General features: G+C 72.8%; 48 protein-coding genes (2 of these 48 running past the window's edge). 26 read left to right on the top strand and 22 right to left on the bottom strand.

The window, feature by feature from the left end; all coding sequences use genetic code 11:
- The 12 genes in view from ACFC51_RS12070 to sbnA are tightly spaced (at most 38 nt apart) and all read right to left on the bottom strand, a layout consistent with a single transcriptional unit that may run on beyond the window.
- Positions 1 to 785, bottom strand: partial view of a MupA/Atu3671 family FMN-dependent luciferase-like monooxygenase gene (locus ACFC51_RS12070; RefSeq protein ID WP_376528337.1) — the 5' portion only. Its footprint begins 304 nt before the window's first position; only the first 785 of its 1,089 coding nucleotides appear in the window; it begins with the start codon at positions 783 to 785; its stop codon lies beyond the left edge, outside the window.
- Between the two features lie 17 nt (positions 786 to 802).
- Entirely contained in the window at positions 803 to 1,171 is a 369-nt protein-coding gene (gene acpS, locus ACFC51_RS12065; protein ID WP_376376101.1) for a holo-ACP synthase, read from the bottom strand.
- Positions 1,168 to 2,322 carry an acyl-CoA dehydrogenase family protein gene (locus ACFC51_RS12060; RefSeq protein ID WP_376376103.1) on the bottom strand — a complete coding sequence of 385 codons (1,155 nt, stop codon included), beginning with the start codon at positions 2,320 to 2,322 and terminating at the stop codon, positions 1,168 to 1,170. The genes acpS and ACFC51_RS12060 overlap by 4 nt, the downstream gene beginning before the upstream one ends.
- Entirely contained in the window at positions 2,319 to 2,951 is a 633-nt protein-coding gene (locus ACFC51_RS12055) for an acyl-CoA dehydrogenase family protein (RefSeq protein WP_376376105.1), read from the bottom strand. The genes ACFC51_RS12060 and ACFC51_RS12055 overlap by 4 nt, the downstream gene beginning before the upstream one ends.
- Positions 2,948 to 3,826 carry a hypothetical protein gene (locus ACFC51_RS12050; RefSeq protein ID WP_376376107.1) on the bottom strand — a complete coding sequence of 293 codons (879 nt, stop codon included), beginning with the start codon at positions 3,824 to 3,826 and terminating at the stop codon, positions 2,948 to 2,950. The genes ACFC51_RS12055 and ACFC51_RS12050 overlap by 4 nt, the downstream gene beginning before the upstream one ends.
- Positions 3,827 to 3,829: 3 nt before the next feature.
- Entirely contained in the window at positions 3,830 to 4,105 is a 276-nt protein-coding gene (locus tag ACFC51_RS12045; RefSeq protein ID WP_376376109.1) for an acyl carrier protein, read from the bottom strand.
- 38 nt (positions 4,106 to 4,143) lie between these two features.
- A complete protein-coding gene (locus ACFC51_RS12040) occupies positions 4,144 to 5,424 on the bottom strand; it encodes a type III PLP-dependent enzyme (protein ID WP_376376110.1) in 1,281 nt (426 codons plus the stop codon).
- Complete coding sequence (locus ACFC51_RS12035; RefSeq protein WP_376528335.1) at positions 5,421 to 6,899, bottom strand: ATP-grasp domain-containing protein; 1,479 nt, start codon at positions 6,897 to 6,899, stop codon at positions 5,421 to 5,423. The genes ACFC51_RS12040 and ACFC51_RS12035 overlap by 4 nt, the downstream gene beginning before the upstream one ends.
- A gap of 1 nt (position 6,900) precedes the next feature.
- Positions 6,901 to 7,842, bottom strand: a complete 942-nt coding sequence (locus tag ACFC51_RS12030) for a 3-oxoacyl-[acyl-carrier-protein] synthase III C-terminal domain-containing protein (RefSeq protein ID WP_376376114.1) — start codon at positions 7,840 to 7,842, stop codon at positions 6,901 to 6,903.
- Positions 7,826 to 8,776, bottom strand: coding sequence for an ornithine carbamoyltransferase (locus ACFC51_RS12025; protein ID WP_376528332.1), 951 nt, complete (start codon positions 8,774 to 8,776; stop codon positions 7,826 to 7,828). Before ACFC51_RS12025 ends, ACFC51_RS12030 begins: the two co-directional genes overlap by 17 nt.
- A 37-nt stretch (positions 8,777 to 8,813) precedes the next feature.
- Positions 8,814 to 9,836, bottom strand: a complete 1,023-nt coding sequence (gene sbnB, locus ACFC51_RS12020) for a 2,3-diaminopropionate biosynthesis protein SbnB (RefSeq protein WP_376528330.1) — start codon at positions 9,834 to 9,836, stop codon at positions 8,814 to 8,816.
- A gap of 3 nt (positions 9,837 to 9,839) precedes the next feature.
- Complete coding sequence (gene sbnA / locus ACFC51_RS12015; protein WP_376528327.1) at positions 9,840 to 10,835, bottom strand: 2,3-diaminopropionate biosynthesis protein SbnA; 996 nt, start codon at positions 10,833 to 10,835, stop codon at positions 9,840 to 9,842.
- A gap of 166 nt (positions 10,836 to 11,001) precedes the next feature.
- On the opposite strand from sbnA, the gene ACFC51_RS12010 reads away from it, so the two are divergent.
- From ACFC51_RS12010 to ACFC51_RS12000, 3 genes are all read left to right on the top strand, one after another.
- The gene (locus tag ACFC51_RS12010; RefSeq protein WP_376376121.1) at positions 11,002 to 12,393 is read left to right on the top strand and encodes a condensation domain-containing protein; all 1,392 of its coding nucleotides are present in this window, start codon (positions 11,002 to 11,004) and stop codon (positions 12,391 to 12,393) included.
- Entirely contained in the window at positions 12,381 to 12,650 is a 270-nt protein-coding gene (locus tag ACFC51_RS12005) for an acyl carrier protein (protein WP_376376123.1), read from the top strand. The genes ACFC51_RS12010 and ACFC51_RS12005 overlap by 13 nt, the downstream gene beginning before the upstream one ends.
- A gap of 116 nt (positions 12,651 to 12,766) precedes the next feature.
- Positions 12,767 to 13,600 (top strand): aminoacyl--tRNA ligase-related protein, encoded by an 834-nt coding sequence (locus ACFC51_RS12000; RefSeq protein WP_376376125.1) that lies wholly within the window; start codon positions 12,767 to 12,769, stop codon positions 13,598 to 13,600.
- 31 nt (positions 13,601 to 13,631) lie between these two features.
- Here ACFC51_RS12000 and ACFC51_RS11995 read toward each other — a convergent pair whose 3' ends face one another.
- The 4 genes from ACFC51_RS11995 to ACFC51_RS11980 all read right to left on the bottom strand — a co-directional run bounded on the left by ACFC51_RS11995 (position 13,632) and on the right by ACFC51_RS11980 (position 19,893).
- Positions 13,632 to 14,966 carry a helix-turn-helix domain-containing protein gene (locus tag ACFC51_RS11995; RefSeq protein ID WP_376376127.1) on the bottom strand — a complete coding sequence of 445 codons (1,335 nt, stop codon included), beginning with the start codon at positions 14,964 to 14,966 and terminating at the stop codon, positions 13,632 to 13,634.
- Positions 14,963 to 16,753, bottom strand: a complete 1,791-nt coding sequence (locus ACFC51_RS11990) for an ABC transporter ATP-binding protein (RefSeq protein WP_376376129.1) — start codon at positions 16,751 to 16,753, stop codon at positions 14,963 to 14,965. Before ACFC51_RS11990 ends, ACFC51_RS11995 begins: the two co-directional genes overlap by 4 nt.
- On the bottom strand, positions 16,746 to 18,662 hold the full coding sequence (locus ACFC51_RS11985) for an ABC transporter ATP-binding protein (RefSeq protein ID WP_376528325.1): 1,917 nt from the start codon (positions 18,660 to 18,662) through the stop codon (positions 16,746 to 16,748). The genes ACFC51_RS11990 and ACFC51_RS11985 overlap by 8 nt, the downstream gene beginning before the upstream one ends.
- A 247-nt stretch (positions 18,663 to 18,909) precedes the next feature.
- On the bottom strand, positions 18,910 to 19,893 hold the full coding sequence (locus tag ACFC51_RS11980) for a TauD/TfdA family dioxygenase (protein WP_376528649.1): 984 nt from the start codon (positions 19,891 to 19,893) through the stop codon (positions 18,910 to 18,912).
- A 226-nt stretch (positions 19,894 to 20,119) separates the two neighbouring features.
- On the opposite strand from ACFC51_RS11980, the gene ACFC51_RS11975 reads away from it, so the two are divergent.
- From ACFC51_RS11975 to ACFC51_RS11950, 6 genes are read left to right on the top strand one after another with little or no spacing between them, the layout of a single operon-like run.
- Positions 20,120 to 21,202 (top strand): thioesterase domain-containing protein, encoded by a 1,083-nt coding sequence (locus ACFC51_RS11975; RefSeq protein ID WP_376376133.1) that lies wholly within the window; start codon positions 20,120 to 20,122, stop codon positions 21,200 to 21,202.
- The gene (locus ACFC51_RS11970) at positions 21,199 to 21,990 is read left to right on the top strand and encodes a thioesterase II family protein (RefSeq protein ID WP_376376135.1); all 792 of its coding nucleotides are present in this window, start codon (positions 21,199 to 21,201) and stop codon (positions 21,988 to 21,990) included. Before ACFC51_RS11975 ends, ACFC51_RS11970 begins: the two co-directional genes overlap by 4 nt.
- Positions 21,987 to 24,122 carry an amino acid adenylation domain-containing protein gene (locus ACFC51_RS11965; RefSeq protein WP_376376136.1) on the top strand — a complete coding sequence of 712 codons (2,136 nt, stop codon included), beginning with the start codon at positions 21,987 to 21,989 and terminating at the stop codon, positions 24,120 to 24,122. The genes ACFC51_RS11970 and ACFC51_RS11965 overlap by 4 nt, the downstream gene beginning before the upstream one ends.
- A gap of 54 nt (positions 24,123 to 24,176) precedes the next feature.
- Positions 24,177 to 24,404, top strand: coding sequence for an MbtH family protein (locus tag ACFC51_RS11960; RefSeq protein WP_376376137.1), 228 nt, complete (start codon positions 24,177 to 24,179; stop codon positions 24,402 to 24,404).
- Entirely contained in the window at positions 24,401 to 27,892 is a 3,492-nt protein-coding gene (locus tag ACFC51_RS11955) for an amino acid adenylation domain-containing protein (protein WP_376528323.1), read from the top strand. The genes ACFC51_RS11960 and ACFC51_RS11955 overlap by 4 nt, the downstream gene beginning before the upstream one ends.
- Complete coding sequence (locus tag ACFC51_RS11950) at positions 27,892 to 32,472, top strand: condensation domain-containing protein (RefSeq protein WP_376528321.1); 4,581 nt, start codon at positions 27,892 to 27,894, stop codon at positions 32,470 to 32,472. Before ACFC51_RS11955 ends, ACFC51_RS11950 begins: the two co-directional genes overlap by 1 nt.
- 120 nt (positions 32,473 to 32,592) lie before the next feature.
- Here the strand turns inward: ACFC51_RS11950 and ACFC51_RS11945 are convergent, their stop codons facing one another.
- Complete coding sequence (locus tag ACFC51_RS11945) at positions 32,593 to 32,772, bottom strand: hypothetical protein (RefSeq protein ID WP_376379600.1); 180 nt, start codon at positions 32,770 to 32,772, stop codon at positions 32,593 to 32,595.
- Between the two features lie 270 nt (positions 32,773 to 33,042).
- On the opposite strand from ACFC51_RS11945, the gene ACFC51_RS11940 reads away from it, so the two are divergent.
- The 4 genes from ACFC51_RS11940 (at position 33,043) to ACFC51_RS11925 (ending at position 37,073) form a co-directional block, all read left to right on the top strand.
- Positions 33,043 to 34,296 carry an NYN domain-containing protein gene (locus tag ACFC51_RS11940; protein ID WP_376379597.1) on the top strand — a complete coding sequence of 418 codons (1,254 nt, stop codon included), beginning with the start codon at positions 33,043 to 33,045 and terminating at the stop codon, positions 34,294 to 34,296.
- Positions 34,297 to 34,407: 111 nt separating this feature from the next.
- A complete protein-coding gene (locus tag ACFC51_RS11935) occupies positions 34,408 to 35,391 on the top strand; it encodes an ABC transporter ATP-binding protein (RefSeq protein WP_376379602.1) in 984 nt (327 codons plus the stop codon).
- 55 nt (positions 35,392 to 35,446) lie between these two features.
- The gene (locus tag ACFC51_RS11930; RefSeq protein ID WP_376379594.1) at positions 35,447 to 36,295 is read left to right on the top strand and encodes an ABC transporter permease; all 849 of its coding nucleotides are present in this window, start codon (positions 35,447 to 35,449) and stop codon (positions 36,293 to 36,295) included.
- Between the two features lie 34 nt (positions 36,296 to 36,329).
- The gene (locus ACFC51_RS11925) at positions 36,330 to 37,073 is read left to right on the top strand and encodes an ABC transporter permease (RefSeq protein ID WP_376379591.1); all 744 of its coding nucleotides are present in this window, start codon (positions 36,330 to 36,332) and stop codon (positions 37,071 to 37,073) included.
- A 55-nt stretch (positions 37,074 to 37,128) separates the two neighbouring features.
- Here ACFC51_RS11925 and ybaK read toward each other — a convergent pair whose 3' ends face one another.
- The 4 genes from ybaK to ACFC51_RS11905 form a co-directional block, all read right to left on the bottom strand.
- The gene (ybaK, locus tag ACFC51_RS11920; RefSeq protein ID WP_376528318.1) at positions 37,129 to 37,629 is read right to left on the bottom strand and encodes a Cys-tRNA(Pro) deacylase; all 501 of its coding nucleotides are present in this window, start codon (positions 37,627 to 37,629) and stop codon (positions 37,129 to 37,131) included.
- A 16-nt stretch (positions 37,630 to 37,645) separates the two neighbouring features.
- Positions 37,646 to 38,425, bottom strand: a complete 780-nt coding sequence (locus ACFC51_RS11915; protein WP_376379585.1) for an LON peptidase substrate-binding domain-containing protein — start codon at positions 38,423 to 38,425, stop codon at positions 37,646 to 37,648.
- Positions 38,426 to 38,436: 11 nt separating this feature from the next.
- On the bottom strand, positions 38,437 to 39,471 hold the full coding sequence (locus ACFC51_RS11910; RefSeq protein WP_376379582.1) for a hypothetical protein: 1,035 nt from the start codon (positions 39,469 to 39,471) through the stop codon (positions 38,437 to 38,439).
- A gap of 231 nt (positions 39,472 to 39,702) precedes the next feature.
- Positions 39,703 to 41,304: an oxidoreductase gene (locus tag ACFC51_RS11905; protein WP_376528315.1), complete on the bottom strand. Its 1,602-nt coding sequence runs from the start codon at positions 41,302 to 41,304 to the stop codon at positions 39,703 to 39,705.
- A gap of 160 nt (positions 41,305 to 41,464) precedes the next feature.
- On the opposite strand from ACFC51_RS11905, the gene hisD reads away from it, so the two are divergent.
- The 12 genes from hisD to ACFC51_RS11845 all read left to right on the top strand — a co-directional run bounded on the left by hisD (position 41,465) and on the right by ACFC51_RS11845 (position 54,251).
- Entirely contained in the window at positions 41,465 to 42,787 is a 1,323-nt protein-coding gene (gene hisD / locus ACFC51_RS11900) for a histidinol dehydrogenase (RefSeq protein ID WP_376379577.1), read from the top strand.
- Positions 42,784 to 43,911, top strand: a complete 1,128-nt coding sequence (locus ACFC51_RS11895) for a histidinol-phosphate transaminase (protein ID WP_376379575.1) — start codon at positions 42,784 to 42,786, stop codon at positions 43,909 to 43,911. Before hisD ends, ACFC51_RS11895 begins: the two co-directional genes overlap by 4 nt.
- Positions 43,908 to 44,501, top strand: a complete 594-nt coding sequence (gene hisB, locus ACFC51_RS11890) for an imidazoleglycerol-phosphate dehydratase HisB (protein ID WP_376379572.1) — start codon at positions 43,908 to 43,910, stop codon at positions 44,499 to 44,501. Before ACFC51_RS11895 ends, hisB begins: the two co-directional genes overlap by 4 nt.
- Positions 44,498 to 44,665, top strand: a complete 168-nt coding sequence (locus tag ACFC51_RS11885; protein WP_014156783.1) for a hypothetical protein — start codon at positions 44,498 to 44,500, stop codon at positions 44,663 to 44,665. The genes hisB and ACFC51_RS11885 overlap by 4 nt, the downstream gene beginning before the upstream one ends.
- A 7-nt stretch (positions 44,666 to 44,672) precedes the next feature.
- Positions 44,673 to 45,314, top strand: coding sequence for an imidazole glycerol phosphate synthase subunit HisH (hisH, locus tag ACFC51_RS11880; RefSeq protein WP_329227737.1), 642 nt, complete (start codon positions 44,673 to 44,675; stop codon positions 45,312 to 45,314).
- Positions 45,314 to 46,039, top strand: a complete 726-nt coding sequence (gene priA, locus ACFC51_RS11875; RefSeq protein ID WP_376379567.1) for a bifunctional 1-(5-phosphoribosyl)-5-((5-phosphoribosylamino)methylideneamino)imidazole-4-carboxamide isomerase/phosphoribosylanthranilate isomerase PriA — start codon at positions 45,314 to 45,316, stop codon at positions 46,037 to 46,039. The genes hisH and priA overlap by 1 nt, the downstream gene beginning before the upstream one ends.
- Positions 46,036 to 46,434 (top strand): RidA family protein, encoded by a 399-nt coding sequence (locus ACFC51_RS11870; protein ID WP_376379564.1) that lies wholly within the window; start codon positions 46,036 to 46,038, stop codon positions 46,432 to 46,434. Before priA ends, ACFC51_RS11870 begins: the two co-directional genes overlap by 4 nt.
- Positions 46,431 to 47,186, top strand: coding sequence for an imidazole glycerol phosphate synthase subunit HisF (gene hisF, locus ACFC51_RS11865; RefSeq protein ID WP_329227731.1), 756 nt, complete (start codon positions 46,431 to 46,433; stop codon positions 47,184 to 47,186). Before ACFC51_RS11870 ends, hisF begins: the two co-directional genes overlap by 4 nt.
- 187 nt (positions 47,187 to 47,373) lie before the next feature.
- On the top strand, positions 47,374 to 48,306 hold the full coding sequence (locus tag ACFC51_RS11860; protein ID WP_376528312.1) for an alpha/beta hydrolase family protein: 933 nt from the start codon (positions 47,374 to 47,376) through the stop codon (positions 48,304 to 48,306).
- A gap of 273 nt (positions 48,307 to 48,579) precedes the next feature.
- Positions 48,580 to 49,515, top strand: a complete 936-nt coding sequence (locus ACFC51_RS11855) for an alpha/beta hydrolase family protein (protein ID WP_376379557.1) — start codon at positions 48,580 to 48,582, stop codon at positions 49,513 to 49,515.
- 209 nt (positions 49,516 to 49,724) lie between these two features.
- Positions 49,725 to 53,765, top strand: a complete 4,041-nt coding sequence (locus ACFC51_RS11850) for a hypothetical protein (protein WP_376528310.1) — start codon at positions 49,725 to 49,727, stop codon at positions 53,763 to 53,765.
- A gap of 21 nt (positions 53,766 to 53,786) precedes the next feature.
- Positions 53,787 to 54,251 carry a hypothetical protein gene (locus tag ACFC51_RS11845; protein WP_376528308.1) on the top strand — a complete coding sequence of 155 codons (465 nt, stop codon included), beginning with the start codon at positions 53,787 to 53,789 and terminating at the stop codon, positions 54,249 to 54,251.
- Positions 54,252 to 54,452: 201 nt separating this feature from the next.
- Here ACFC51_RS11845 and ACFC51_RS11840 read toward each other — a convergent pair whose 3' ends face one another.
- A complete protein-coding gene (locus ACFC51_RS11840; RefSeq protein WP_376377514.1) occupies positions 54,453 to 55,226 on the bottom strand; it encodes an alpha/beta fold hydrolase in 774 nt (257 codons plus the stop codon).
- A 161-nt stretch (positions 55,227 to 55,387) separates the two neighbouring features.
- Between ACFC51_RS11840 and ACFC51_RS11835 the strand changes: the two genes are divergently transcribed.
- Positions 55,388 to 57,671, top strand: the 5' portion of a protein-coding gene (locus tag ACFC51_RS11835; protein WP_376528305.1) for a LuxR C-terminal-related transcriptional regulator. The gene runs 518 nt beyond the window's last position; the window shows 2,284 of its 2,802 coding nt (coding positions 1–2,284); the start codon lies at positions 55,388 to 55,390; its stop codon lies beyond the right edge, outside the window.

Raw genomic sequence — 57,671 nt, 5'->3', positions numbered from 1 at the left:
AGCTCCATCGAGCTGCGCAGGTACCCGGTGAGCGGTTCGCGCACCATGTCGCGTATCCGCGCGCGGTCCTCGCCGATCAAGGTGTGCAGCATCAGCACCACATGGCCGGGGGCGTCGGCACCGTGCTCCTCGGCCAGCGCCTCCCGGTAGGTGGCGATGTTGCGCTCCAGGGCGTCGTCCGCCTGTCCCAGCTGGTGGGTCAGGATGCCCGCGCCGAGTGTGCCCGCGATCCGGAAGCTCTGCGGCGATCCCGCCGCCGTGATCCACACCGGCAGTTCCGCCTGGACGGGGCGGGGGAAGAGCCGTACCCGGCGCCTCCCGCCCTCCGGCCCGTCGAACTCGGCTTCCTCGCCCCGCCAGAGACGCTGTACCGTGCCGACCGCCTCGACCATGATGTTCTTGCGGTCCTTGTAGTTCCCGGGCTGGAGCAGGAAGTCCCCCTCGTGCCACCCGGAGGCGAAGGAGACGCCCGCACGGCCTCCGGAGAGGTTGTCGACGACGGACCACTCCTCGGCGATCCGGACCGGATGGTGCAGAGGGGCCACCACACTGCCCGCGCGGATCGCCACCCGCTCCGTCACTGCGGCCAGGGCGGCCGCGGTCAGCGACGGGTTCGGATACTGCCCACCGAAGCTGTGGAAGTGCCGTTCGGGCGTCCACACGGCGCGGAAACCATGCGTGTCCGCGAAGCGCGCGCTCTCCATCAGGAGGCGGTACAGGTCGCCGTCACCGTCCGCGGAGCTGTCGGCCGCGGTGTCGGCGAAGAAGAAGAGACTCAGGTCCATCGGTCCATCCCTCGGATTCAGGTTGCAATGGCCACGCAGACCACCAGGCCGCCGTGGTGACTGAGCGACAGGTCGATCCGCTCGACGCCGGCCCGCTCGGCGACCGCCAGGGCGCCACCGCCGAGCCGGACCCGCGGCGCCCCGTGGGCGTCGGTGAGTACCTCGATCTCGTGCCAGACCAGGCCCTGTCCCAGGCCCCGGCCGAGCGCCTTCGCGCTGGCCTCCTTCGCGCAGAACCGCCCCGCCAGGTACTCCGCGCGCCGGGGCGCGCCCAGGGTCTCGGCGTGGGCGAGCTCCGCCGCCGAGAACACGATCCGCCGGCCACCCGGGTGGGCGGCGACCTTCGCGAACCGGGCGATCTCCAGCAGGTCCACGCCCACCCTCACCGCGGCCCTCCGGTCCGGACCCGCCCCCGCACCCACGCACGCGAGACGTGCAGGCGCTGGATGTCGCTGGTGCCCTCCATGAACTCGAACGAGCACACGTCGCGCGTCCACTTCTCCAGCAGCGGATGGTCCGTCAGCGCCGCCGGACCGAGCGACCGTACCGCCCAGCGGGACGCCTCGCGCGCCGCTGCCACGGCGGCGATCTTGGCCGTGCTGGACAGCGCACCGGCGTCACGGTCGAGGTCCAGGGCCGCACCCGCCTCGTAGACCAGGCGACGGCAGCTTTCCAGGCGGGCCCGGACGGCTTCCAGGCCCGGCGCCCGTGGGCGCTCGGCGCGCACGAGGTCCACGCAGGCCAGCCCCGTGCCCACCGCGAGCGCGGCGACCTGGGGCCGTACGGTGTTGAACACGCGGACCGCGCCCCACAGACCGCGCCTGGTGGGCGGCAGATGCCGGGCGAGCAGCCGCTCGTCCGGTACGGCGACGCCGTCGAGCCGGATCTCCCCCAGGGCGGCGCCGCGCAGGCCCACCATGTCCAGCCCCTGGGCGTCGAAGCCGGGAGCCCCTGCCTCCACGAGTGCGGCACGGATCGACAACGGCCCGGCGCCCGTCCGGGCGAAGACCACGCCGACGCTGCCGCGGGCGCCGTTGCCGACGTACTTCTTCGTGCCGTCCAGCCGGTGCGGACCGGGAGCGCCGGTGCTCAGGGCGCACTCCATGCCACCGGCGTCACTGCCGTGGGCGGGTTCGGTCACGGCGAAGAACGCCCAGACGTCCTCACCGGCGACCGCGCGGTAGAAGTACTCGCGCTGCCGCTCGTCGCCGAGCTGGTCGACGAGGATGCCGGCCAGGCTCGGGCCCGGGGCGGCGAGCACCATCCCCGCGTCCCCGTAGGCGAGTTCGGTCATCCACACCACGGTGTCCAGGGACGACCCGGAGGCGTACGTGAAACGGCCGACGCGCAGCGGGTCGCCGTAGCGCTCCGGTGTCGTGCACCGGCGCACCAGGTCGAACCCCGGCACACCCAGGTGCGGTTTCATCTCCGACGGGGCCGCGTCGAGCGCCGCCGCGTGGTCACGCAGTTCACCCGCGCACTCGGCGGCGGCGCCGCGCAGCGCCACCCGCCGGTCGTCGAGTCCGTCCACGGTCATCGTGCTCCTTCCGGGACGTCCGGCCGGGCGAGCCACAGGTCCGAGGCGAGTGAGGACAGATACAGGGCGCGTACCGGATGGCCGGTGATGTAGCCCTCCGCGCCGAACAGCCGCGTCGTCGCCCAGCCGGCCTCGGTCAGCCGCTCGTGCCGGTCCCACACGGCCTCGGCCGACCCGCTCACGGGCTCCACCGAGGCGATCTCGATCTCGGTGACGACGTCGGCCAGCGCCCCGCCCACCAGCTGGTGCTCGATCAGCGGGACCCCGCCGAAGCGCCGGGCGCCCAGCCGTTCCACGGCCGCATCCAGCAGGGCGGAGAGCACACCGACCCGTACGGCGGCGAGGCGGGCGGCGCGCAGCGCGGTGAGCCCCGCTCCGGCGCCGGCACCCCCCGCGGTGAAGCGGACGAGGGCGAGCCCCTCGAGCGCGGCGAAGGGGTGCGGAAGCACCTGCGCGCCTCCGGCCGCCCCGCCCGGCTCCAGCGAGGCCGACGGCAGGAGCGCCGAGCCGCCCGGTGCCTCGGCGGCGACGTCGAGGCCCTCCAGCACCGCTGCCAGACCGGCGGCCAGACCGCCCTCGCGTCCCAGGTCCCGGCAGCGCCTCAGGTCGGCCCCGGCGCTGCCCTTCACGAGGCCGCCCCCGGTCGCAGCCCGGCCCGGAACAGCCGGCCGGAGTGCGGATCGTAGTCGGCGACCACGGTGTGGCGGTCAGGTGCCCAGTGCTCGGCGAGCGCCGCCCACGCACTGGTGCACAGCAGGTCGGACGCCCCCTGGACCAGGTCGCCCCCGGCACCCGGCAGCGGATCGAGCAGGTCGGCGAGCATCCGGCCCACCACCGTCATGGTCCGCGGGCCGGGTCCCTGCCCGAGGAGCAGCCCCGCCGCCGCGTCCGGGCCGACGGCCCGCTCGTCCACGAAGTCGAGCTCCATGCTCCCCGGCCCGCCCGCGCTCCCCGCGCCCAGCAGGACCGCGCAGTCGGTGCTCAGCCCGGTGTGGGTGTCGGCGTCGTAGTAGGGGAGGGTCGACTGGTCCATCACGAGGACGGCGCCCTCGTCCAGCTGCCGGGCCGCGTGCAGACCGGACAGGACGCGCAGCGCCGTGAACGGCGCGCCCACGCCCTGCCCCGACAACGAGAACACCTCCGGGTTCCCCGGACACCTCTCGGCCAGATAGCAGCCGGCCACCTCGACGACGCTCATGTCGGGCACGTGGTAGGCGAGCACGACCTTGTCCAGCGGGGGCAGCGGCCGGTCCAGGCCGTCGAGGAGCTGCCCCGCCATGCCGATGAAGCTGTTGCCGCCGCCGCCCTCGTAGCGCGCGTGGTCGGGTTCCTCGCCGAAGGCGGCGAGGAACTGGGTCATGAACGTGAGATCGACCCCGGCCAGCGCGGCCGGCCGCCCGGGGAAGTCCCGGGCGGCCGGGCGGCCGAGCCGCAGGGTCCTGGTGGCGTCCGGACGCGCGGTGCCACGCGGCGGCACGTCCGTCGTCCGCGTCGTCTGCCGCATCGGTCAGGACGCCTGCTCTTGTTCCGGCAGGCGAGCCTCGACGTACGCGGTCAGGCTGCCGACCGTCTCGAAGACGTCCGGCGTCAGCTCGTCCGGATCGATCTGGAGCCCGAGGGTGTCCTCGAGCTCCATCAGCAGCTCGATCACGCTGGTGGAGTCCAGCCCCAGATCACTGAAGATCCGTGTCTGCGGCGTCAGTTCCGGCAGCTCCTTGTTCAGTACGGCGGCGAGGGCCTCCTGGAGCGTGCCGGCCGTCGTGGTGTTGTCGGTGTTCACCATGGTCTCTTCTCCCATACGGGGCGGGGCGGGGGTCGGGTTCAGCCGAGGTGATCGGCGTCGCGCAGTTCGGGATGGGTCTCCTGTCTGCCGAGGACGTCCTCGACGGTGTCCCGGCGGCGCACCAGGTACGAGCGGCCGCCCCGCAGGACGACCTCCGCCGGGTAGCCGTGGCTGAGGAAGTACACCGGCGAGGCCGACGGCCCGTAGGCGCCGGAGCGCAGCACACCGATGAGGTCGCCGGGACGCAGTCCGGGCAGGGCCACCCCCTTGGCCACGGTGTCGTTCGGGGTGCACAGCGGGCCCGCGATGTTCCAGGGGCCGGGCTCCTCGGACGGCTCTGCGGTCCGGGAGAGCAGCTCGACCGGGAAGTTGCGCTTGACGAAGGACCCGATGCCCACGGCGGCCATGTGGTGGTGGGTGCCTCCGTCCGCGACCGCGAACTTCTCGCCCATGGACTCCTTGGTGTAGCGCACCCGCATCAGGTAGGTGCCACCGAGCGCCGTGAGGTACCTGCCGGCTTCCATCATGAGACGGGTCTCCGGGTGCGCCGAGGCGAACCCGTCCAGCAGCGGATTGAGGTCCTTGGCCAGCACGGCCGTGTCCAGCTCCTGCTCACCGTCGAAGTAGGCCGCGCCCAGACCGCCCCCGATGTCCACCGCCGCGAGGCTGATGCCGGTGGCCGCCGCGATGCGCTCGGCGAGGTCCAGGATGTACGCGGTGTTCTTGACGACCACCCCGGCGTCGAGGATGCGCGTGCCCAGATACACCTGGACCCCGGCCACGTCGGCGTGCCGGTACGCGGCCAGCGCCGGCCCCGCCGCCAGGATCTGCGCCTCGTCCATGCCGAACTGGCGCGGCTTGCCCCCCATGGTCAGACGCGAACCGGCGATGGACAGGGCGGGGTTGACGCGTAGCAGCACCCGCTGGCGCACGCCTCGCACGCGGGCCGTCCCGTCGATCTTCCCGAGCTCGTCGAAAGACTCGCAGACGATCGCGTAGATGCCCGCCTCCACGCAGGCGTCGATCTCCTCCTGGCTCTTGCCGGGGCCGAGGAAGATGATGTCGGCCGGATCCGTCCCCGCGTCGAGGACGAGGCGGAGTTCGGCGAGGGAGGAGACCTCGGCGCGTGCCCCCGCCGTGTGCAGGACGTCGTAGACGCCCCGGTTCGGGTTCGACTTGAGCGAGTAGAAGATCTCCAGCGACGGGTGAAGCGCCGAGCGCAGCGCCTTGAGGTTGGCGGCGAGCCAGTCGCCGTCGTACACGTAGGTCGGGGTTCCGTACTGCTCGGCGAGCGCGTTCCAGTCGGTCTCTTCACTCACGGCGTGGCCACCATTTCGTTCAGCAGGGTCTCGGCCCGTTCTCTCGTACGCCGCACGTCCTGCTCGTCCTCACCGACACAGATCGCGTAGAGGCGCCCATAGGGCTTTCCCTCGGCCAGGAGCATGGCGTTCAGCGTGGCGAAGTTGTTGACCAGCACACCGCCCCGGCCCCGGGCCCCGGCCTCGGGGACGCTGTCCAGGAGCAGGTCGCCGAGCGCGGCGCGGACCTCGCCGAAGCCGTACGCACGGCTCGGCCTGAGGTCGAAGGTCGTGGCGAGGGCGTACTGCCCGTCCTGGATCAGGCGCTCCGAGACCCGGTTCTGGTAGGTCGCCATGTTGAAGCGCGCGTTGATCTCCAGACAGGGGTAGAGCGTGCCGTCCGCGGCGAGCAGCGCGTCGACCCCGACGAGACCGAAGTAGCCCGCGGCCGCCAGCTCCTTGCCGATCACATCGGCGGCCACCCGCAGTTCCCCGATCTGGTCGGGCCGCAGGTCCGGGGGGAAGAGGTGCCCGCGGTGCACGCCGTTCTCCGTGAGCGCGGTCTTCACGGTCTCGAACGTGACCCCGCCGTCGCGGCCTACGACGAACTGGTAGTTCAGATCGGCCTGTTTGTCGATCCAGCGCTCGACGACGACCGAGACGCGCCGGTCGGCGCCGGCCCGCCGCTCGATCATCCGCAGCAGGCGTTCACCGCGTCCCGCGTCCTCCAGGACGACCATGCCGCGCCCCGAGACGCCCAGTGACTCCTTGACCACCACGGGAGTGCCCGCCCGGACCAGATGGGTGTCGAGCGCCGCGGCCAGCTCCTCCACCGTCCGGCACACGGCGCCCGGGACGGCGGTCAGCCCGGCCGCGTCCACCAGCTCCCGGCTGAAGATCTTCCCGTTCACCTCCTTGCAGACCGCGGCGCCGGGACCGGCCAGCGGCAGCCCGGCGGCCTCGGCCAGGCGCTCCTCGTCCGGGGAGATGCCGAGCGGCATCAGATACGTACGGCCGTCGGCGAGCGCGCGCAGCGCCTCCAGCAGCCGCGGCGACTCCAGCGCGTCGACGGTGACCGACCGGTCCGGGACGTTGTGGTCCACCGTCAGGTGCTCGCCCTCGGCCGCGCCGAGTGCGTCCAGATACTCGGCGTAGCCGGGATCGACCGCGCTCTTGAGCACCACGGCGTCGTGTTCGTCGGCCAGCAGGACGCCGACCTCCTCGATCCGGTTCACCGTGGCCGACGAGAAGGACAGCCCGGTGCCGGGCAGCCTCGGCTCGTCGAGGCCCCAGACACGCTCGACCTCGAAGTTGTTCACGTAGACGAAGCGGGCGGCCGGGTCCGCGACCAGGGCGTTCTTCAGGCGTGCGGTGAACCCGGCGGCCGTCGGCGGCTGTTGCGGCGACGGCGCGTGCTGGGACGCGGACGGCGACGGCGCGTGCTGGGAGGCGGATGGCGACGGCGCGGGTGGCGACGACGCGGGTGGGGAAGACATGTCACTCCTGTCCGGTAGAGGTTCTGGCCACCGCGGCGGTGAAGGTCCCGCCCTGGCCGGCGGAGACCAGGAGCACGGTCGCTCCCGGCCGCACCGCTCCCTCGGCGCGCGCGGTCGAGAGGTTGATGAAGGGGTCCGCGCAGAAGCAGTGGCCGGTCTTCGGTACGTTCTTCAGATAGATCCGGTCGAGGGGGAGACCCAGCCTCCGCGCGGTGGTCGTCCACGAGTAGCGGTTCACGTTGTGCGGCAGCACCAGGTCGATCCCGTCGAGACCGAGGCCCGCCGCGTGCACCGCGTCGAGCATCACCGAGGCCAGCTCCGGCGCGTAGGCCAGGGTGTAGTGGTGCTGCATCTCCTCCGGCATGTTCATGGCCTGGTGGAACTCTCCGCGGGTGTGGTGCGCCACGCTCAGCAGTGCGTCGCCCGGACCCTCCAGCCCGACCACCAGGCCGACGGTCGCGTCCCCGAGGACCGACGTCCCCGGCAGGTGCTGCATCACCGAGGACAGTGCCTTCTCGCCGACGAGGACCAGCGCCGTGCTCCCGGCCGGCTCCGCCGCCAGCAGGGTCTCCGCCACCTTCAGCACGTTCAGGCCGACGGCGCAGCCCTGGTGGGACATCGAGAACGCGGTGGCACCGTCCAGTCCCAGCTTCGTGCGCAGCACGTCCATCCAGCGCAGGCCCGGCGGCGCGACGTGCTGCACCGTGTGGGCGTGGATCAGGCAGCGCATCCGGGAACGGTCCAGGTCCGCCAGCGCCTCCTGCCCGATCGACAGCAGCATGTCCAGCGTGGAGAGCCCCTCGGCGACGACGATCCGGTCGAGCCCCAGGAACCGGGTCAGCAGCCTGAGCTCGGTCCGGGACAGGTCCAGACGCTCGCGCAGATCGGAGATGGCCGTGCTGTGCGGGGGGACGAAGGGCACGATCCTACGCAGATAGAGCACGGGACCACTCCAGGACGGCCATGGCACTGTAGAGCTTGTTCTCGGCCTGGTCGAACGCGATGCTCACGGGGCCGTCCAGCACCTCCGCGGTGACCTCCTCGCCCCGGTGCGCCGGAAGGTCGTGCATGAACACGGCCTTGGGGGAGCCCCCCATCAGCGCGTCCGTGACCTGGAAGGGGGCGAACACGCTGCGCCAGTCCGGGTCCGGCTTGCTGGTCCCGGTGGTCTGCCAGCGCGTGGTGTAGGCGACGTCGAAATCGACCGGCAGCCGGTCCATGTCGTGCCGTTCGCTCACGTCGGAGCCGTGCGCGGCCGCCGACCGCCGTGCGCGGGCGAGCACCGACCCGTCCAGGCCGTACCCCGGCGGCGTGCGCAGTTCGAGGCGGACCCCGCGGTACCGGCTCAGACCGAGCGCGAGCGCCGCGGCGGAGTTGTTCCCCTCGCCGACGTACACGACGCTCAGGCCGTCCACCGCACCGAACCGCTGGGTCAGGGTGGTCAGGTCGGTCAGCCCCTGGGTGGGGTGCTCCTCGGCGCTCATCGCGTTGACCACGGCCATCCGCTGCTGCGCCGCCCAGGCGCGCATCTCGCCCATGTCCCCGGCGGTGCGCGCCACCAGGACGTCGAGCATCCCCGCCATCACCCGGCCGGTGTCCTCGGTGGTCTCCCCGGTGTTGAGCTGGAGGTCGTCGGGTCCGTAGGTGACCACACCCGCCCCGAGGCGCAGGGCGCCGGACGAGAACGCCGTACGCGTACGGGTCGAGGTCTTGCGGAAGTAGACACCGACGACGTCGCCGGCCAGGGCCGTGCCGGTGGCGCGGTGCCCCTGGGCCGACCTGCGGGCCAGTGCCGCGCCGTGTTCGACGATGTCCCGCACCTCCGAGTCCGCGAGGTCGTCGAGAGAGATCAGGTGCCTGCTGGGGTGCTTCGTCATGGAGCGTGCCTCCGTTCGCTGCGGTGGATGCGGGGCCTCACCATCGTTCGACCTCGGCGAAGAAGTCGGGCACCTGCTGGACCTGGCCGGACTCCCGGCCGGCCCGCAGGATCTCCCGGCCCACCGCGAGGTCGAGCACCCCGAGGCCGAAGGGGGAGAAGATCCGCGGCCGGTCCTGCCCCAGGCGCAGCTCCCCGAGGACGAGCTGCGCGACCGTCCCGTCGATGAAGTCGCGGTGGCCGAACTTCTGCACCGCCAGGTGGGGCGAGGTGCCGGCCTTCAGGCAGTGGTCGATGTCGTCGAGGACGTTGTGGGAGGCGGCGATCAGCTCCGGGCCGATGTCGCGCAGCGAGATGTTGAGTACCGACTGGCCGGGAGCCAGGGCACCCGGGTCCAGGATGTACGGCGTGGCGGCGGTCGTCGCCAGCACCACGAGGTCGGCGCCGTCCACCGCCTCTTCGAGCGTGCCCGAGGTGCGCGCCCGGTAGCCGAGTGCCCCGGCGTGCCCGGCCGACCTCCTCGCGTACTCCTCCACCCTGTCGTGCACCGTGATCTCGCCGAAGGACCAGTCGAGCGCGTGGAAGAACTCGATGATGTTGCGGGAGATGACGCCCGCGCCGATGACGGCCACCTTCGACGCCTCCCGGGAACCGTGCAGATGCTCGGCCCCCAGCACGGCGGAGGCCGCGGTGCGCGCCGCGCTGATCTGGGCGGCCTCCAGGCAGGCGAAGGGGTAGCCCGTCTCCAGGTCGTTGAGCAGCAGTACCGCCGAGGCGCGCGGGACGTTCCGCGCGATGTTGCCCGGGAAGCTGCCGATCCACTTGATGCCCGCCAGCCCCTCCGTCCCGCCGGCCGCCGCGTCCGCCGGCAGGGCCGCGGGCAGGGCGATGATCCTCGCGTCGGGTCTGTCGGGGAAGCGCAGGAAGTAGCTGTCGGGGTTGATCGTCGCGCCCCGCTGATGGGCCAGATAGGTCTCCCTGACCCGGGCGAAGATCTCCGGTCGGGAGGCCTCGATCACGGCGCGGACGCTTTTTCCGCCCATCACCTGGAAGGAGAACATGGGTCAGTTCCTCGCCCTCGTCAGCTCGAACAGCTCGTCGTCGGACTCTTTGAGACACTCGGGGCCGAAGGTGCCGGTCACCCAGTCGTCGTTGTAGATCGTCTGGACGTAGCGCTCGCCCAGGTCGGGCGAGACGGCGACCACCCGCGATCCCTCCGGGAGTTCGGGGGCACGCTGCAGTACCGCCCGCACCACCGATCCGGTCGATCCGCCGGCGAAGAGGCCGTAGCGCCGGGCGAGCCATCGGCAGGTGCGCACGGTGTCGGTCTCCGCGACCAGCTCGGTGTCGTCCACCAGGTCCGTACGCAGGATCTCCGGGCGTCTGCTCGTCCCGATCCCCGGGATGTACCGCCGTGCCGCCGGATGGCCGAAGTTGACCGAGCCGACCGCGTCGACCGCGATGATCCGGGTCCCCGGCGAGTGCCGGCTGAAGTGGTGGATGCAGCCCATCAGGGTCCCGGAGGTGCCGGTGCCCACGAACAGGTAGTCCAGGTCCGGGACGGCGGCAGTGATCGCCGCCGCCGTGCACCGGTCGTGCACGGCCCAGTTCGCCGGGTTCGCGTACTGGTTGAGCCAGACGAGGTCCTGGTCCTCGGCCAGCTGCTCGTGGATGTAGCCGATCCGGGTGCCCAGGTAGCCGCCGCTGGCGTCCAGCCGGTTCACCGTCACCACCTCGGCACCGAGGGCCCTGATGATCTCGACGCTCAGCGCCGAGGTGCTGGGGTCGGTGACGCACAGGAAGCGGTACCCCTTGGCGGCTGAGACCACTGCCAGGGCGATGCCGAGGCTGCCCGAGGACGACTCGATGAGCCGGGAGCCCCGGCGCAGGACGCCCCGGCGCTCGGCGTCCTCCACCATGCTCCGTGCCGTCTTCAGCTTGATGGACCCGGCAGGGTTGAGGCCCTCTATCTTCAGATAGAGATCGATATTCGCGGCAGCGTCGTCGAGATGAAGGAAGACATCGTCCTGGACCATCTCGTACGCGTTTTCATATATCAATTCTCGTCAACCCCGCATCGGAGAATTCAAGGACGATTATCACGAGCACAGCGTAGGGAGGGGTTTCCGGCGGGGGACAGGCAAGTGCCCGGCAGTTTGGTACAGGCAGCAAAGTTGCCGTTCCGATTCCTTGTCGAGTCCCGAAGCCGCATGCCGTACTTGACCCATGATGAAGAGGAATTCCGCACCCGCGGTCGGCGGAGAGCTGACTCCTGGGCAGGAAGCTCTCTGGCTAATCCAGAATCTCGACCCCGATTGCGTCGCCTACAACGTCACGGCGGCGCTCAGCCTGCATTTCCCTGTCGACGCCGCGGTGCTGGAGTCGGCAGTCCGGGCCACGATCCTGGACCACACCCTGCTCGGCTCGGTGTTCGCCTGCGACGACACCGGCCGCGTCCGCCGCCACCCGGCGCCGGCCACGGCCCCGGTCTTCGAGCGGCACGAGCCGGACCTCGGCACGGAGGAGTTCCGCGACTTCGCGCTGGGCCTGACCCGGCGCCCGTTCGGCCTCGACCGCGAACCGCCCGTCAGGGCCGCGCTCCTGCGGCCCCGCGGCCGTCCGGACGTCCTGCTGATCACCGCCCACCACATCGTGGCGGACAACATCTCGCAACTGGTGATCTGCCGGGAGATCCTCTCGCGGTACGCGGCACTGCGAGCGGGCCGCCGGTACGAGCCCCGGGACTCCGGCGCCGTGTTCGACCGGTTCGTGGCCCGTCAGCGTGCGTACCTGGACTCGCCGCGCGCCGACCGTGCACGAGAGCACTGGAAGCGTGAACTCCAGGGCGTGTCGGAGCACATCGCCCTGCCCGTCGACCTGCCGCGGCCGCCGCTCTACCGTCCCGAGGGCGCGGAGATCGACCTCGAACTGCCCGCGGACCTGGTGGCGGGGGTGGACGGCGCGGTCGCTGCGCGGAACGTCACTCTGTTCGCCTATCTCCTCTCGGTCTTCGAGCTGCTCGTCCACCGGTTCAGCGGCCGGACGACGTTCGTGGTCGGATACCCGGTCACCCAGCGGCAGGGGCCGGGAGCACGCGACGCGATCGGATACTTCGTCAACACCCTGGCGCTGCGGGCGGAGCTGGACCCCGAGGAGGGCTTCGACGCCCTGGTCCGCCGCACCTCCGCCGCACTCTGGCGCAGTCTGATGCACCGCGACTACCCGTTCGCGCTGCTTTCCGGACTCGTCGAGCTGCCGCGCGACCCGGGCCGGCCGGGGCCGGTCACGGTCCTGTTCGCACTCAACGAGCTCGACGAGGACGACCCCATCGCCGCGGCCATGGAACCCGGCCGCGAGGTGGAGCATGCCGGGCTGCGCACGGCCGAGTACTACCTGCCGCAGCAGCAGGGGCAGTTCGAGCTGTCCCTCCAGATGACGCGGCGCGCCCGCAGCATGCAGGCCAAGCTCAAGTACAACACCTCCCTGTTCACCGAACGCACGGCCCGACGGCTGGCCGGGGACTACCTGGAGCTGCTGCGCGCGGCCGTCGGCGACACCCTTCCCCCTGCTCTGCGCGAGCTGACCCCAGAAGCGAGAGTGAATCGATGGACGACATGAGAACCGACACCGACCGGGCCACCCGCCGTGCGCTCATCCGCGACGTCGCGGTCGCGATCTTCTCCGTCGAGCCCGCCGCGGTCGAGGCGGCCACGGACTTCGAGAAGGACCTGGACGTCGACTCCCTGCTCGCCGTGGAGTTCGTCGTCGAGCTGGAGAGCGTGCTGGGAGTTCCCCTGCACGTCGATCAGATCCCCGCGCTCATGGCGGGCCTCGACGGTGCCTACGACACGGTCGCCGAGACCGCCGGCTGGTAGACGCCCGCGCCGGGCATCCGCGTCCGCCGGACCTCCCGGGCTCCCCGGGCACACCGCGCCGCGTGTCCGTCCACCTCTCACCCATCCCGCATTCCCCAAGGAGCGTGACTGTCCCGATGACAACGACGAAGGCCGGCTGGGTGCTGCCCACCGGGGTACCCGGGCTGCTGAGCTTCACCCCGAAGTTCGAGCAGGTCCTGGCGAAGCTGCAGACGGCCCTCACCGCCGTGGACCCCTCCCCCTCGCCCGGCCCGACCTGGTACGCACCGGTCGTCCCGCGTACCCACATCGACCGCGCGCAGTACGCCGAGTCCTTCCCGCAACTGCTGGGCTCGGTGCACGCGCTGCGGACCGGCGAGACCCCGGACGCCCAGGACCCCGAGGCCGCCCGGTCCGGGACGGACGTGGTGCTCGCCCCGGCCGTCTGCTACAGCGTCTATCCGCAGATCGCGGACAGCACCGTCGGGGAGGCGCAGTTCTTCGACGCGGTCGGGCACTGCTACCGCCACGAGGCGACCAGCGAGTACGGCCGCTTCCGTGCCTTCCGCATGCGCGAGTTCGTCGTGGTCGCCGGCCAGGAGGAGGCCTGGCAGTGGAGGGACGCCTGGATCGCGCGCACGGAGGAGCTCTTCACCCGGCTGGGGCTGAAGATCTCCGTCCAGCAGGCCAGCGACCCCTTCTTCGGTCCCGGCGACCGCTTCATGCGCACGAGCCAGATCCAGCAGGACCTCAAGTACGAGTTCCACACCCAGGTCCACGACGGTGACCCGGGCACCGCGATCGCCTCGGCCAACTGTCACAAGGACCATCTCGGCGAGCGGTTCGCCATCGGTTTCGCCGGCCAGGGACCGGCACACAGCTCCTGCATGGCGTTCGGTCTCGAACGCACCGTCTCCGCCCTGATCCACGCACACGGCGACAACCTCGACGACTGGCCCGAGATCGGCTGAGCCGGTCCGCGGGCCGACCGGGCCCGGTGGTTCAGCCGAGTGCTGGACCGCCGGGCTCAGGCGTCGGACGGCCCGAGCGCAGCAGGACCTCGGCCCCGAAGGGCGCCAGCCGGTAGTGGTAGGGGTGTGCCGGATCGGGCAGCAGCAGCGAGGTGTCCAGGAGGTCCGAGACGAGCGTCAGGGGGTTGGGCCCCTCGGGCCGCCCCGACCGGTCGTAGCCGGCACTGATCTCGTCCAGCACGAAACGGCGCGAGGGCAGGGCCGCGATGCGCTCCAGCAGCAGCCGGTGGTCCTTGCTCAGGAGGTCGACGCTCCACAGGATGCTGTCCGTCACCGACCGCTGGTGGCGCAGCAGCGCGTGGTCGTTGGACCAGAGCATCTCCGGTGTCGGCCCGTACGAGAGCATCAGCCGGATGGGTATCGCCCGCAGGCACTCCGCCGCGAACTCGATGTAGCGCGGCAGGCCGCCGAGCCGGCGGCACAGCTCGGCGACCAGCGGCAGGTCCTTCTCCAGTTCCGTGGCCGCGGGGGTCCCGCTGCCGACATGGCGCAGGAAGAGCTCCACGGCCGGCGCACGGGACAGCGGCTCACCGGGCGGGTGTTCGAGGGGCAGCGGCTGGATCTCCCGGTTCGCACCCATCCGCTCGGTCAGCCTGCGACGGGTCGTGATGAGGATGTGGACGGCGGGGAACGCGGCCTGGAGCTCCCTGGTGGCCGCCATCACTCCGGCCGGGATGTGCTCCGCGTTGTCCAGCACCAGCAGCATGTCGGTGTCCGGCCCGATCTCCGGAGTGCCGGTGCCGGGCCGGCCCGGGGCGAGGCCCCGCGCCATCTGCCGGCGCACCCGCTCCAGCACCGCGGCCGTCTGCTCCCCGCGCCGGCCGTCCTCGGGATCGAGATCGCCGAGCTCCACCGCCTCGACGCCGTCCCGGAACAGGTGGCTGACCTGCGCGGCCACGTCCAGGGCCATCCTGGTCTTGCCGACCCCTCCCGGGCCCAGGAACGTCGTCAGCCGGTGCGTCCGGACGGTGTGCACGAGCTGCTGGTGCGCGGAAGGGCTGCCGACCAGGGCGGAGTCGGGCGCCTGGAGCCCGCGCCACCGCGCGGGCTCAGGGCTCTCGGCGCACTGCTGCTGCTCGTCCGTGACGCCGAGCGCGTTCACCAGCAGGTCCACCGAGGAGCGGCGCGGGTTCTGCACCCGGCCCAGCTCCAGGTTCCTGATGGTGCGCACGCTCAGGCCCGAGTACTCCGCGAGTTCTTCCTGGGTCCAGCCGCGCTGCATTCTCAGTGCCGCGAACCGCCGGGAGTTCCAGACGGGCAGGTGCCCGCCCAGCAGGGCGAATCCGTCGGTGTAGTCGAGCGTCATCGGTACCCCTGGGATTGAAGTTCGAACAGCTCGGCGTAGAGGCCGCCCAGGGCCATCAGCTCCTGGTGGCTGCCCTGCTCCCTGATCCTTCCGTCGTCCAGGACGACGATCAGGTCGGCCATCCCCACGGTGGAGAACCGGTGCGAGACCAGCAGGGTGACGGTGCTGCGCTGCCGGCCCTCGCGCGCCGCCGCGGCGAAGCGCTCGAACAGGGCGTTCTCGGTGTGGGCGTCCAGCGCGGCCGTCGGCTCGTCGAACACGGCGATGAGGGGATCGGTACGCATCAGTCCGCGGCCCAGCGCCAGCCGCTGCCACTGGCCGCCGGACAGCTCCGCCCCGTCGTCCCAGCGGTTCCCGAGCTGGGTGTCCAGCCCCTGCGGCAGGCTGTCCACGACACCCGAGGCGTCGGCCCGCTCCAGGGCGGCTCCCACGGCGGCCCGGTCCTCGATCCGCGGCAGGTCGCCGACCCCCACCGTCTCCAGGACGGGGAACTCCAGCCGGGCATGGTCCTGGAAGGCCGCGGAACATCGGGACCGCCACTCGGCGGTGTCGCACGTCGCCAGGTCCACGCCGTCCACGAGGATCTTGCCGGAGTCCGGCCGGTAGAAGCCGCAGAGCAGCTTGATCAGTGTGGTCTTGCCCGCCCCGTTGTCCCCGACCAGGGCGACGACCGCACCCGGCGGCAGGTGCAGGTCCACTCCGGCGAGCACGCCGCGGCCGTCCTCCGCACCCGGATAGGCGAAGCCGACATCGCGCAGCTCGATGCCCTGTCCGAGGGTCTCGGGCAAGGAGGCGGAGACCTTCCGGGCGCCCCGCTCCTCGGCCACGTAGTCCTGGAGCCACACCAGGATGCGGCCCACCCGAAGAACCACCAGGAAGTAGGTGCCGTACTGCACCGCCGTGCTGACCGTCATGGTGAGCTGGGCGGCCAGGCCCAGCACCAGGACGACGTCGCCGGCCGTGGCCTCACCACGCACGGCGAGCACCACGACGAGCGTGATCGCGGCGATGTACCCGAGGGTGGTGACCACCGCGTCGAGCGCCTGCAGGCACGCCCCCCGCCAACTCGCCCGGTTGCGCTGCCCGATCACCCCGCCCGACACCTTCCGGTGGCGGTCGCCGAGCAGGTCCGTCAGACCGTAGACGCGCAGCTCGCCCGCCGCGTCGGTCGACGTGCCCAGTTCGAACAGGTGCCGGCGGAGGCGTTCCTGCTCGCTCGTCGCCTCCTGCGCCCGTACGGTCAGATCACGGCTGAGCTTGCCGAGCCAGAAGGACACCAGGGCGAGCACGGGCAGGCACAGCAGCAGCGGGTCCACACCCGCCAGCAGGACCGCGGTGACGATCAGCGTCGCCCCGACCCGCAGCACACCGGCCGTCGCGTTCACCATGCCGGACAGCTGGCCCTGCTGCTCACGGATGCGCTGCACCTGGTCCAGGTAGGCCGGGAACTCGTAGTGCGTCAGTCCCTCGGCGCCGCCGAGCAGCCTCATCAGCCGCCTGCTGGCCGCCGCCGTGGCACGTTCCTGGACGGTGAACAGGCAGTGCACGTAGTAGAAGACCGAGCCCAGCGCGACCCCGACGGCGAGGGCCAGCAGCACGGCGGCGCCGAGGCCGAGGCCGGTGTCGCCCGAGACCGCCGCGTCGATGATCAGCTTGGCGCCGAGCCCGCCGAGTGGCACGGAGACCTCGAAGAGGATGCCGGTCAGGAACTGCATCGTCGCGTGGAAGGGGGCAGCCCCCACACCGATCCGCATCAGTTCCCGGTAGCCCCGCAGTGTCTTACGCATGTCCCGCCTCCGCCGCCGCCCGCGGCGCCGCGGCCGCACTCCCACCGCTCCGGGGCTCGACGAAGCGAGCCGCCTGGAGGTCGAACATCGCCGCGTACCGCCCCTGCCGGGCGAGCAGTTCCTCGTGTCCGCCGTCCTCCACGACCACCCCCTTCTCGAGTACGACGATGCGCTCCGCGCGCCGTACGGTGGAGAAGCGGTGCGAGATCAGGATCGTGGTGAGTCCGGCCGTCAGTTCCAGGAAGCGTTCGTAGATCTCCGCCTCGGCCCGCACGTCGAGTGCGGCGGTCGGCTCGTCGAGGATCAGGACCCGTGCTCCGGCGTCCACGGCGAACAGGGCACGGGCGAGCGCGATGCGCTGCCACTGGCCGCCCGACAGGTCCGTGCCCCCGGTGTACTCCGGCGAGAGCACGGTGTCCCAGCCGCCCGGCAGCCCCTCGATCAGCGGCAGCGCCCCCGCCCGGTGTGCCGCCTCACGCAGTCTGTCCCGGTCGCCGGCCCACTGCGGCGCGCCCATGGAGATGTTCTCCGCCGCGGTCAGGTGGTAGCGCGCGAAGTCCTGGAACAGCACGCCGATGCGCTCACGCCAGGCCGCAGGCTCCAGGTCCGCCAGATCGTGGCCGTCGACGCGGATGACGCCGGATGTCGGGGTGTGCAGGCCGCACAGCAGCTTCACCAGCGAGCTCTTTCCCGCCCCGTTGTCCCCGACGACGGCCAGTGAACGGCCCGCGGCGATGTGGAGGTCGATCCCGCTCAGCGCCTCGCGGTCGTTCGCGGGATAGCGGAAGCGGACCCCTTCGAAGTCGATCCGCGCCGTGGGGAACCCGGCGGGCAGCTCGGTGAGCCGCGGCCTGTCCCGCGCCTCGGCGGACAGGCGCGCGTCCAGGTTCAGGACGCGGGGGACCGCGGCACCGGCGAAGGACAGGTAGGCGTTGTTGTCGTCGAACGCCGTGTAGTTGTTGGCCAGTCCGAGCGCCTGGGTGTAGACGGCGACCGCGCCGATCCCGATCTCCTGGTGGACGGCAGCCCACGCCAGCACGCCGTACGAGAGCAGGTTGATCAGGGCGACCGACCCGGTGGCACCCAGCACGACCCGGGCGCGCGGTCTGCGCTCCTGCCGGACCGGCTCCGTCGCCTCGCTCCAGGACCGGCCGAACCGGTCGATGAGCCAATCCAGCAGGCCCCAGATCCGTACCTCCTTGGCCGCGGGCCGGGTCAGCACCAGATCGCGCAGGTACTCCGCCCGGCGCAGGGCCGTGCTGTGCTCGCCGCCCACCTGGCCGACCCGGAAGTACTCCCGCTGCATGAAATGCACGATCACCGGCCAGGCCAGCAGCCAGATCAGACCCAGCCACCAGTGGAAGGCCAGCAGCAGGGCCGCCGCGGCCAGCGCCCGCAGCCAGGCCGGGAGCACCACCGACAGGGCGGCCACGGCGTGGCTCGGGCGGTCGGTCTCCGTGGTCCCCAGGCCGCGCACCACCCTGAGGGCGTCCAGTACATGGGGGTCCGTCAGGTGGGCCGTGCCCTCGGGGCGGCCCGTGGCCGCCATGACCCGCTGCTGCAGATCCCGGTCCACCTCGCGGCCGAGGGTCTCACCGAGCGCCCTCAGGAGCGGCGCGAGGGTCTGCTGCACCAGGACCAGCCCCCCGGCCACGGCCAGCAGGACGAAGGTGTGCCGCCCGGCCGGCGAGGACAACCCGCCGTCGAGGGCCTCCTCGATCGATCCGATGAGCAGCCCGGTCACCACTGCGCCGGCCATCGGGAGGACCGCGGCCACCAGCACACCGAACAGGCCGAACACCGCCTTGCTCCGGCTGATGCGGGGGAGCAGGCCCAGGAGGGTGACGATTCCGTGGACGGTCGGGGGGATCTTCGGCCTTCGGCCCAGGGGGATGCGCAGAAGGGGCATGGGAGAGGCACACTTCCTGTCCGGTCGAGGTGATGCCGCGAGGGGAGGGGCGCCGACGGCCCCAAAGCTAGGAAGGCCCGGTTCGAGGACGGTACGGCGGCGGTATGGTTTCGCTGTTCGCCCACCACCGGCGGGCCCGGTCGCGGAACTGCCGGACACGGAGACGGCCGCAGGTCGGGGGCGGTGGATCCGGGGGCCGGGCGCCGGGATCCGGGGACACACCCGTCCCGCCGCCGGCCCGGCCCGGTCAGGTCAGCACGGCGCCGTTGCCCGGCCGGAAGCCGCGGCTGCGGCGGTGGTCGAGGTGGACGAAGACCCGGTGCAGCCAGCGGTCGTTGCCGTCGTAGCGGGGTGAGAACGCCACCCGCCCGTGCACCACGATCCGGTTGTCCACGAAGATCATGTCCCCGGGCCCCAGCACCACGTCGGAACGCACCGCCCACAGTGCTTCCCGCAGTTGCACCAGGGCCTTCTCCGCCCCCTCGTCGAGCCCGCCGGTCGCGTGGAAGTCGACGCAGATGTCAGGGTCCTCGGGAGCGCCGTCGAGCACCGGCTTCGGGTCGGACCGGCCGTTCGAGCGGAAGGAGGGCGGCGCCTCGGTGAGGAAGCGCGGCTCGTGCAGGACCGTGCGGATCTCGTCGTCGATCAGGGGCAGGGCCCGCCGGATCGAAGCGACCTGCGTGCCCACCTGGTCCTCGTGCGCGGGCCGCAGGCACAACAGGCCCACGACGTCCGGCCGGTGCGGGTGGAAGGCGTTTTCCGTGTGGAACTCCAGGCGCACCGAACCGCCGTTGCTCTGCGAGTCGGCGAGTGCCGGGACGGGGACCACGTTCTGCACGAGCGCGCCCTGCTTCTCCTCGCGGTACGCGATGACCGCCCCGAGTTCGCTGCCCAGGAGCATCGCCAGCGTCGCCGGCGTCGTGGCGGCGCGCTCCACGGAGTCCCGCACGGTGGGCGTGGGCGGGAGCCCCGCGGCCGGCAGGGGCAGGTTGCTGATGGTGAGGGTCCCGTCCGGACCCGCGTCGTAGGCGAAGTCCCGCAGGGCCCGGCTCAGCCGGACCGGAACCCGGCAGCTCTCCCGCCGGGCGAGGGTCCGCCAGTCCGGATCGTCGATCAGGGCGGGTCCGACGAGAGCGAGCCGCTCCGCCAGTTCCTCCAGTGCGGTCCGCTCCTCACCGGTGAGTTCGAGCAGTGAGGATTCCTTGCCGTAGTCGGCGTTCGCGCCCGCCATCGTTGTCACGCCTGCCTCTCCTCTTCCGCGTTTCTCCCCATCGCTGAGGCAATTGCACGGAGCCCCGTCTCGGCGACCCCGGGGAAGTCTTCACGGCCACGTGGGGGCATCTCCAGGCAGCGGACCGGCAATTGGTTCCTGGCAATTTGCCTGCGGGATGCCTGTACCGCGGGGGGCCCGGAAACGAAGCTTTCCGAGAAGCTCGATCCATGAGACGGAGCCCGCCGTGCACTCGAACCCGCGGAATCGAATACCGCTCACCTGCCAGGCAGTCGAGCGCCTGCTGTGCGAGATCAGTGGCGCTCAACTCGGGCGTGCGGTCTCGCCGTACGACGACTTCTTCGAGTTGGGAGGAGACTCCCTCTCGATCATCCAGATCGCCACCGCGGCGCGTGTGCACGGCCTGTCCCTCCGCAGTTCCGAGGTCCTGCGGTCCCCGGTTCCTGCGCTGCTCGCCGAGCACCTGACCCTCCCGCGCGACAGCGTGCCGAGGGTGCGGCCGCCCGCCCTGGACCCCGGAGACGCGGGGCCGGACCCCGACCCGGGACCGGCGGAGGTCCGGGCGGTGACCATCGCCGACGGCGACGCGGCCGAACCGCTCCACGTCATCCACTCCCAGAGCCATGTCCGGGCCGAACGGGACGCCGTCGCGGCGTGGGCGGACGGGCGCGCGGCCGTGGGGCTCAGGCTGACCGGCCCGGGCGGCTCCACCCCGACGGCCGGATCCGTCGAGCAGCTCGCGGACCGGTACCTGGCCGCTCTGCGGCGGCGACAGCCGGCCGGCCCCTACCGGCTGGCCGGATTCGGACACGGGGCGGTCGTCGCCCTCGAGGTGGCCCGCCGCCTCCGCGGCCTCGGCGCCGAGGCCGCGCTGCTGGCCCTGATCGCCCCGCCCGCAGGCCCCGCTCCCGGCGAGGAACCCGCGGACCTGGGCGATCTGCTGAGCCGCAGGCTGGCGATGCTCGCCGGGCGGTTCGCGCTCACCGGCGACGAGAGCATCGAGGACATCCTCGCCAGGTTCCACGACGCAGGCTGGTACGAGGACGTGTCGCGGCCGCAGGACCTGCCCGGACTCCAGCGCGCCTGGGCCGGTGTCGCCCTGGCGGTCCAGGAGTACGGCTACCCGCCCTACGACGGACGGGCCGTGCTGGTCGCCGGCAGCCGCACCGCCCACCCGGCCGAGCAGGCATGGAGCGAGGCCCCGGAGCGGCTGACCGTCCACCGGCTGGACCTCGCGCTCGCCTCCCCCCTGCCCGTCGTCAACGACCCGCACGTGGCCGACCTGATGAGGAAGGTGCTCGCCGCATGAACGGCGCCCCCACGACCGAGGCCGCGACACGGCCGGTCACCAGCCGGTGGATCGCGCGGCTGCGTCCCGACGACGACGCGAGGCTGCGGATCGTGTGCTTCCCGCACGTCGGAGCGGGCGCCGGCGTCTTCCGGCCCTGGCTGGAGCACCTGCCGGCCGGGACCGACCTGTGCGTGGTCCGGCCGCCCGGCCGCGAGAACCGGATGGGCGAAGCCCTGCTCACCGACGGGCACACCCTGCTGGACGAAGCCGGCCCGCACCTGGCACCCCTGCTCGACGTGCCCTTCGTCGTGGTCGGCCACTGCTCCGGCAGCGTGCTGGCCTACGAGTTCACCCGTCGGCTCAGTACCGCGGGAGGTCCGCTCCCGGTCGAGCTGGTGGTCTCGTCCTCCGAGGGGCCGTCGATGCGCACGGTGGAGGAACCTCCCCTGCACCGGCTGCCGGACGGCGAGCTGATCACCCGGGTCGTCGGATACGGGGGCATGGCGGAACAAGTCCTGGCCGACCCCGACCTGATGACCCTGTTCGAACGGATCCTGCGGGCGGACTACCAGGTCGTCGAAACGCTCGCGTACTCCTCGGACGCCCCGCTGGAGATGCCCGTCACCGTCATCGGCGGCCGCCGGGACGCGTTCGTCGGCGCCGGAGCCATGGCCGCGTGGAGCACCGCCACGACCGGGGAATTCACCCTGCACCTGCTGGACGCGGGCCACTACATCCTCGACGAGGCGGGGGAACGGATGGGACGGATCGCACGACGGCTGCTGGAGAGAGGGGGCGACGGGTGAGCACGGGAGACTTCACACTGCCGGGCGCGTGGCTGTGCGCGGCACCCGAGGAGGCGGGCCACCGCGTCGAGGTGGACTACGCGGACCTCGCCCCCGCGCTGGACGCGCTGGCGGTCTCCGCCGGCGCCGAGCCCTTCGCCGTGCCGGCCGCCGCGCACATCAAGGTGCTGAACACCCTGGTCGAGGAGCGGGAGTTCCGTACGGACGTGCTGCCGGCCGGAGGCCGTGAGGCACGCGGCATGACGGTGCGGCCGGGCGCCGCGCGCACCTGGCGGGACCTGGTCGCACATGCCGGTCACGCCCTGCGGGCCATGCCACCGGCACCCGGGCCGGACGGAGGAGCCCCGCGTGCCGACCGCGTGCTCCTCGCCGCCGCACCGGACACCCCGCCCGTCACGGGCCGCCACGGCCTGTGCGTCGGGGCCGGCGTGCACACCCTGACCCTGCGTGCCGACGGTGCCGTCGGCGCCGCCGGACTCGACCGGCTGGCGGCCATGTACCGCCGCGTGCTGGAGGCGATGGCCGCGGCGCCGGACGGCGACGCGGTGACCACCGTCCTGCCCGACGGCGAGCGCGAGGCCGTGCTGCGTCGCTGGGCGGTCGGGCGCACCGTCACCCGTGAACCCGCCGACGTCCTGGAACTCTTCAGGAACCAGGCGGCCAGGACCCCGGACGCACCCGCCGTCCGGGCCGACGGACGGACCCTCAGCTACCGCCAGCTGGACGAGGCCTCCACCCGGCTCGCCCGCCACCTCCTCGCACACGGCGCGCGCCCCGAGGTGCCCGTCGGCGTCGGTCTGCGCCGCGGCCCGGACCTGCTGCCGACGCTGCTGGGCGTCTGGAAGTGCGGCGCGCCCTACCTGCCGCTGGACGCGGACCTGCCCCAGGTCCGGCTCCGCCACATGGTCTCCACCGCGGGCTGCGGCCTCATCGTCACCCGCTCGGAACTCCTGCCCTCGCTCGGCCCCTTCGACCAGGGCGACTACGTCCTGCTGGACCGTGACCGCGACGCGATCGACGCGGCCGGCCTCGACCCCGTCGACGTCCCGGTCGGCCCCGCGCACCTCGCCTACGTCATCTACACCTCCGGGTCCACCGGGGCGCCCAAGGGCGTCATGGTGCACCACGGCGGCCTGGCCAACTACGTGCTGTGGACCGCCCTGGAGTACGCGGCCCGCGGGATCGGCGGGTCCCCGCACTTCAGCTCGATCGGCTTCGACCTGGGCGTCCCGAGCCTGTTCGCGCCCCTGGTGGTCGGCCAGCGGGTGGACCTGCTGCCCGACCCGCTGGACGCCGCCGATCTCGGTGTGCACCTGCTCGCGGGCGCTCCGTACAGCTTCATCAAGATGACGCCCGGCCACCTGAACCTGCTCACCACGGACCTCGAACCGGAGGAGGCCCACGGCCTCGCCGGACTTGTCATCGCCGCCGGTGACGCCTTCCCGGTGGAACTGGCCCGGCGCTGGGGCGAACTGACCGGGCCCGGCGGTACCCCGGTCGCCACCGAGTACGGCCCGACGGAGATCACCGTCGGCAACTCCGGCCAGGTGGTCACCCGTCTGCCGGCCGACGGTCTCGTCCCGCTCGGCCTGCCCATCCCGAACACCGCGATGTACGTCCTCGACGACAGCCTCGAACCCGTCCCCGACGGTGTTCCCGGCGAGGTGTACGTCGGCGGGGCGGGGGTGGCCCGCGGCTACCTCGGCGCCCCCGCGCTCACCGCGGAGCGCTTCGTTCCCGATCCCTACGGGGACCCGGGATCCCGGCTCTACCGCACCGGTGACCGAGGCCGCTGGCGCCAGGGCCGGCTGGAGTTCATGGGCCGCACCGACCACCAGGTGAAGATCCGCGGCTACCGGGTGGAGCCGGGGGAGATCAGGGCCGCGATCCTGCGGTGCCCGGGCGTCGGCGACGCGGTCGTCACCGCCTATCCGGGGCCGTCCGGGGCACAACGGCTCGCCGCGTTCGTCGTCCCCGCCGCCGGAGCCGGCCCCGACCTCTCCCGCGTACGGGCCGAACTGGCACAGGACCTGCCCGACTACATGGTCCCCGCCGACCTCCGCACCGTCCGGGAGATCCCGTTGACCGCGAACGGCAAGGTCGACACCCGCGCACTGCGTACCCGGCTGTGACCATCGCGCTCGACCCGACCCAGGCATCCGAAGACCTCAGGAAAGCAGGACCCGGTGAGTGATACGGCCGCGGACACGGCGTACCGAGTAGTCGTGAACCACGAGGAGCAGTACTCGATCTGGAACGCGCACCGTGAGCCGCCGGCGGGCTGGCGCGCGGAGGGGTTCACCGGCGACCGTCAGCAGTGCCTGGACCACATCGCCTCCGTCTGGTCGGACATGCGTCCGCTCAGCGTCCGCGGCGGGAGCGCCCCGCGCGGACCGGAGCGAGGTGGCCGATGACCGCGCTGCTGCCGGAACTCTTCCTGGACCGGGCACGTGAGCACCCCGACGCACCCGCGGTCGTCGCCGGCTCCGACGAGGTGTCCTACCGCGAGCTGGAGGGCTCGGCGCGCCGTGTCGCGGGCGCCCTCACCGGGCTCGGAGCGGGGCGCGAGTCCGTCGTCGCCGTCCTGATGACACCGGGCCCCGACCTCGTGGCGGCGCTGCTCGGCATCTGGCTGGCCGGAGGGTGCTACCTCCCTCTCGACCCCTACGCCCCTCCCGCCCGGCTGCGGCAGACGGTCGAGGCGGCGGGTGCCCGCCTGGCCGTGGTGGACGGGACGTGGGCCGCCCGGGGCGCCGAACTCGCCCCGACGACCACCGCGCACCGGATCGACCGGCTCCTGACGGCGGGCGACCCGGACACCCCGGCGTGCGCCACCGAAGCGCGCCAGGCCGCCTACATGATCTTCACCTCGGGCTCCACGGGCGTCCCCAAGGGCGTCGTCGTCGAACACGCGGGCATCGCCAACCGGGTGCTGTGGGGTGTACGCGCACTGGAACTGACGCCCCGTGACCGGGTGCTGCAGAAGACGCCGCTCACCTTCGACGCCGCGGGCTGGGAGATATTCGGCCCGTTGGTCTGCGGTGCGCCGGTCACCTTCGGCCGCGCCGACGCGGGACGCGATCCGGCCGAACTCCTCGCCTCGCTCCGCGAACAGGAGGCCACGGTGGTGCAGGTCGTGCCCACCATGCTGCGCCTGCTCGCCGCCCAGCCGGACCTCGCTTCGTGCAAGAGCCTGCGGACGGTCTGCTCCGCGGGCGAACCGCTGCACGCCGAACTGTGCGGGCGCGTGCTCGCCCAGGTCGACGTGGAGATCTGGAACACCTACGGCCCGACCGAGTGCTCCATCGACGCGCTGGCCCATCGTTTCGACCCCGCCCAGCTCACCGGCGCCGTGCCGATCGGCCGGCCCATCGACAACGCCCGTGTCCTGGCCCTTCCCGCCGACGGCGACGGCACCGCCGACGACGCCCTGCTGGAGCTCTACCTGTGCGGACCGGGTGTCGCCCGCGGCTACCACCAGGACGCCGCGCGCACCGCCGAGCGATTCGTGCCGGACGCCGACGGCCCGCCCGGCTCCCGGATGTTCCGCACCGGGGACCTCGTACGCCGTCGTCCCGACGGAGCACTGGAGTTCGTCGGCCGGGCCGACAGCCAGGTGAAGATCAACGGTGTGCGCGTCGAACCCGGCGAGGTGGAGGCCGCGCTGGAGACCCATCCCGAGGTCGTCGAGGCCGTCGTCCGGGCGGTCGACGGCCCCGAAGGCCCCGGCGGCGCACGCCGGCTGGCGGCCTGGGCGGTCACCACACGGCCCGGGGCGGCCGAACGCCTGACCGCCTACCTCCGCGACCGGCTGCCCCCGGCGCTCGTGCCGGCCGTCGTCGCCGAGATCGACACGCTGCCCCGGACCAGCAGCGGCAAGACCGACCGCGCGCGGCTGCCGGACCCCGACTGGTCGCGCGCGCCCGGTACGCTCGCAGCGCCGCGTACCGCCGAGGAGCGCATCGTCCTGGGCGCCTGGAGACAGCTGCTCGGCACCGACGAGATCGGCCTCGACGACGACTTCTTCCGCCTGGGCGGCCACTCCCTGATGCTGACCCGGCTCTCGGCCCGGCTCACCGGGGACTCGGGGCTCGCGGTGACACTGCGCGACCTGCAGTACGCCTCGACCGTCCGCCGGCAGGCCGAGCTGCTGGGCCGGGCCTCGAAGGCACAGCCGATCGACCAGCTGCCGCCCGGCTCCCGGCTGCCCCTCTCCCACGCCCAGGAGCGGTTCTGGGTCCTGGACCGGATGGACCCGGGAAACCGGGAGTACCTGCTTCCGATCCTCGTCTGGCTGCCGTCCGAGGTGCCCGCACAGGTGGTCCGGGAGGCACTGGCCCGGCTCGTGGAACGGCACGAGGTGCTGCGTACCCGCTACGGCATGGACGCGCAGGGCCTGGCCGCCGTCGTCGAGCCCCATGTCCCCGACGCCCTGCGGACCCTGGAGACCACTCCCGGGCGGATGGCCGACACCCTCGCCGGGGAACTCGCGGAGGGCTTCGACCTGGCGGTCGCCCCGATGTTCCGGGCCGCCCTGGTCCGGGACGGCGGGCACGAGCAGCTGCTGCTCCTGGTGTGCCATCACATCATCGGCGACGGCTGGTCCTCCCGGCTGCTCGAACAGGAGCTGCGTGAGACGGTCACGGCGATCCGGGAAGGCCGCGAACCGGTCCTCCCGGAAGCCGCCCTGCGCTACGTCGACGCGGTCGCCTGGCAGAGGGACCAGATCACCGAGGCGCAGTCCGCCGAGCAGCTCGCCTACTGGAGCCGGCAGCTGGAGGGACTTCCCCCGCTCGAACTCCCCACGAACCGCGAACGCGCGGCCCGGCGCAGCATCGACGGTGCGGGGATCGTCGTGGAGGTGCCCGCCCCGGCGGCCGAGGCCCTGACCGCCCTCGGCCGCCGGGCCGGAGCGACCCCCTACGTGGTCCTGCTGACCCTCTGGACGGTCACGCTCGCCCGAGCGGCCGGGCAGTGGGACTTCGGGGTCGGCTCCCCGCACGCAGGCCGCACCCGTCCGGAACTCCACGACCTGGTCGGGCTGTTCCTCAACACCGTCGTCCTGCGCCCCGGGCTGACACCGGACCTGAGCTTCGCCGAGGCACTCGCCGCCGTCGAGCGCACCTGCCGCGAGGGCTTCGCCCGGCACGCCGTGCCCTTCGAAGCGGTGGCCGACGCGGTCGCACCGGAGCGCGACCCCTCCCGTACCGCCCTGTTCCAGAACCTGTTCACGCTCACCGGTGACGAGACGGTCGGGCAGGTACCGCGCGAACGCGATCTCGAACTGCTGGGCCGGGCCTGGACGGTCTCCAGGACCGACCTGGCGCTCACTCTGTGGCCCCGGCCCGACGGAGGGTACGGGGGCGCGCTCGAGTACTCCTCGGCGCTCTACGACCGGACGCTGGCGGCGGGTCTCGCCGAGCGCATGCGCCGCCTGGCCGAACGGTTCGCCGCCGATCCCGGCCTGACGGTCGGCGCGACCCGCCTGGACACGGACGACGACACGGACACGGACGAGGACACGGACGACGACGGGGACGGGAGCGACGACGTGCACCACGACATCAGGACCGACGAGGCCCCGGCCGCGCCGCCGCCGGCCGACGTGCCGGCCTCCCGTCCGGACATCGTCCTCGGCTTCGTCCGTGACCTGCTCACCCAGCCGGACGTGGGACCCGACGACGACTTCATGGCCCGGGGCGGCACCTCGCTGCTCGCGGCCCGCCTGCTGTGGAACGTCCAGAGCGCCTTCGGCGTGGAGGTGTCCATGCGTTCCTTCTTCGACCTGCCCACGGCGGCGGCCCTCGCCCGTGAGGTCACGAGACTCCAGCCGCCACCGGACACCCAGGTCCCGGACGGCGATCCGACAGCGCACCGTGAAGCGACAGAGAGGGACGCCTGATGCCGGCCGCCCGTACCCAGGAGACACGGACGATCGAGCGGGTGGACCGGACAGGACCGCTTCCGCTCTCCTCCGGCCAGCAGCAGATGTGGCTGCTGCACCAGCTCGCCCCGGCCGGCCGCGCCTATCTGATGACCTGGACGCTCCGGCTCTCCGGCCTGCTGGACACCGACGCCCTGCGCGGGGCGTGGGAGACCCTCGTCGAACGTCACGAGATCCTCCGCACCCGCTACCGGCAGATCGACGACGTACCCCACCAGATCATCGACCCGCCCGGGGCCGTCGACTTCCGCGTCGTCGACCTGGCGGACGAGCCGACCGGGAACCGCGGGACGCGGGCCGGACAGATCGCCGACTGGGAGCGGAGCCGGCCCTTCGACCTCACCCGGCACCAGCCGCTGCGCGTCACGCTGATCCGCACCGGGCCCGAACTGCACCTCATGGTCGTCAACATCCACCACATCGCGTGCGACGAGGACTCCTACCAGGTCATCTCCGCCGAACTGGCGGCGCTCTACGCGGCCCGCACCGAGGGGGACTCCCCGGTCCCCGGCGCACCGCCTGTCCAGTACGCCGACTTCGCCGCCCGGGAGAGGACCCGGACCACGGACGCCGCGCTGCGCCCGCACCTGGACTACTGGCGCGCCGCACTCGACGGCGTGTCGGACCTGCCGCTGCCGCTGGACCGCCCGCGCCCGGCGCGTCCCGACCGGCGCGGCGGACTCGTCGAGCTGACGATCGGCCCCGAGACCGCCGCGGCCGTCCACGCCCTGGCGTCGGCGCACCGCGCCACGCCGTACATGGTGCTGCTGGCGGCCTACCACGTCATGCTCGCCCAGCTCACCGGGAGCGAGGACGTGACGGTGGGGATACCCGTCTCCACCCGGACCCCCGACCTGGACGGGCTCGTCGGCTACACGGTGAACACGGTCGCCGTCCGGTCACGGCGCACCGCCGGCCTGCCCTTCGCCGATGTCCTGGTCCAGGTCAGGGAAGGCGTACTGGACGCGTTCGACCACCGCTTCGTCCCCTTCAAGCGCGTGGTCGACGCGGTGAACCCCGCGCGCGGCCTCGACGGGAACCCCTTGTTCCAGGCGGCCTTCGACATGGAGGAGGCCGACGAGGACGGCCGGTTCCGGCTCCCCGGCCTGCGGGTCGAGCGGATCGCGACGGACGCGGTGCCCGACGCCAAGTTCGATCTGACCCTGCACACGGTCACCGCCCCTGGCGGACGGCTCCACGCCCGCCTGGAGTACGCGGCCGCGGTGATCGACGAGAAGACGGCGCTGACCTGGGCCGCGGAGTGGGAGGCGCTGCTCGCCGGCCTCGTCGGCCGCCCGTACGAGCCGGTCGGCCCGGCTCCGGCGCGGCCCGCCGGCCGTCCGGCATACGGGGAAACCGCGGGTGAGCCCGTCCCGGCCGCCGTCCCGTCCGCCACCGTGCCGACCGAGATGATGCACCGCCTCTGGACCGAGGTCCTGGAAACGGACCACATCGGCCTCCAGGACAACTTCTTCGACGTCGGAGGGGACTCGCTGCGGGCCGTGGCCCTCGCCGGCCGGCTGCGCGCGGAGGGCCTGGAGGTGTCGGCCACCGATGTCTTCGCCCACCAGACCGTCGAGGAACTGGCCGCCTGGTGCGCTCGGCAGGCCCTCGACGCGGCACCGGACGGCGCCGCCCTGCCCGCGGCCCTGGAACCCTTCGCCCTGCTGAACGCCCAGGACCGGGCGGCACTGCCCACGGACGTGGTGGACGCCTACCCGCTCACCGCGACCCAGCTCGGGATGATCATCGAGCTGCGGGCCCGACCGGACGTCAACACCTACCAGGACACCACCTCCTACCTCGTCCGCGACGGCCTGGCACCGGACGTCGCGGCACTCCAGCTCGCGGCCCAGCTCGTCGTCGACCGCCATGAGGTGCTCCGCACCAGCTTCGAACTCAACCGCTACACCGAGCCGTTGCAGCTGGTGCACCGCTCCGCCCGGATCGAGGTCGGTGCGACCGGACACGGCACGCTCGGCCCGGGCGGCTGGCGGCCCGCGCTGGAGGAGTACGCGGCGTCCGAGCGCCGGTCACCGATGGCCATCACGACCTTTCCGCTGATCCGGGTGCACGCCCACACCGCGCAGGACTCCCCCGAGTGGTGGATCACGATCACGGAGTGCCATCCGATTCTCGAGGGGTTCAGCTTCCACACGATGCTGATGGAGATCCTCACCGGCTACGCCGAGATCCGGGAGGGCCGCACGCCCGCCGAGCCGGAGCCGGTGCCCTTCCGGTACGCGGACTACGTCGCGGCCGAGGCGGCGGCCCGGGAGTCGCAGGAGGACCGTGCGTTCTGGAGGGGCGTCGTCGAGGGCAGGACAGGCACGGCGCTGCCCTCCGCCTGGCAGGGCGACAGGGCGCTGGTCCGCGAGCGGTACCAGCACACGCTGGACTTCCGGGACCTGGAGGACGATCTGCGCCGGCTGGCGACCGCGACCGGCACCTCGATGAAGGCGGTGCTGCTGGCCGCGCACATGAAGGTGATGAGCATGGTCGTCGCCACGGAGGACTTCTACACCGGGCTGGTGTGCGACGCGAGGCCCGAGGTCCTGGGTGCGGACCGGGTGCTCGGCATGTACCTGAACACCCTGCCGTTCGCCATGCCCACGGAGGCGGATACCTGGGGCGATCTCGTCAGGGCGGTCTACGACGGCCTGACGGAGATGTGGCCGCACCGCGTCTTCCCCATGCAGGTCATCCAGCAGGAGTTCGGCCCCGGCGGCCGGCTGCTGGACGTCTTCTTCAACTACCTCGACTTCCGGCAGGTCGACGCGTCACTGATCGACGAGGACGCGACGTACAACGACAACGACAACGAGTTCGCGCTGCACGTCTTCACGATCTCCGGGGTCCTCAAGCTCAACACGACCAGCCACCGCCTCGACCGCGAGGCCGCGGCCCGGCTCACCGCCCTGTACCGGACGGTCCTGGAGCGGATGTCCCTCGGCCCGGAGGGCGACTCCCGGGCCGGCTGCCTCCCCGCCGCCGTGCCCGAGGGACGGGACCGCGCCACGGAGCCCGTACCCGAACCACAGGCCGTCGCCGAGGCCTTCGCCGCGGTGGTGGCCGCGCACCCCGACGCGGTCGCGGTGCGCTGCGGGGGGAGCGAGCTCAGCTACCGGGAACTCGACGCGGCGGTGGACCGGACCACCCGGGAACTGCGGGAGCGAGGCGTCGGACCGGGCGACCCCGTCACGCTCGGAGCCCTCTCACCGGACCGGGGCCCGGACACCGTCGCCACGCTGCTCGCCGCGGTACGCGCCGGAGCCGTCTTCGCCCTCGCGGCGCCCGGCGCCGCGGCCCGGGCCGCCGTCACCCGCCCGGAGGCGCTGCCCGCCGGTGCGGCCTGTGTCCTGCCCGGGGAGCCGGGGACCCCGGTGACGCACCACGCCCTCGCCCGCGCCGTCGCCCGGTTCCGCGACGAACTGGCGTCACGCGGCGCCGGATCCGGACCGGGATCGTCCTGGCTCTGCGTCGGCCCCGCCGTCACTCCCACCGGTCTGGTCGAGATCCTCACGGCGCTGACGTCCGGAGCCGCCGTCGTCCTGCTGCCCGCCCCGCTGCCGGAGGCGGTCCCCGAGATGAGGCGCCTGATCTCCGAGGGCCGGGTGACCCACCTCGGGACGACGCCGCTGGTGGCGGAGCGGGTGGTCGTCGATCCGCCCCGTCCCCTGACCGTGGTCCTCGGGGGTGACGACGAGGCGGGGCCCGCCCTGCCCGCCGTCCTGCGAGGCCGGGCCCGGGTGATCGAGACCGTCGCCGCCGACGGACTCGTCGGTCCGGTCGCCTACGACGGAGTGCCGCCACGCGGTCTGGCCCTCGACGTGGTCGACACCCGGGGCCGCTCCGTGCCCGTCGGTGTGGTCGCGGAGCTGCGGGTCGACGGCGCCGAAGGGCCGCACCGCACCGGCCGGACGGCACGGGTCCACCGGTCCGGGCGGCTGGAGCCCATGGGCCCGGCCTCCGTCCACCGGACCCGGGAACTGCTCGGGCTCCATCCCGCGGTGCTGGACTGCCGCGTGGTCGAGCGGCCGGACACCGCCCCGGGCGGGCGGCTGCTGGTGGGTTACCTGCGTACGGTGCCCGCCGAGGAGTTCTCCCCGGACGAGATCCGCCGGGCGCTGGCCGGCCGCCGGCTGCCGCGCCACCTGATCCCGGACGTCCTGGTGGTGGTGGACGAGTGGCCGCTGACCGGGGCCGGAACCGTCGATCCGGACCGGCTTCCCGAGCCGCCCGGCACCGTGACCGGCCCGGCCCAGGTGCCAGCCATGCAGGAACAGGCGCCCTGGGACGCCGACTTCGAGGAGCTGCTGCGCGGAGTGCTGACCGATGTGCCCCAGGACACCGCGCTCGATCCTGATGTGCCCCTGGCCGACGCGGGCCTCAGCTCGATGGCCACGGTCGGTCTCATGGTGGCGATCGAGCAGCTCTACGACCTCGTCATCCCCGACGACTTCCAGATCGTCGACATGTTCCGCACCCCGCGCATGCTGTGGGAGCAGGTCCGCGGCTTCCGGGCCGCCCAGATCTGACGGGACGTCCGGAAATGCCGGGGGGGGGGGGGCGCCCCGGCAGCAGCGCGCCCGCCCCCCGCGCGGGGGGCGCCCCGCGCCCGGGGGGCGCCCCTCTCGGCCTGCCGGCCCGGTGGGCCGTCAGTTGTGGCCGAAGCGCTTCTGGTGCTTGCGCGCGACGTCGGACGGGCTGCCCTGCGCCTGCGACTGCGCCTGGGTCTGCGACTCGTACGCCGTCGACTTCGCCTCCTCCGCGCCACGCTCCGCGGCCGACGCGCGGTCGTGCTGGCCGCCCTGCTTGCGGTTCTTGTTCTTCGCCATCGTGCTGCCTCCTGACAGTGGGATCTGGGGGTCCAGAACCGCTGTCAGACTCACATAGCGGCATAAAAGCCGCATGTTGGATCATTACCGAGCGTAGTAAGCGAGGTATCATGCGCCGCTTCCCGGATCCGCCACGCCGATGATCGAGTTCCGGACCTTAACGACCGTGCCGTCGGGCAGACTCGAAGGAAACCCTGAGTAAGCGAACCCCGGGTCGGCGGACCCTCCCTCGTGTCCGGGCCCGCTGACCCTCTCCCGAGTTGGAAGAGGGTGGAACGCGTGGACCGTTGCGTCGTCCTGGTGGACGCCGGCTACCTGCTGGGCGCAGCCGCGAGCCTGCTGGCCGGGGAGCCCGCCCGTTCCCGCATCACCGTGGACCACGCGGCCCTGATCCAGGGCCTGCGCGAGCGCGCGGAGGCCGACACGGAACAGCCTCTGCTGCGCATCTACTGGTTCGACGGCGCCCCCGACCGCGTGCCGCAGCCCGAGCACCGCAGGCTCCGCGTCATGCCCCGGGTGACCGTCCGGCTCGGCGCCCTCACGCGCAGTGACGGCCGGTGGGCGCAGAAGGGCGTCGACGCGGCCATGCACGCCGAGCTGACCGAACTGGCCCGGAACCGCGCCTGCTCCGACGTGGTGCTCGTGACCGGCGACGGCGACCTGCTGCCCGGACTGATGTCGGCCAAGGAGCACGGCGTCGCCGTCCACCTCTGGGCGGTCCAGGCCGCCGACGGGGACTACAACCAGTCCGAGGACCTGGTCGCCGAGGCGGACGAACGGCGCGTGCTCGACCGGGCCTGGATCACCAAGGCGGTACGGGCCAAGGACACGGGCGGCGTGTGCGCGCCCCCGCCCGTGCCGCGCCCGGAGATCGCCGCGATCCTCTCCGCCCCGCTGCCCGAGGCCGCCCTCGCCGCCTCGGCCGAGCGGGCCTCGGAGGCCGCCCAGGCCGCAGCGGCCCGCAACGGCACCCGGACCGTGGAGGACACCCCGGGCGTCCCGCAGGCCCCCGGTCACAAGGGCGTCCCCACCCCCAAGGACCTGGCGAGCCTGCGCGCGCCGGGGGCCCAGGCCACCCACCACGCCCCGCCGCCCGCAGCCAACGCGACGCTGCGCTGGTCCTCCGACCGGGGCTGGGTCGAGCGCGGCGGACCGCTCGGCGAACCGGCCGAGACCGCGTCCCTGCCGACCCTGGCGCAGCTCACCAGCGCGGAACAGCGCTGGGCGGACCGGGAGGAGGACATCACCACCGTCGGCGGCGACCCCTTCGAGGTCGGCCAGGTCTTCGCCCGGCGCTGGATGGAGCGGCTGCCGGAGACCGTCCACCTGCAGAAGCTGTCCACGATGTACCCCCGCATCCCGCACCGCATCGACGGGGAACTCCTGAGGTACGCCGCCCGCTTCGGGCTGCTCGCGCACAAGGACGACCAGATCGACGAGCACGACAGGTATGCCATCCGGGCGGGGTTCTGGCGGGAGATCGACGTACGGGCCGCCGCCGAGCACGCCCCCGTGGGGGAGTGAGCCGGGCTGCCCTGCCCGCCCCGGACGCAATACGGGGCATCCGACCCCGTAGTCTCATACCTCGTGAGTACGGGCACAGCACAGGCCAGGGGCACGGCACAGGAACAGTCCGTGTGCGCGGTGCGTGATCTGGTCAAGACCTACCCGGCCGTCCGCGGCCGACGCGGCCGGGCCGCGACCCCCGAGGTGCGCGCCACCGACGGGGTCCGTTTCGACGTCCGGCGCGGGGAGATCTTCGGACTCCTCGGCCCCAACGGCGCCGGCAAGTCCACGCTCGTGCGCCAGCTCACCGGACTGATGCGTCCCGACTCCGGAAGCGTCGAGGTGCTGGGGCACGATCTCGTGCGCCATCCCGAGCGGGCCTCCCGGCTCATCGGCTACCTCGGTCAGGAGTCCACCGCTCTCGACGAGCTGACCGTGTCGCTCGCCGCGGAGACCACCGGGCGGCTCCGGGGACTGCCGGTACGGGCCGCGCGGGCCGCGCGCGACGACGTACTGGAGGAGCTCGGGCTCACCGAGCTCGCCGGGCGCCCGCTGAAGAAGCTCTCCGGCGGACAGCGGCGGCTCGCCTGCTTCGCCGCGGCGCTGGTCGGTGAGCGCCCGGTCCTGGTGCTGGACGAGCCCACGACCGGCATGGACCCCGTCGCGCGGCGTTCCGTGTGGTCGGCCGTCGACCGGCGCCGGGCGGAGAACGGCGCGACGGTGCTGCTCGTGACCCACAACGTCATCGAGGCGGAGACCGTCCTGGACCGGGTGGCCGTCATGGAACGCGGCAAGGTCATCGCCTGCGACACCCCCTCCGGGCTCAAGGAGAGGGTGGCCGGCGAGGTCAGGGTCGAGCTGGTGTGGCGCGAACGCGCGCCGCTGGACGTCCCGGAGGTCGCCGCGCTGCGCGGGTCCGCCCAGGAGTCGGGGCGCAAGTGGGTGCTGCGGCTCGGGCCGGACGAGGCGCGCGCCGCGGTGGCCGCCGTGACCGGCGGGGCGGCCTTCTCCTCGCTCGACGACTTCACGCTGGCCACCCCCAGCCTGGAGGACGTCTACCTCGCGCTCGGCGGCGACGCGGCCGGGGCCACCGAGGGGCTGGTCAAGGCGTGAACGGAACGGTGAACGTGTCGGGATACGTGTCGGAGTCGAACGGGAGCACTGCCAGGTGACGAGCATCCTTCCCACGGAGTCCGCGAAGGTGTCCACACCGAAGGTGCGTGCCTCCGCGGTGCGCGAAGGCCGGTCCGCCCGCACCGCTCCGGCGGCCCTCGCCCCACGGGCCAGGCTGCTGCCGTCGCTGGCGGCGGTGTACCGGGCGCAGCTGTCGCGGGCGAGGGTCGCACGGATCCCGCTCCTCTTCGTCGCGACCTTCCAGTCCGTCGGGATCATGGTGCTGATGCGCGGAGTGGTCGACGGCGGCGCGGAGGCCCGGGCCGTCGTGGCCGGCTCCAGCGTGCTGGTCGTGGCCTTCGTCGCGCTCAATCTGCTCGCCCAGTACTTCGGCCAGCTCAGGGCCGGCGGCGGTCTCGACCACTACGCGACGCTGCCGGTTCCCCCCGCCGCGGTGGTGCTGGGAGCGGCGGGGGCGTACGCCTCCTTCACCGTGCCCGGCACGATCGTCACGGCGGTGGCGGGCAGCGCCCTGTTCGGGCTGCCCATGACCCATCTGTGGGTGCTCGTCGCGGTCATCCCGCTCTCCGGGGCCGCACTCTCCGGTCTGGGCGCCGCGCTCGGGCTGCTGGCGCCGCGGCAGGAACTGGCGACGCTGCTCGGTCAGCTGGGCATGTCGGCCGCGCTGCTGCTGGGTGTGCTGCCGGCCGAGCGGCTGCCGGGCCCCGTGGGGTGGGCGCGCGACCTGCTCCCCTCGACGTACGGCGTCGAGGCGCTGTCCCGGTCCTTCGACGCCCACCCCGACTGGGTGGTCGTCGCCCTGGACCTCGCCGTGTGCGCGGCGGTCGGTGTGCTGTCCCTCGCCGTGGCCACCTGGGCGTACCGTCGCGCGGCGGTCCGGTGAGGCGGCGCGTGTCCGGGCCTGGCACGATGGCACCGTGACCGCACCGTTGACGCCGCCGCACCAGCCCCAGCCGAACGACCCCTGGCAGGCCCCGCCGTCCGGGTCGCATGCCGTGCCCGGCGATCAGCCGGGCGCGGACGAGCGGCGTACGGAGCTGAGGCAGGGCGCGGTGATCGCCGCGGTCCTGACGGTGGCGGGTCTCGTGCTCGGTCTGCTCTGGCTCTGGCTCTCGCCGCGTGTGCCGCTGGTTTCCGACGACACCGCCGTCTTCCTCAAGAACAGCGAGGGCGAGGAGGCCATCGGGGCCGACGGCACCTTCGTGCTCCTGGGGCTGGCCTTCGGCCTCGTCTCGGGGATCGCCGTCTTCCTCCTCCGCCGGCGCGGGGGCATCCCGCTCGTGGTCGGGCTCGCCCTCGGCGGGCTGCTCGGCTCACTGCTGGCGTGGGGGATCGGTACCTGGTTCGGGCCGACGTCCGATGTGGTGGCCCACGCCAAGGAGGTCGGCAAGGGTGTCACCTTCGACGCGCCGCTGGAACTGCACGCGGTGGGGGCGGCGATGCTGGCCTGGCCCATCGCGGCGATGATCGTCCACCTGGGTCTGACGGCTCTGTTCGGTCCTCGGGACCCCGAGCCGGAGTGGGACGTTCCGTACGGGGCTCCCTACCCGGCTCCGCCCGGCTCCGCCGGGTCCTCCACGGCCGGGGCGGAGTCGGCGTTCGGGCCGGGCCCGGTGGCCGGGGACGCCAAGGGCTCCGGGGAGTGGCCGGAACGGTCGTAGCGGCAGGGCGGCGCCTGCGGTGGGTGTCCGCGGGGCCGGCCCTTCGGCGCAGGTCTCAGCCGCGGCCGATCGGGGCCAGGGAGGCCTCCGTCAGGGCGGCCAGGTCCGCCGGGGCGAGCTCGACCTCCAGCCCGCGGCGGCCCGCCGAGACGCAGATCGTCGTGTGGGACCCCGCCGACGCGTCCAGCACCGTGCGCAGGCGCTTGCGCTGGCCCAGCGGGGAGATGCCGCCCCGTACGTAGCCCGTGGTGCGTTCCGCCGCCGCGGGGTCGGCCATCGCCGCACGCTTGCCGCCCACCGCCGAGGCCAGGGCCTTCAGGTCCAGCGATCCCGCGACCGGGACGACGGCGACGACCAGCTCACCGTCGACGTCCGCCACCAGGGTCTTGAACACCCGGCCCGCGGAGACGCCGAGGGCCTCGGCCGCCTCCTCGCCGTAGGACGGCGAGGCGGGGTCGTGTTCGTACGCGTGCACCGTGAACGCCGTGCCGGCGGCGGTCAGGGCGACCGTCGCCGGGGTGCCGCCGGGCTGCTGCTTCCTGGACTTCTTCGCCACCTGGCAGGTCCTCAGGTCAGTTGGGGTGCGTCGGGTCGCGGGTCAGGTCGGCGGCCGGCAGGGACGGGAGGTGCCGGATGACGGCGGTCTCCTTGCGCAGGAGCGCCAGCTCCTCGCGCAGCCGGGTCGCGGTGTCCGGGGCCTGGAGCAGCCGTTGCTTCGTCGGGATGTCGAGCACGGCGGCGGCCGCCACGAGGTACGAGACGACGGACGGGTCGTCCGGCAGGTCCGCACCGGTCGTCAGGGAACGCTCGCTGGCTCCGGCCAGCCGCTTCTGGTAGCTGCGGAAGGCCCGTAGGACACCTTCTGCGAGTGCCCCCGCCTCGTCGGTGGGGGAGGCGTCGCCGTCCTCGGCGGCACCCGGGTCCTCGGGCAGCTCCTCGACCTCCGCCGTCAGGTGGGGACCGCTCGCGTCGACGGAGAGCAGCCGGACCCGTGTGGTGCCGGTCGCCAGGACCTCGTAGCTGCCGTCGGCGCGCTCACGGATCTTCGCCGCGTCCGCGACACAGCCGACCCGGTGGAAGGTCTGGATGGGATCGGGGCCGAAGCCGTCGCCCGGGGCGCGCTCCGCGGGGGGCGCGGCGGCGACCGTGTCCGGCATTCCGGTGGCCGTCGGGGCGGTCTCGCGGCCGTCGCGGATCGCGACCACCACGAAGCGGCGCGGTTCCTCCTCGTCGATCTCGAGCAGCTCGCGCATCATGGCGCGATAACGCTCCTCGAAGACGTTGAGCGGCAGTACGAGGCCGGGGAACAGCACCGCGTTCAGCGGGAAGAGTGGCAGGCGAGCGGTGGTCACAACGGCCAAGCCTAATGGGCGCGGGGCCCGCCGTGTTCCGGCCTGCCGCACAGGGGCGTGGAAGAGGCCACCCGGAGCCGGGCATCCGCCCGCGCGTCGAGGAACCCCCCGAGCGCCTCGCCGGTCACATGCGCCCAGGGGAACGACGTCGCGTACGGCCCGATCAGCCGGAACTGCTCCAGGGCCTCGGCCGCGCGGCCGCGTGCGACCAGGACGTAGGCGAGGAGGTTGCGGACCTCCGCCGGCCACGGGTCACCGGCGGGGAATCCGGCCGAGAGCCTGATCGCGAGGTCGGCCGCCGCGTCGATCCGGTCCCCCTGCACCGAGGTCGCCCGTGCGAGTGCCTTCTCGTCCCGCAGCAGGGCGAAGGCGGCCCGCACCGGGAGCGCCTGCACCAGGGAGTCCCCGGCGGCGTCCTCGGCGGCCCGCTCGGCGAAGTCGAAGCACTCGCGGTGCGAGCCGTACCACTCGGCCGACAGATAGCGGAGCGCCGCGACATGGCTGCCGTAGTGGTGCGGGCAGCGGCGTACGGCCTGCTCCCACAGGGACTCGAAGACGGTGTGCGGGGCGTGCGTGCCACGGGCGTGGTCGAGGGCGAGGCGCCACGGCACGGGGTCGCGGACGTCGGCCCGCGCCGCCGCCGTGATCTGCGGGCCCACCTCGCGCAGGAGCTCGGCATGTGCGGGTGACTCCCACGCGCGGCGCACCGCCAGCGCGGCCTTGACGAGCAGGGCGTCCGGGTCGCGGGGCGCGGCCGCCAGCCAGTCGGTGAGCCAGCCGTCGCGGTTGCGGGCGAAGGCGACCAGCCGGCCCAGGGTCCGGTCCCGGGACTCCCAGTCGGCGGCGTCCCGGGTGGTGGCGAGGAGCTTGGCCGCGGGTTCGAAGTCTCCCAGGGCCGCCGCCACCAGCGCGGGGGACAGCTGCTCGTCGGGAGCGTCGAGCATCACCGCGTCGTCCGCCGGCAGCCCGGCGGACAGCCCGGAGCCGTACCGGAAGACGCGCGTGGTGCTCAGCAGTGCGCGGAGGAAAGACATGGTGCAGACCATTGAAAAGCCCTGGTGAGGGCTGCGCCAGAGGGGCTCTGTGAAGCTTCTGTAGCGAGTGGGAGGGTTGCCCTGGGCGAGGTCAAGAAAAAGCAAAACAATCGACCGTGACTGGCTGGATTCCGCCCTTCCGGTTGCCGATAACCGCCCGTCCTCCCGGACCCCGGCCGGCCTTGCGGCCGGTGTGCCGGCAGGGATCCGGCGGGGCGGGGTGCCGCCCCGCCCCGTCCCCGGTCAGCCGCGCCGCAGCAGCCGGGACGCGCCCGCCGCCACCGTCGTGGCCAGTATCCATCCCAGCAGCACGAGGGCCGCGGCCGTCCACTGCCAGCCGCCCTCCAGCAGCCAGTAGCCGTCCTGCCCGAGATCGATCACGGGGACCAGCAGATCCAGCGCGTACAGGGCGGGATTCCACTGGGGATGCTCGCTCCCCTTGATCGACTCCGGCCGGTACTGCGAGAACGCGATCGCCCCCGCCGCCCACAGCACGGCCATCCACACCAGGGCCCGCCCCGGCCGGTAGCCGTACGCCACCGTCCAGTCCTGCAGATAGCCCCAGATCCTCCCCGCCGGCGGCAGCGTCTCCCGGCGCCGGCGCTGCTTGGCCAGCAGCACCTCGCGGGCGTCAGCGTCCTCCCCGCAGCTGCGGAGCACCGTCGCGAGGCGCTCGTACGGCTCCGGTACGTACTCCGGGGTCGCGGCCAGCACCCACTCCAGGCGCCGGGAGAGCGGGAAGTGGCCGTACGGCACGAGGTTCTCGTACACGAACCCGCCCATCGCCAGGCCGCCGGGTCCCGGCCAGCTCGTCGACACGTCGATCAGCGTGACGACCTTCGCGCCGTTCAGCACGACCCGGCCCTCCCGGGGGCGCTCCGCGTTGAACCGCAGCTCGGGTGTGACGATCCGGCGCAGCGACAGCTCCTCGCGGTCGGCGAGCACGAACCGGGCCTTGTGCAGATCCACGGCGTCCCCGAACCGCCCGTCGTCCAGCCGCACCGCGCCCCGGCACTCGAAGGGCTGCGCGCGCGTCCCACGCGCCGGGCCCCCGCCGCGCGCCACGCCGAACGGGGGAGTGGTGCCCTGGTTGCCCGTGTCGATGCTCACCCACGCCTCGGTCATGTAGAGCGTGCGCTCCACGCTCAGCTGCGGGGCGTTGAGCGCCCGCCGTCCGTCCGAGGCGCGGAGCCGGCTGCCGCGCAGGCTCAGCGAGCCGCCGACCTTCGCCCCGCGCAGGCTCAGCTCGCCGCGCGTCTCGATCATCTCGGCCTGGAGGTCCTGCGCCACCGACATCCCGTCGCCCACGAAGGAGCGGCCGCGCCGGTCGGGCCCGACGCGCATCTGGTTGATCAGCAGATCCGTGCCGATCTGCGCGTCGGTCAGCCGGATGCCCCGCTCGATCCGGCAGCGCGGCAGATGCAGGTCCCCCTCCGTGTGGAGGCGGGCCGCGTCCAGCCTCGGCACCGCGCACCCCACCATCCGCAGCGTCGTGAAGTGGCACTCGGGCAGCACCACCTCCTGCTCGAAGCGGCACCCCGTCAGCTCCACGTAGGGCGAGACGCGGCCGCCCGCCAGATCCAGCTTCCCCGTGATGCGGAGGCCCCGGAGCTTCAGCGCGGCCACCCGCCCGGGCCGTGCGGCCGGCCCGCTCAGCAGCAGCCGCGCCACCGTCCGGGCGCCCACGCTGCGCTCGGGCCCCCAGCTGTGCGGGGCGAACGGATCGTCGCGCACCGGGTCGTGCGAGCGGAGATCGTAGGTGGTGCCGTTCCGGAACGACTGCCACATGCCCAGCTCCGCCGCGCTGAGCCCGTCGGGGATCTCGCCGTCGTACGGTTCGGTCACTGCATCACCTCCGGACGCGCGGTCCGTCCCGCGCCTCGTACAGTCGTTCTTCCCTCTCTGTGACGACGTGAACGCCGACGGTCAGTAGTGACGGCCGGGACATGTATCAGCCAGTGATACGGGCGACCGGACGCCGGAACCGGTCTGAGAGAATTGCGGTGTGATCTCTCGAATCGATCTGCGCGGTTCCGCCCTCCCCGAGGGCGGCGCCCTGCGCGACCTGCTGCCCCGTGCCGAGTTCGACGTGGAAGCCGCCCTGGAGACGGTGCGGCCCATCTGCGAGGACGTGCGCCATCGTGGCTCGGCGGCAGTGATCGAGTGGGGGGAGAAATTCGACGGCGTCCGGATCGACTCGATCCGGGTCCCCGCCGACGCGATCACCGGCGCCCTGGAGGACCTCGACCCCGCCGTGCGGGCCGCACTGGAGGAGTCCGTCCGCCGCGCCCGCCTCGTCCACCGCGAGCAGCGCCGCACCACGCACACCACCCAGGTCGTCCCCGGCGGCACGGTCACCGAGAAGTGGGTGCCCGTCGAGCGCGTCGGGCTCTACGTCCCGGGCGGCCGCTCGGTCTACCCCTCCTCCGTCGTCATGAACGTCGTCCCGGCCCAGGAGGCCGGCGTCGAGGGCATCGCCGTGGCGTCCCCGCCGCAGAAGGAGTTCGGCGGTCTGCCGCACCCCACGATCCTCGCCGCCTGCGCCCTTCTCGGTGTCGACGAGGTGTACGCCGCCGGCGGGGCCCAGGCCGTCGCGATGTTCGCGTACGGCACCGAGGACTGCCTCCCCGTGAACCTCGTCACCGGCCCCGGCAACATCTACGTCGCCGCGGCCAAGCGCCTCCTCAAGGGCCGTGTCGGCATCGACGCCGAGGCGGGCCCCACCGAGATCGCGATCCTCGCCGACGCGAGCGCCGACCCGGTGCACGTCGCCGCCGACCTGATCAGCCAGGCCGAGCACGACCCGATGGCCGCCGCCGTCCTCGTGACCGACTCCGAGGAGCTCGCCGCCGCCACCGAGGCCGAGCTCGAACCCCAGGTCGCCGCGACCAGACACGTCACGGACCGGATCGCGCCCGCCCTGGCCGGCCGGCAGTCGGCGATCGTCCTCGTCTCCTCCGTCGAGGACGGCCTGAAGGTCGTCGACGCCTACGCCGCGGAGCACCTGGAGATCCAGACCGAGAACGCCGCCGCCGTCGCGGACCGCGTCCGCAACGCGGGAGCGGTCTTCGTCGGCCCCTGGTCGCCCGTCTCCCTCGGCGACTACTGCGCCGGCTCCAACCACGTCCTGCCCACCGGCGGCTGCGCCTGCCACTCCTCGGGCCTGTCCGTGCAGTCCTTCCTGCGCGGCATCCACATCGTCGACTACACCCGCGACGCCCTCGCCGAGGTCACCCACCACGTCGTGACCCTGGCCGAGGCGGAGGACCTCCCCGCCCACGGCGCCGCGCTCAAGGCCAGGTTCGGCTGGAAGGTTCCGCAAGCGTGACGAACAGCAGCACCACCCCGAACGCGTGGGACGCGCTCCCGATCCGCGACGAACTGCGCGGCCAGTCCCCGTACGGGGCGCCCCAGCTCGACGTACCGGTCCGGTTGAACACCAACGAGAACCCCTACCCGCTGCCCGACGCGCTCGTCGAGCGCATCGCCGAGCGGGTCCGCGAGGCCGCCCGCGACCTCAACCGCTACCCCGACCGCGACGCCGTGGAGCTCCGCACCGAACTCGCCCGCTACCTCACCCGCACCGCCGGGCACGAGGTCGGTACCGCCGGCGTCTGGGCGGCCAACGGCTCCAACGAGGTCCTCCAGCAGCTGCTGCAGACCTTCGGCGGCCCCGGGCGCACCGCGATCGGCTTCGAGCCCTCGTACTCGATGCACGCCCTCATCGCGCGCGGCACCGGAACCGGCTGGATCTCCGGACCGCGCAACGAGGACTTCACCATCGACGTGGAGGCCGCGAAGAAGGCCATCGCCGAGCACCGGCCCGAGGTCGTCTTCATCACCTCGCCCAACAACCCCACCGGTACCGCCGTGGACGCCGGTACCGTCCGCGCGCTGTACGACGCCGCCCAGGCCGCCCGGCCCTCGATGGTCGTCGTGGACGAGGCGTACGGCGAGTTCAGCCACCACCCCTCGCTGCTGCCGCTCATCGAGGGCCGCCCCCACCTGGTGATCTCGCGCACCATGTCCAAGGCGTTCGGCGCCGCCGGTCTGCGCCTCGGCTACCTGGCCGCGGCCCCCGCCGTCGTCGACGCGGTCCAGCTGGTGCGGCTGCCGTACCACCTCTCCTCCGTCACCCAGGCCACCGCGCTCGCCGCCCTGGAGCACACGGATACGCTGCTCGGGTACGTCGCGCAGCTCAAGAGCGAGCGCGACCGGCTGGTCGACGAACTGCGGGAACTCGGCTTCGCCGTCACCGACTCGGACGCCAACTTCGTCCAGTTCGGCCGCTTCGCCGACAGCCGCGCCGCCTGGCAGCAGATCCTCGACCGGGGCGTCCTGGTGCGGGACAACGGTGTACCGGGGTGGCTGCGGGTCTCCGCGGGCACCCCGGCAGAGAACGACGCGTTCCTCGATGCGGTGCGCGAACTGAAGAAGGAGCACGACGCATGAGCCGCGTAGGCAGGGTGGAGCGGACCACCAAGGAGACCTCCGTGCTCGTCGAGATCAACCTCGACGGCACCGGCAAGGTCGATGTCGCGACCGGGGTCGGGTTCTACGACCACATGCTCGACCAGCTCGGCCGCCACGGCCTCTTCGACCTCACGGTCAAGACCGAGGGCGATCTGTACATCGACTCGCACCACACCATCGAGGACACCGCCCTCGCACTCGGCGCCGCCTTCAAGCAGGCCCTCGGCGACAAGGTCGGCATCTACCGCTTCGGCAACTGCACCGTCCCGCTGGACGAGTCGCTCGCCCAGGTCACCGTCGACCTCTCCGGCCGCCCGTACCTGGTGCACACCGAGCCCGAGAAGATGGCGCCGATGATCGGCGAGTACGACACGACGATGACCCGGCACATCCTGGAGTCCTTCGTCGCCCAGGCGCAGATCGCCCTGCACGTCCACGTCCCGTACGGGCGCAACGCCCACCACATCGTGGAGTGCCAGTTCAAGGCCCTGGCCCGCGCCCTGCGCTACGCCAGCGAACACGACCCGCGCGCCGCCGGCATCCTTCCGTCCACGAAGGGCGCCCTGTGACCGGCCTCAACACCGTACTGATCCTCGTCGGCCTCTTCCTGGCCGGCGGCGTCTACTCCTTCTGGAAGCAGGGCATGCCCAAGGGCGTCGTCGTGCTGCTCGGAATCGGCTCCGTGATGTGCCTGGTGGCAGGCGTCATGCGGATCCAGGGACTCTGGGACTGAGGAATCTGTGAGCGACAAGAAGAAGATCGTCGTCTTCGACTACGGCTTCGGCAACGTCCGTTCCGCCGAGCGGGCCCTCGCCCACGTCGGCGGGGACGTCGAGATCACCCGCGACTTCGACACCGCGATGAACGCCGACGGGCTGCTCGTCCCCGGCGTCGGTGCCTTCTCGGCCTGCATGGCCGGCCTGAAGGAGGCGCGCGGTGAGTGGATCATCGGGCGCAGGCTGTCCGGCGGCCGTCCCGTCATGGGCATCTGCGTGGGCATGCAGATCCTGTTCGAGCGCGGCATCGAGCACGGCGTCGAGACGGAGGGCCTCGACGAGTGGCCCGGCACCGTCGGACCGCTGAAGGCCGACGTCGTCCCGCACATGGGGTGGAACACCGTCGAAGCCCCGGAGGACTCCCGGCTCTTCGCAGGCCTGGACCCCGAGTCCCGCTACTACTTCGTGCACTCCTACGCGGCGCACGACTGGTCCCTCGAAGTGACCAACGCCAAGATCCGTGCCCCCAAGGTCACCTGGGCCACGCACGGAGAGCGGTTCGTGGCCGCCGTGGAGAACGGCGCGCTGTGGGCCACCCAGTTCCACCCCGAGAAGTCCGGCGATGCCGGCGCCCAGCTGCTGACCAACTGGATCGAGACGCTGTAATGCCGAAGCTTGAACTGCTCCCCGCCGTCGACGTCCGCGACGGCCAGGCCGTACGCCTCGTGCACGGCGAATCCGGCTCCGAGACCTCCTACGGCTCGCCCCTGGAGGCGGCCCTCGCCTGGCAGAGCTCCGGCGCCGAGTGGCTGCACCTCGTCGACCTGGACGCGGCCTTCGGCACCGGTGACAACCGTGCGCTGATCGCCGAGGTGGCAGGCGCCATGGACATCAAGGTCGAGCTCTCCGGGGGCATCCGCGACGACGCCTCGCTGGAGGCCGCCCTCGCGACCGGCTGCCGCCGCGTCAACCTCGGCACCGCCGCCCTGGAGACCCCCGAGTGGGTCGCCAAGGTCATCGCCCAGCACGGCGACAAGATCGCCGTCGGCCTCGACGTGCGCGGCACGACGCTGCGCGGCCGCGGCTGGACCCGCGACGGCGGCGACCTCTACGAGACGCTCGCCCGCCTCGACTCCGAGGGGTGCGCCCGCTACGTCGTGACCGACATCGCCAAGGACGGCACGCTGGAGGGCCCCAACCTGGGACTGCTGCGGGACGTCTGCGCCGCCACCGACAAGCCGGTCGTGGCCTCCGGCGGTGTCTCCTCGCTCGCCGACCTGCGCGCGATCTCCCTCCTCGTCCCCGAAGGCGTCGAGGGCGCGATCGTGGGCAAGGCGCTGTACGCGAAGGCGTTCACCCTCGAGGAGGCCCTCAAGGCGGTCGCCGCATGACGGACTCCGTACGCCGCATCTCCTCGGACGTGCCGTTCGAGGAGAAGTTCGGCTACTCCCGCGCGGTCGAACTCCCCAACGGGCTCGTCCTGGTGGCCGGCTGTACCTCCGTCGTCAACGGGCAGATCTCCGCGGGCAGCCCGTACGAACAGGCCGTCACCTCCTTCGAGGTCGCCTTCTCCGCGCTGAAGGAGCTGGGCCTCGGCCGTGAGGACGTCGTCCGCACCCGGATGTACATCACCCACGCCCGGGACGTCGACGAGGTGGGCCGCGCCCACAAGGAGCTCTTCGACGACGTCCGGCCCGCCGCTTCCATGATCATCGTGTCCGGTTTCGTCGACCCCTCCCTGGTCGTCGAGGTCGAGGTCGAGGCCTACCGGGCAGGTGAGCGATGACTCTCGCCGTACGTGTCATCCCCTGCCTGGACGTCGACAAGGGCCGTGTCGTCAAGGGGGTCAACTTCCAGAACCTGCGCGACGCGGGCGACCCCGTCGAAATGGCGAAGCTGTACGACGCCGAAGGCGCCGACGAGCTGACCTTCCTCGACATCACCGCCTCCAGCGGTGACCGCGAGACGACGTACGACGTGGTGCGCCGCACCGCCGAGCAGGTCTTCATCCCGCTCACCGTCGGCGGCGGGGTCCGTACCCCCGACGACGTCGACAAGCTGCTGCGGGCCGGGGCCGACAAGGTCGGGGTCAACACCGCGGCCATCGCACGCCCCGACCTCATCCGCGAGATCGCGGAACGGTTCGGGCGCCAGGTGCTCGTCCTCTCCGTCGATGCCCGCCGCACCCCCGAGGGCACCTTCGAGGTGACGACCCACGGCGGCCGCAAGGGCACCGGCATCGACGCCGTCGAGTGGGCGCACCGGGCGGCCGAGCTCGGCGCCGGCGAGATCCTGCTCAACTCGATGGACGCCGACGGCACCAAGGACGGCTACGACACCGAGATGATCGAGGCGGTACGGGCGCACGTCACGGTCCCCGTCATCGCGTCCGGCGGCGCCGGCAGGCTCGAGGACTTCGCGCCCGCCGTGGGTGCGGGAGCCGACGCGGTGCTCGCCGCATCCGTCTTCCACTTCGGTGACCTGCGGATCTCCGAGGTCAAGGGCGCTCTGCGCGAGGCCGGGCACCCGGTCCGCTGACCACGGCGGGGGAGCGGTCCCGCCCCGAGGACCGGCGATCTCGCCGATGTCCTCGGGGAGCGCGCGCCGCCAGAGTGGCGCCGTCAACGCATGACGGCGCCACCACGCGGTGCTCCCCGGAAGGCCCCCGGACGACGGGCGCCGGCTGCCGCGGTGTGGTCCGCCTCGACCGAGAGGATCCCCCCTCGTGCAGCAGCACCTCCCCTCCGGCGGCATCGCCCCCCGCAGGCACCGGATGTCGAAGAGCCGCTCCCGCACCGTCACACTCGCCATGGCGGCCGCGGCCGCCACGGCCGGCCTCGTCACGGCGCTGATGCCGGGCGCGCAGGCCGCGGACAACCCGTACGAGCGCGGCCCGGCGCCGAGCAACTCGAGCATCGAGGCGAGCCGCGGTTCGTACGCCACGTCCCAGACGACCGTGTCCTCGCTGAGTGTCAGGGGCTTCGGCGGCGGGACGATCTACTACCCGACGTCCACCTCGGACGGCACCTTCGGCGCGGTCGTCATCTCGCCGGGCTTCACCGCCTACCAGTCGAGCATCGCGTGGCTGGGCCCGCGGCTGGCCTCGCAGGGGTTCGTCGTGTTCACCATCGACACCAACACCACGTCGGACCAGCCGGCGAGCCGCGGTGACCAACTGCTCGCCGCACTCGACTACCTGACCGACGACAGCTCCGTGAAGAGCCGGATCGACTCCAGCCGGCTCGGGGTGATGGGCCATTCCATGGGTGGTGGCGGCACCCTGGAAGCGGCGAAGGACCGTCCGTCGCTCCAGGCGGCGATCCCGCTGACGGGGTGGAACACGGACAAGACGTGGCCCGAGGTCAAGACCCCGACCCTGGTCATCGGCGCCGACGGCGACACCGTCGCTCCCGTCGCCTCGCACTCGGAGCCCTTCTACACCTCGCTGCCGAGCTCGCTGGACAAGGCGTACCTGGAGCTGCGGGGCGCCACGCACTTCACCCCGAACTCGTCGAACACGACGATCGCGAAGTACAGCATCAGCTGGCTGAAGCGCTTCATCGACAACGACACCCGCTACGAGCAGTTCCTCTGCCCCCTGCCGTCGACCAGCACCACGATCGCGGAGTACAGGGGCAACTGCCCGCACACCTCCTGACCACAGGGGGAGCAGGGGCCGGGCCGCGCGTACCGCGGTCCGGCCCCTCGCGCTGTCGGGTCCCGTGGCCCGGCACCCGTGTCGTCACTCCCCGAGGAAGGCCGGACCGGGCGCGAAGACCGGCGATCTCGCCGATGTCCGTACGGGGGCGCACCACGACAGTGGCGACAGGCCAGTGAATCGACGGCACCACTCCACACCGCACCCCGCAGGCCCAGGACGACGGGCCCCGGCTGCCGTGATGCGGTGCCGCCACAACCGAGAGGAACCCCCGTGCAGCAGCACCTCCCCTCCGGCGACATCTCCCCGCGCCGCCACCGGACGTCGCAGAGCCGCTCCCGCACAGTCAAGGGCGCCCTGGCGGCCGCGGCGGCGACCGCCGGTCTGCTCACCGCGCTCGTCCCCGGCGGAGCACAGGCCGCGGACAACCCGTACGAGCGCGGCCCCGCGCCGAGCAACTCGAGCATCGAGGCGCTCCGCGGCTCCTACTCCACCTCCCAGACCTCCGTGTCCTCGCTGAGTGTCAGAGGCTTCGGCGGCGGGACGATCTACTATCCGACGTCCACCTCGGACGGCACCTTCGGCGCGGTCGTCATCTCGCCCGGTTTCACGGCCTACGAGTCGAGCATCGCGTGGCTGGGCCCGCGGCTGGCCTCGCAGGGGTTCGTCGTGTTCACCATCGACACCAACACCACGGTCGACCAGCCGGCCAGCCGCGGTGACCAACTGCTCGCCGCACTCGACTACCTGACCGACGACAGCTCGGTGCGCAACCGGGTCGACTCCTCGCGACTGGGTGTGATGGGCCACTCGATGGGTGGTGGCGGCACGCTCGAAGCGGCGAAGGACCGTCCGTCGCTCCAGGCGGCGATCCCGCTGACGGGGTGGAACACGGACAAGACGTGGCCCGAGGTCAAGACCCCGACCCTGGTCATCGGCGCCGACGGCGACACGATCGCTCCCGTCGCCACCCACTCCAAGCCGTTCTACACCTCCTTGCCGAGCTCGCTGGACAAGGCGTACCTGGAGCTGCGGGGCGCCACGCACTTCACCCCGAACAGCTCCAACACGACGATCGCGAAGTACAGCATCAGCTGGCTGAAGCGCTTCATCGACAACGACACCCGCTACGAGCAGTTCCTCTGCCCCCTGCCGTCGACCAGCCTGACCATCGCGGAGTACAGGGGCAACTGCCCGCACACCTCCTGACCACGGACCGGCGGGGGCGTGTCCCGGACCGCCCCCGCCGGTCACCGCCGCGGACCACGTCCTGGACCGTCCCTTGAGCTGCCCGTCCTCCCCTGCGGGGAACCGGAGTTGGAGCAGCCGTCTCGCGACACGTGCGCCGAGAGCGGCGCGAGATGCGCGTGAGTCATCATCTGCGCGCACACCATGCACCACAACGGGAGGCCGCACGTATGAGACCCAGGCAGAGAGCGGGCCGCCGGCACCGCAGCAAAGCCGTCCGCACCACCGTCGTACTCGCCACCGCCGCAGCCCTGATCGCCGCGCTCCCCGCGGGGGCGAACGCCGCGCCGGAGCCGAAGGCGCCCCCGGGAGCAGCCCAGGGCCCGACCGGCGGGAAGGCCGCGTCCGGCGACTCCGCACGGCCGGCCGCCGTACCGGAGGAACAACGTGCCGCGGTGCTCGGCACGTCGTACACCGCGTCCGACGACCTCGCGTGGAGCACCTCCGGTGACGCCACCGGGTTCCACCTGCTGACCGCCGCACGTGAGGACGGCTACGCCTGGCGCACGGCGGCCACCCTGGCCGAGCCGGGCTTCGAGGCCGACAGCTGGATCGGCAACGTCTGCGTCACCGGCTCCGGCGAGCGCGCCGTGGTCGCGTACGCCCCCCGCACCTTCACCAACGACCAGCAGCTCATGTCGCGCGGTGCGTTCACCGCCGTCGTCGAGCTGGCCACGGGGAAGGTCACCAAGCTCCCCTTCCAGGCGTCCCTGGCCTACTTCTCGCCGGGCTGCGGCACGGACGAGACGGCGGTGTTCTCGCAGTTCGCCGATGACCGTTCCGCGCGCAACGAGACGCGCATCGTCCGGGTGGACGCGGCGACCGGCAAGGCATCCGCACCCCAGGCGCTGGCAGGTCAGGTGACCTCGGCCGTGCCGTACGGCGACGACGTCGTCGCAGCCGACGGGAACCGGATCGTCCGGATCGACGGGAAGGGCGTCCGCAGCACCGTCGCCCTCGCCCGGCGCATCCCCTTCCAGCTCAAGGCCGACCGGGACGGCGGCCTCGTCTACCTCGACCGGACCACCGCTGCGGCGAAGGCGAAGGCGGCCGATCCCGCGGACGGCGCCGTCATGCGGGTCGGTGCGGCCGCGGTGAAGACCGGGAAGGGCGCCCCGAGCACGCTCGCCACCGGCACCCTCACCAAGATGGACCTCACGTCCAGCGCCGACGGCACCGTGCTGGTGACCGGCGAGTCCCGGCAGGCCGTCTCCGCCCTGCCCTCGGTGGTGCGCCGCCCGGCATCCGCCCCCAAGGACGCGCACGCCTCCACCGACGGCAAGGTCCTGGTGACCGACGCCGGCTGGAGCGGCGACGGCAAGAACCCGGCCCGCGCCGGGGACACCGGCGCCGAGCGCAACGCGCTGATCGACCTCAAGGACCTGGGCACCGGCAAGACGGTCGCCCTGGAGACCAGCCCCGGCGGCGCCCCCCACGAGGACGCCGGCCAGAAGCTCTCCCCGGCGCTGGCAGGGGTCTCCACCACCGCGCCCGGCACCCGCTCCGCGTCACTCGCGGCCGCGGCCGACCCGCACAACCCGGTGGAGGAGGAGCGCACCTGCGCCGTCGCCCGTGGTGACGTCCGCCAGCAGGCGTTCCAGCCGACGCCCCGTCAGGTGGAGTGGGCGGTGGACCAGGCGATCAGCAACAACCTGAACAAGCTGGTGTCCCGTCCGGCCAACTGGAAGGACACCGGGGTCGGCTCCTACGCGCCCCAGCAGCTGTTCCCGCGGGACTCGCTGACCGGCGGCGGCCAGATCCCGGCGCAGGTCATGCTCGGGATCACCGCGCAGGAATCCAACATGTGGCAGGCCACCCGGTACGCCGTGCCCGGGGTGACCGCCAACTCCCTGATCGGCAACTACTACGGCACGAAGTACAACTCCGACGGCGGGATCCCCGACCCGTGGGCGATCGACTGGTCCGACTCGGACTGCGGCTACGGCATCACGCAGGTCACCGACAACATGCGCAAGGGTGACACCGGGTGGTCCTCGCTCCAGCAGAAGGCCGTGGCCGTCGACTACACCGCGAACATCGCGGCCGGCGTCAACATCCTGATCGAGAAGTGGAACCAGACCAAGGCCGGCGGGATGACCATCGCCAACGGCGACCCGAAGTACCTGGAGAGCTGGTTCTTCGCGCTGTGGGCGTACAACTCGGGCTACTACCCCGAGGCCGACGCGAGCAAGAACAAGGGCAAGTGGGGCCTCGGCTTCACCAACAACCCGGCCAACCCGCTGTGGAAGGCCAACCGCACCCCGTTCCTGGAGAACGCGAGCGGTACCGACGACTACTCGCACGCCGCGCACCCGCAGGACTGGCCCTACCAGGAGAAGGTCCTCGGCTGGGCCGCCCGTCCCATCTCGGCGCTCTTCAAGCCCGGTGACATGCAGGCCGGGTACCGCCCCGCCTGGTGGACGACCACTCTCGACCGTACGGCGCTGAAGCCGCCGGAGTCGCTGTTCTGCACCAGCGCCAACGAGTGCGACCCGAGCAAGATCGGCCCGAACGACTCCAACGACCCCGGCATGGGCGCCTGCACCCGCACCGACCTGTACTGCTGGTGGAACAAGTCGATCCCGGCGACCACCTGGAAGAACTGTGCCTCAGGGGTCTGCGGCAACGCGATCCACCGGTTCGACGACACCTACCCCGAACAGCCGGACGAGAACTCCTACGCGCCGCGCTGCTCGGGAGGCGTTCCGAGCGGTGCCCTGGTCATCGACGACGTGGCCAACGGCATCCGGCCGTCCGGGTCGGCCAACCGCTGCCCGTCGGCGGTGTCCTCCGCGGGCAGCTTCGAGTTCACCTTCGCCGCGTCGGGCGGCTTCTACCCGGGCAAGATCGACCTGCACCAGATCGGAGCCGGGTACAGCAACCACTTCTGGTTCACCCACAGCCGCGAGAGCGGCACCGCGGAGGCCAACCGCCTCAGCACCACGGGGACCTGGAAGCTGGGCAAGGCGCTCAACGGCTGGTCCCGGGTGATGGTGCACATCCCCGACCACGGGGCGCACACCCAGCAGGCCAAGTACGAGATCGACACCGGGACCGGGTCGTTCACCCGTACCCGCTACGTCAACCAGAAGATCAAGGCCAACACCTGGGTCTCGCTGGGCGTGTACAACATGAGCGGCACGCCCCGGGTCCGCCTCGGCAGCCAGACCGAGGACGGGGACGGCAGTGAGGACGTGGCCTGGGACGCGGTGGCCTTCCAGCCGCTGCCGGCCAAGCCGAAGCACATCGTGGCCGTCCTCGGCGACTCGTACACCTCGGGTGAGGGCGCCGGCGACTACAGCCCCGAGTCCGACGCCGACCACGGCACCGACCGCTGGAACGCCTGCCGGCGCAGCGACAACGCATGGTCCCGGAAGGTCGTCCTGCCGGGCACATCGACCGCGCTGGGCCAGCTCTCCGACGACTGGAGCACCACCGCCGAACTCGGCTTCGTGGCCTGCTCCGGGGCGATGACCAGGAACGTCTGGAACGGGCCCTTCGACGCGGAGTCGCAGAGTTTCGGCGAGGGGCAGTTCAAGGAGATCAACCAGGTCAACTCCGGGGTGCTCACCCCCGAGACCACCCTGGTGATGCTCACGCTCGGCGGCAACGACGGCGGCGGCTTCACCAACGCCATGATGGACTGCGCGGGGATCGGGACCAACTGCAACGAGGACCCGAACTTCCTGCCCAAGTACAAGGGCATCGTCGACCAGACGATGATCCCCAACCTGTCGAGCACCCTGAGCGACATCTCGCTCAAGGCACCGAACGCGCAGATCGTGCTCATGGGCTATCCGGAACTGCTCAGCCGCACGGTCAAGTGCTCCGGTTCGCTCTACTACATGATGCCCGAGGTCGCGGCGCTGGCCGAGCTGGTCAACCACGCGGACACCGAGCAGGAGAAGCTGGTCGGCCAGCTCAAGTCCGGGGGCATGAAGATCGCGTACGCGAACCCGGTCGACGCCTTCGTCGGCCACGCGGGCTGCGACGACCCCGAATGGATCAACAAGATCGTCATCGGCCCCAACGGCGACGGCGACTTCCACCAGGGTGACCCGGTCACCAAGGTCAGCGGTTCCTGCACGGCGGACTGGCTGCCCGAGGAGTGCCTGAGCCGCGAGTCCTTCCACCCGAAGTCCGACGGCACCACGGGGTACGCGAACGTGATGAAGTCGAGACTGACGGCACTGGGATACACGGGCTCGTGATGCGGTACGACCGTCGGTGACATGACCGATCACACGGAACACCATCCGACGGGCCGGCCGGCCGGACGCGCGAAGGCGCGCCGGCCGGCCGGCGTCGTCGCCCTCGCCGTACCGGCCGCCCTGGCCGTGCTCGTCCTGGCGGCCGTGGGCACGCTCCTGTGGTGGCTGGGCGACCGGCTGCCCGAGGGGGCCGACCGCACACGTACGGAGAACCAGCGCCTCCAGGTGGCGGGCCTCGCCCGGCAGCTGGCGGACGCCGCCCACGACGGGGAGCTCTCGGACGCCGAGATCGGCCGCATCGCGCGGGCCGATCCCTGGCGGGTGGACCGGCCGGACGGCGGTGCCGTGCGCATCGTCGTCACGACGGTCCCGGCCCTGGCCGACGAACCCGCGTCCTGCACGGAGTTCACCCTCCCCGTCCCGCTGGGGCCGGCCACCGAGGCCGCCCACCGACCCGCGAAGGAGGACTGCCCGGTACACGGCTGAGCGCCGCACCCCGGGGAAGGCACGGCTCCGGTTGCCGGGGGAGCCGCGCCGGGGGCCGGGCCGCGGACACCGCGGCCCGGCCCCTTCCTGCTGCCCGCGTCCTCCGCTCCGGGCCCGGCCCCTTCCCGCTCCCCGTCCCGGCCGCTCCTGGCCCGGCCCCTTCCCGCTCCCCGTCCCGGCCGCTCCGGCCCGGCCCGCCGTTCAGCCCCGGGCGAGGAACGAGCTGATGGCCTCGGCGAAGCCCGGATCGCGTACGGCGGTGAGGTGGTCCCCCGGGAGCACGGTCAGCTCCGCCCCCGCTATCGCCGAGGCCAGCACCTCGGGCCGGGTCGCCAGGGGATCGTCCTCGCCGGCGAGGACCAGCGTCGGGACGACGACCCGGTCGAGCGGCAGCGCGTCCCGGTGCACCGCCCGGATCTGCGCGGCCAGCGCCAGCCGGTCGCCGCCCGCCGTGTCGGCCAGGACCCTGAAGGCCCGGGTCCGCTCGGGTGCGTCCGCCGCGTCCTGCGCCGTCAGCGCCGCCGACACCAGCTCCGGAGGCATCACCCGGGTGTCCAGTCCGCCGACCTCGACCGCCCCGGCGCCGATCCCTCCGGCCACCAGACGGCTGATCCGGGGATCCCGCGCCGCGGCGAGGAGCGCCACCACGGCGCCCATCGAGTAGCCCGCGAGGTGCACCCGTTCCTCGCCGATCCGGTCGATGAGCAGACGGACGTCACGGGCCATCAGCGACTCGCCGTAGTGCGTGTCGTCGTGCGGCCGGTCCGACTCGCCGTGGCCGCGCGCGTCCAGGGCGTACACCCGGCGTCCCCGTGCGACGAGCGCCTCGACGACACCGGGCCCCTCCCAGTTCAGCCGGGCGTTCGCCGCGAAACCGTGCAGCAGCACCACCGGGGGCAGGGAGGTGTCCGGCTTCCGCGACCAGGACCAGTAACGCAGGGTCAAACCGTCGTGTGTACGCAATTCATCAGTCATGCACCGACGTTACGGGCGGCCGCCGCCGATCGGGCCGGGACTGTGCCTCCGCACAGTGCGCACGCCGTTCCGTTGGGAGCCCGCACCGCTCCGGGCCGACCGGGAACAGGGAGCGGACGCGAGCCTTCCGACGCTGTTTACGCGGAAGTAACGTGAAGAGCGTGACCCCAACGACGACCGTGCACAGTCCGCTCCGGCTGTACGGCCGCAGCGGTGAACTGGCCATCCTGGAAACCCTGTCGGGGCGGCTGCGGGCAGGGGACGGCGGAGCGCTCGTGCTGACCTCGCCGCCCGGCCTCGGCCGCACCGCACTGCTGCGGCAGACCGCCTCCCGCTACCTCGCCGGACACGGCGGCCCCGTGCTCTTCGCCGCCGCGGCCCCCGCCGAACAGAGACTGCCCTTCAGCGGACTGCACGCCCTGCTCTGCTCGGCGCCCGGTCCGCTGCCCCTCGCCCCCGACACCGTCCTGCGCTCCGGCATCACCCCGGGCGGGCTGCTCGGCCTGCTGCGGATCCTGGGCGCCGAACAGCCCCTGCTGGTCTGCGTGGACGACGCGCACGCCTGGGACCCGGACTCCCGCGCGGCGCTCGGCTTCGCGGCCCGCAGACTCGGCGCGGGCAGCCGGGTCGCGGTGGTCATCGGCGCGGCCGACGAGACCGCCTTCGCCGGACTGCCCGCGCTGCGCCTCGGCCCGCTCGACGACGACGCGGCGACCGCCCTGCTGGACCGCCTCACCGACGGCACGGCCGAGGTCGACCCCGTCGTACGCAGCGAACTCCTGCGCGAGGCGGCCGGGAACCCGCGCCTCATGGCCGGACTCGCGGGCCGCCTCACCCCCGGCCAGCTCGCCGGGCGCAGCGCGCTGCCGTATCCGCTGCCCGGGGCCGAGAGCGTCCTCGACGCCCACGCCGAGCACCTGGACGGGCTCTCCCCCGACACCCACACCCTGCTCCTGCTGGCCGCGGCGGCGGAGGAGCACGAGCCCGACGGGGCGGGGGCCGACGCGGCTCTGCTCCTGCGGGCCGGGGCCCGGGCCGGACTGGCCACCGCTTACCTCGACCGGGTGCTCTTCGCGCCCGCCGGCACCGCCGGAGCCCTCCAGCGGGCAGGCAGCCGCGTGCACTTCAGCCATCCGCTGCTGCGCCGGGCGGTCCTGCACCGGGCGCCCCCGGGCCGCCGCAGGGCCGTGCACGAACTGCTGGCCGGACTCCTCAGCGGCCCGGGCCCGGCGCCGCTTCCCGCACTCGTCCAGCGCGCCTGTGCCGCACCCGGGCCGGACGCGGGCCTCGCAGGACAGCTGGAAGCGGCGGCCACCGCACCCCGGCCGCACGGCGAACGCTCGGCCGCGCTGGCCCGCGCCGCCGCGCTCTCCACCGACGACACCCTGCGCGCAGCGCGGTTCACCGAGGCCGCCGAGCAGGCGCGGCTGGCGGGCGACACCGGCCGGGCCCGCGCCATGCTGGCCCGCGTCGGACCCCACCTCGCCGGGGGCGCCGCGCCCTACGTGCGCGGCATGCTGGCCCTGCGCGACGGACCGGTGGCCGACGCCCGTGAGGCGCTCCTGGCGGCGGCGGAGCTACTCGCCCCGCACGACCCGCGCCGCACCCTGGACGCGCTGTTCGGCGCGGCGGAGGCGGCGTGGGCCATGGGGGACGCCATCGCGTACCTGGACGCCATGAACCGCATCCCCGTCACCGCGGCCGACCGGTCCATGGCGCAGTACCGTGCCGGGATGTGCGCGGTGCTCGCCGGGCACCCCGACCGGGGCCACGCCCTCCTGCGGTGCTGCCTCGACTCCGCCGACCGCGCCGAGGACGCGGGCGAACTCCTGCGGGCGGCCGCCTCGGCGCTGGTGCTCGGCGAGGTCGACGCCGCCTGCCGCGCGGGGGCCCGCGCCCTCGCGGTCGTACGCACCCGCGGCCCCGAGGCCCTGCTGCCGCACGCCCTGGAACAGCTCGCGTACGCCGAGCTGCGCGCCGGGCAGCACGCCAGGGCCCGGGCCCACGCGCTGGAGGGGCTGCACGCCGCGCGGCGCACCGGGCAGCAGAACTCCGCCACGCATCTGCACGCCGTGCTCGCGCTCGCCGCCTCGGTGGAGGGGCCCGCCGAGGCGTGCGCCGCCCACGCGGACGCCGCGCTGGCCGGGGCGGGGCCGCACGGCCTGGCCCAGGCCGCCATGCTCGCCACCTGGGCGGTCGCCCGCGCCGATCTGGCGGCCGGCCGGCCCGGTGAGGCGGCGGCCCGGCTGGGGCCGCTGGTCAGGCCGGGACCGGGAACAGGGCACTTCGCCACCCGGATGCTCGCCGTGCCGTGCTACGTCGAGGCGACGGTGCTCTCCGGCCGCGCTGACGAAGGGGCCTCCGAACTCGCCTTCGCCGTGGAGGAGTTCGCTCTGTGGACGGCGCGGACGACCGACCCCCAGGTGCCCGCCCAGCTGGCCCGCT

The sequence above is a fragment of the Streptomyces sp. NPDC055962 genome (genome assembly GCF_042270185.1).
Lineage (GTDB): Bacteria > Actinomycetota > Actinomycetes > Streptomycetales > Streptomycetaceae > Streptomyces.
This window is presented reverse-complemented; position numbering and strand designations above follow the sequence as displayed.

Bases quoted from the DNA above. Each gene is read 5' to 3' on its own strand.
- ACFC51_RS12060 (WP_376376103.1), bottom strand. From the start codon at position 2,322: ATGACCGTGGACGGACTCGACGACCGGCGGGTGGCGCTGCGCGGCGCC.
- ACFC51_RS12050 (WP_376376107.1), bottom strand. From the start codon at position 3,826: ATGCGGCAGACGACGCGGACGACGGACGTGCCGCCGCGTGGCACCGCG.
- ACFC51_RS12045 (WP_376376109.1), bottom strand. From the start codon at position 4,105: ATGGTGAACACCGACAACACCACGACGGCCGGCACGCTCCAGGAGGCC.
- ACFC51_RS12035 (WP_376528335.1), bottom strand. From the start codon at position 6,899: ATGTCTTCCCCACCCGCGTCGTCGCCACCCGCGCCGTCGCCATCCGCC.
- ACFC51_RS12025 (WP_376528332.1), bottom strand. From the start codon at position 8,776: ATGACGAAGCACCCCAGCAGGCACCTGATCTCTCTCGACGACCTCGCG.
- sbnB (WP_376528330.1), bottom strand. From the start codon at position 9,836: ATGTTCTCCTTCCAGGTGATGGGCGGAAAAAGCGTCCGCGCCGTGATC.
- ACFC51_RS12010 (WP_376376121.1), top strand. From the start codon at position 11,002: ATGATGAAGAGGAATTCCGCACCCGCGGTCGGCGGAGAGCTGACTCCT.
- ACFC51_RS12005 (WP_376376123.1), top strand. From the start codon at position 12,381: ATGGACGACATGAGAACCGACACCGACCGGGCCACCCGCCGTGCGCTC.
- ACFC51_RS12000 (WP_376376125.1), top strand. From the start codon at position 12,767: ATGACAACGACGAAGGCCGGCTGGGTGCTGCCCACCGGGGTACCCGGG.
- ACFC51_RS11995 (WP_376376127.1), bottom strand. From the start codon at position 14,966: ATGACGCTCGACTACACCGACGGATTCGCCCTGCTGGGCGGGCACCTG.
- ACFC51_RS11990 (WP_376376129.1), bottom strand. From the start codon at position 16,753: ATGCGTAAGACACTGCGGGGCTACCGGGAACTGATGCGGATCGGTGTG.
- ACFC51_RS11985 (WP_376528325.1), bottom strand. From the start codon at position 18,662: ATGCCCCTTCTGCGCATCCCCCTGGGCCGAAGGCCGAAGATCCCCCCG.
- ACFC51_RS11980 (WP_376528649.1), bottom strand. From the start codon at position 19,893: ATGGCGGGCGCGAACGCCGACTACGGCAAGGAATCCTCACTGCTCGAA.
- ACFC51_RS11970 (WP_376376135.1), top strand. From the start codon at position 21,199: ATGAACGGCGCCCCCACGACCGAGGCCGCGACACGGCCGGTCACCAGC.
- ACFC51_RS11955 (WP_376528323.1), top strand. From the start codon at position 24,401: ATGACCGCGCTGCTGCCGGAACTCTTCCTGGACCGGGCACGTGAGCAC.
- ACFC51_RS11950 (WP_376528321.1), top strand. From the start codon at position 27,892: ATGCCGGCCGCCCGTACCCAGGAGACACGGACGATCGAGCGGGTGGAC.
- ACFC51_RS11945 (WP_376379600.1), bottom strand. From the start codon at position 32,772: ATGGCGAAGAACAAGAACCGCAAGCAGGGCGGCCAGCACGACCGCGCG.
- ACFC51_RS11910 (WP_376379582.1), bottom strand. From the start codon at position 39,471: ATGGTCTGCACCATGTCTTTCCTCCGCGCACTGCTGAGCACCACGCGC.
- hisB (WP_376379572.1), top strand. From the start codon at position 43,908: ATGAGCCGCGTAGGCAGGGTGGAGCGGACCACCAAGGAGACCTCCGTG.
- priA (WP_376379567.1), top strand. From the start codon at position 45,314: ATGCCGAAGCTTGAACTGCTCCCCGCCGTCGACGTCCGCGACGGCCAG.
- ACFC51_RS11870 (WP_376379564.1), top strand. From the start codon at position 46,036: ATGACGGACTCCGTACGCCGCATCTCCTCGGACGTGCCGTTCGAGGAG.
- hisF (WP_329227731.1), top strand. From the start codon at position 46,431: ATGACTCTCGCCGTACGTGTCATCCCCTGCCTGGACGTCGACAAGGGC.
- ACFC51_RS11850 (WP_376528310.1), top strand. From the start codon at position 49,725: ATGAGACCCAGGCAGAGAGCGGGCCGCCGGCACCGCAGCAAAGCCGTC.
- ACFC51_RS11845 (WP_376528308.1), top strand. From the start codon at position 53,787: ATGACCGATCACACGGAACACCATCCGACGGGCCGGCCGGCCGGACGC.
- ACFC51_RS11840 (WP_376377514.1), bottom strand. From the start codon at position 55,226: ATGACTGATGAATTGCGTACACACGACGGTTTGACCCTGCGTTACTGG.